Origin of the sequence: Saccharopolyspora sp. NPDC000359, assembly GCF_040300525.1 — a bacterium.
GTDB lineage: Bacteria > Actinomycetota > Actinomycetes > Mycobacteriales > Pseudonocardiaceae > Saccharopolyspora.
Genome location: NZ_JBEPDU010000011.1, coordinates 1 through 55,835, shown reverse-complemented (window position 1 = coordinate 55,835; position 55,835 = coordinate 1). Strand labels below are relative to the sequence as shown.

Genomic DNA, 55,835 nt, shown 5'->3' with positions numbered 1-55,835 from the left:
GGAGGTGAACCACCAGCTCATCGAGCGGCGCCGGGCGGAGTTCCGCACCCACCAGGCACTCACCCCGCCCCGGGTGCTCACCTCGGACGGCGAGGCCGTCACCGGGTCCTACCGCCGCGACGACGCGCCCGACGGCGCACTGCTCGGCCTCCCGGTCTCCACCGGGACCGTCGAGGGGCGCGCCCGCGTCGTGCTGGAGATGACCGGCGCCGATCTCGAAGCGGGCGACATCCTGGTCACCGCCTACACCGATCCCAGCTGGTCACCGGTGTTCGTCACGATCCAGGGCCTGGTGACCGAGGTCGGCGGCATGATGACCCACGGAGCGGTGATCGCCCGCGAGTACGGCCTGCCGACCGTGGTGGGCGTGCCGGGTGCCACCAGGCTGATCCAGGACGGGCAGCGCATCCGGGTGAACGGGACCAGCGGCTACGTCGAGATCCTGTCCTAGTCCCCGCTGCGGCGCGCCTGGCCGGGCGAGTCCCGGCCAGGCGCGGGCGGCTGCAGGTAGCCCTGACCGGCCAGGTAGGCCTTGCGCCAGCGGGTGACCTCGACGGCGGCGAACAGCCCGGCGCGGGTGAACGGGTCCCGCGCGATGAAGTCCTCGGCCTCCGCTCGGGTTTCGACGTCGAGCAGGTAGACGCCGCCGGATGCGGTGTCCTCGTCGTCGGCGAGCTTGGCCCCGCAAGCCAGCAGCAGGTCCTTGTGCTCCTCCAGGAACGCCAGGTGCGCCGGTCGGTTGTCCAGCCGCACCTGCTGGTGGTTCGGCTTGTCGAAGGTTTCGACGAAGTACGGCACGTGCCCTCCCGGTCAGCCGAGGAATCCCCACAGCAGGATCGCCGCGGTGTAGATCGCGCCCACCCAGAACATCATGATCACCGTGTAGCCCATGACGTCCTTGAGCCGCAGGCGGGACAGCGCCAGCGCGGGCAGGATCCAGAAGGGTTGCACGAGGTCGTTCCAGGCGTTGCCGAGCATCACCGACATCGCCACGTCCGGCATCGGAGCACCGATCGCGTTTGCCGCGTCCACCATGAACGGGCCCTGGACCACCCAGTGCCCGCCGCCCGAGGGCGCGAAGAAGTTGATGACGAACGAGCTGATCAGGCCCCAGAACCCGAGCGTCTCCGGGGTGGCGATGCCCACGAACACCTGCGAGATGGTGCCGACCAGGCCGGAGGCGGCCATGATCGCCATGATGCCCGCGTAGAACGGGTACTGGAGAATGATGCCGGAGATGGTCCTGATGCCCTCGCCGAGCTTGGCGACGTAGGCCGCCGGGGTGCCCAGCAGCAGGATCCCCAGGAACAGGATGAAGAAGTTCACCAGGTCCAGGTCGGCGGCGCCGCCGCGGAGGAAGTGCACGACGACGTAGACCATCCCCAACGCACCGATCAGCAGGCTCAGGACCCGGCTGTTGTTCAACCGGGAGGCCACCGTGGTCGTGCTGGAGTCCTCGGGCCCCATCGCCCGGGCCGGGCGCTCGGTGTGCAGGGCGGGGTCGATCTCCGTGACCGGTTGGCCCGGCTTGGGGTGCAGCACCGCGTTGAGGACCGGCAGCGTGACCAGCACCGCGAGCGAGGTCAGCAGCATCGGCAGCGAGAAGATGGTCTCGGCCAGCGAGATCACGCCCATCGCGCTCTCCAGGGCGTGGCCGCTGGTGGAGATGGTCAGCGGGATCGTCGCCGACAGGCCCAGGCCGTAGAGGGTGAACCCGCTGTAGGCGGCGGCGATGATCAGCGGGTAGTGCACCCCGGGCACCCTCAGCGCCAGCTTCTTCGCCACGATCCCCCCGATGACCAGGCCGAACCCCCAGTTCAGGTAGGAGCCGACGGAGCCGATCAGGGTGGCCACCGCGACCGCGGTCCGCGGCTGGTGCACCCGGCTGACCACGGCGTCGAGCACCCGGTCGGTGACCGGCGCGCTGGCCAGCACGTAGCCCATCGCCAGGATGACGGCCATCTGCGTGGTGAACGACAGCAGGTTCCAGAACCCGTCGCCCCACGCCTCGGTGATCTCGAGGAACCCCTTGCCCTGCACCGTCAGCGCCAGCAGCAGGGTGAGCAGGGTCAGCCCGATCGCGAAGACGAACGGGTCGGGCAGGTACCGGCGCATCAGCTCGGTGAAGAAGTGGGCGATCTTGGTCATCAGTGCTTTCCTTGCCGACCGGGGACTTCCCGGTGCGTGATCAGAGGGTGGCGACCGGGGTGACCGGCGAGCCGACCGCTCCGGGGAGGTTCAGCGGCGGCGCGGTGAGCAGGAACCGGCTGCGGCCGCGGGCCCGCAGGTGCTCGGCGAGCGGGGTCAGCCGCCACAGCTCGCCCAGGTGCACGCCGAGCCTGAACAGGCAGTGCTCGTGCAGTGGCAGCACCGCGTTGGGCGCGGGGGCCGCCGGGGCGGGGAAGGCCTCCACCGCGTAGTTGTCGGCGACCAGCGCGGCCAGGCCGGATTCGGTGATCCAGGCCAGCAGCTCCGGGTCGCGTCCGTTGAGGACGGCGCCGAACCCGTGCAGGACTCCGGGATCCGGGTCCCCGCCCATGGCCAGCACCTGCTCGGCGAACCCGGTGTGCAGGCAGACGATGTCGCCCGCCTCGACCACGACCCCGTCGGCGGCCATGATCTCGGCGAGCTGCCGGTGGCCCACCAGCGACCGCCCGTCGCCGAGGTGCGCGCGCAGGTCGATCAGCACCGCACGGCCCTGCACCGCGCTGCGGGCCATGTGGTCGATCCCGAGCGGTCCGGCCGAGGACGTGCTGCGCTCATGCAGCGACGCGGTGCCCGCATCGTCCAGCCCGGACGGTCCGCGGACGTGGTCGGTGGCGCGGAACCCGTTGTAGAAAACCGGTTCCGGGACCCCGTCGCCGTCGGCGTCGAACATCGACCCGGCGTGGGCCAGGGAGTCCCACTGGGTGGAGTACTGCAGGTGCAGGACGGCCAGGTCGTCGCAGAGCACGTCGGTGTGGCCGGGGTGCAGGCGGGCCACCTCGAAGTTGTAGTTGACCTGACCGGCGCGCAGGTTCGGGCGCAGCACGGGCGGGAACCGGTTCGGGTTCAGCGCGGTCCCGCCGGGCAGGTCCAGCGGCAGGCTCAGGCAGAAGCTGCGCCCTTCGACGACCTCGGCGACGCCCTCCCGCACCTTCTCCGCGGTGATCAGGTTGAGTCGTCCGAGGTTGTCGTCAGGACCGAACTCGCCCCAGTTGGAGCCTTCCGGGCGCCGCACCCAACGCGGGTTCTCCATCGCTACCTCCACAACCCGTTCGAGATCAGGCCGGGACGGCCGCAGCACGCGGGCCTGCGGTGTGCGCGCGGTCGTCGTGGTTCGGGCGGCGCAGTAGCAGCAGCATGCAGCCCAGGGTCAGCAGCACCTGGAAGATCGCGTAGCCGATCACCGCCGTGATCGAACCGGACAGGTTCAGCAGGAACTGGCCCACGATCGGCGTGGTGCCGCCGAGGATCGTGCCGCACAGCTGGTAGCACAGCGAGATGCCGGTGTAGCGGACGTGCGCCGGGAACCGGCTGGCCAGCATCCCCGCCAGCGCCGCGTAGTACAGGCAGTGCGGGATGGTCGCGACGGCCACACCGACCATCGCCAGGCCGTAGTTGTTGGTGCTGATCAGCACGAACATCAGCGGCAGCAGCACCACCTCGGGCAGCAGCATGACTGTCACCGCGCGGGACCAGCTGCGCATCCTGGTGGCGATGACCGCGCCGAACGGCTGGGCGAAGATCTGCACGATGTTGGCGACCAGGATGATGGTCAGGAACGAGCTGCGGTCGAACTCCAGGGTGCTGGTGGCCCAGGACAGCGCGAAGGTCGACTTGAAGTAGGTGGCCGACAGGCCGATCGTGCAGGCGCCGATGCCCAGCGCCAGCAGGGCCGGGTGCGAGCGCACGACCTCCCAGACCGGCAGCTTGGCGACTTGGTCGCGCGCGATCAGGTTGGCCATCGCGGGCGATTCGGTGACCCGCATCCGGATGAACAGGCCCACCAGCACCAGCAGCGCGGAGGCCAGGAACGGCACGCGCCAACCCCAGCCCAGGAACGCCTCGTCCGGCAGCTGGCTGATGGCCAGGAAGCTCAGCGTGCTCAGGGTGTTGCCGACCGGCGAGCCCTGCTGGGCGAAGGCACCGTAGAGGATCGACTTGCCCCGGGGCGCGTGCTCGGAGGCGATCAGGACCGAACCGCCCCACTCCCCGCCCAAGCCGATGCCCTGCACCATGCGGATGAACACCAGCAGGACCGGCGCCCACACGCCGATCTCGGCGTAGCCGGGCAGCAGGCCGATCAGGGTGGTCGCGACGCCCATCATCAGCAGCGTGATGACCAGGGTCTTCTTCCGGCCGAGCCGGTCACCGACGTGGCCGAAGACGATGCCGCCGAGCGGCCGGGCCAGGAAGCCGACCCAGAACGTCGCGAAGGCCACCAGGGTCCCCACCGCGCCATCGAGCTCCGGGAAGAAGACCTCGTCGAAGACCAGGGCTGAGGCCGTGCCGTAGATGTAGAAGTCGAACCACTCGATGGTCGAGCCGATGAAGGCCCCGACCCCGGCGCGGTTGGCCGTCCGGCTCTGCTCCCGCGCGTTGCCCGCACCCATGCATTCTCCCTCGAACCTCCGGTGCTGGTGAGCGCCCAGCGCCCACCTCCCGTGTGATCGGGGCAACGGTGTCACCTCGCACCAAGACTGTCCAATACAGAATCAGTGCGACAGCAAGACTCAATCATTCTCAATCGGCGGCATCTTCCCTGGTCAGAGCGCGGTCGGGGTGGGCAGTGCCTCCTCGGCGATCTCCAGGACGGTGCGCAGCGCCGCGGAGGTGTTGTCGGTGCGCCAGGCCAGCGCCGCGTGCAGGCGGGTCGGCTTGCCCGCCAGCGGCCGGTAGACCAGGCCGGTCTGCTGGATGTGCTGGCAGGAGGTCAGGGTGAGGGTGACGCCGACGCCCGCGGCCACCAGCGCCAGGATCGTGTAGGAGTCCGGTGCTTCCTGCACGACCCGCGGGTTGAACCCGCCCGACACGCACGCCTTGACCAGCGCGTCGCGCAGGGTGGATCCGGCGTTGGCCGGGAAGCTGACGAACGGCTCGTCGGCCAGCTGCTCGATCGCGACGCGGTCCTGCTGGGCCAGCGGGTGGTCGGTGGGCACCGCGCAGATCAGCTCCTCGACCTCGATCACCCGGGTGCTCACCCCGGGCTGGTGGACCGGGAGCCGGACGAAACCCAGGTCCAGCGAGCCGTCGGCGACCTTGGCCAGCGCGACGTTGGCGTAGGTCTGCCCGCGCATCACCAGCTCCAGGCCCGGGTGCGCGGCGCGCACCGCGCGGGTCAGCAGCGGCAGCGACTCGTGGCTGGAGGCCCCGGCGAAGCCGACGGTGACCCGCCCGTACTCGCCGCGGCCCGCCGCCTTCGCCGCCCGGACCGCGGTGTCGACGTCCTCGAGCACCGCGCGGGCCGGCTCCAGCAACGACTCCCCCGCGCTGGTCAGCCGGACCGACCTGGTGTTGCGCTCGAAGAGCTGCACGCCGAGCTCGCGCTCCAGCTGCCGGATCTGCTGGCTCAGCGGCGGCTGCGCCATCTGCAGCCGCTTGGCCGCCCGACCGAAGTGCAGTTCCTCGGCGACGGCGACGAACGCGGTCAGGTAGCGGAGCTCCACGGCAGACCTCGACATCCGGCGAATTCATCAGCTAGCGCTCTTGATCCGACACTAATTCAGTATTGGACAGCTATCAATGGCGGTGGCAGCTTGGTGCCGATCGAACCGAACATCGAGGAGCCCGAGGATGCCCAACCCGGTCGCCGCGTCAACACCTCCGGTCCGCAGCCCGGACAAGACCACGACGATGCGGGAGGCGATTGCCGCCCACGTCACCGACGGGGCGACCGTGGCGCTGGAGGGCTTCACGCACCTGATCCCGACCGCGGCCGGGCACGAGATCATCCGGCAGGGGCGCCGGGACCTCACGGTGGCGCGGATGACCGCCGACATCGTCACCGACCAGCTGATCGCCGGTGGCTGCGTGCGCAGGCTGGTGTCGTCGTTCGTCGGCAACTCCACCGCCGGCTCGCTCGGCGAGCTGCGCCGCCGCATCGAGACCGGGCAGCCCGCGCCGCTGGAGCACGAGGAGTACAGCCACTACGGGATGATCTGCCGCTACCTGGCCGGGGCGCAGCGGCTGCCGTTCTACCCGCTGCGCTCCTACGCGGGCAGCGACCTGCCGTCGATCAACCCCGGCATCCGCAAGGTCACCTCGCCCTACCCCGGTCCGGACGGCGCCGAGGAGCAGGTCTACGTGGTGCCGCCGCTGAACCCGGACGTCACGATCGTCCACGCGCAGCGCGCCGACCGGGCGGGCAACACCCAGATCTGGGGACTGACCGGGGTCCAGGCCGAAGCCGTCTACGCCGCCCGGAAGGCGGTCGTGGTGGTCGAGGAGGTGGTGGCCGACGAGGTGATCCGCTCCGACCCGAACCGCACGGTCATCCCGGCGCACGCGGTGGACGCGGTGGTGGAGTGCCCGGGCGGCGCGCACCCGGCCTTCGCGCAGGGCTACTACGACCGCGACGGCGAGTTCTACCGCGGCTGGTCGCACATCAGCAAGGACCCGGAGCGGCTGCGCCGGTGGCTCGACGAGTGGGTCCGCGGCACCGCCGACCACAGCGAGTACCTGGCCAAGCTGGGCGCGGTGACGTGGGAGCGGTTGGCGGTCGGCGAGGCGTGGAGCCAGCCGGTCAACTACGGACGTCGGCGGTGACGCCGACCAGCGCAGGAGGAGTCGAGATGGACGCTGCGGTCACGTCGTCGGAGCTGCTCGCCGCGGTCGCCTCGCGCGAGCTGGTGGGCAAGGGCACCGTGTTCGCCGGGATCGGGCTGCCCACCCTGGCGGTGTCGCTGGCGCAGCTCACCGTCGCTCCCGACATCGAGATCGTCTACGAGTCGGGGGTCTGCGGCGCGCACCCCTCGCACCTGCCGGAGACCATCGCGGACTCGGTGCTGATCACCGACTCCGAGGCGGTGCTGTCGATGCCCGCGCTGTTCGGGTACGTGCTGCAGGGCGGCCGCATCGACGTCGGCTTTCTCGGCGCCGCGCAGATCGACCGGTGGGGGAACCTGAACTCCTCGGTGATCGGCGACTGGCACGCGCCGAAGGTGCGGCTGCCCGGTTCCGGTGGGGCGGTGGAGGTGATGGCCAACTCCCGCGAGGTGTTCGTGGTGATGCGCCGCCACGATTCGCGCTCCCTGGTGGCCGAGCTCGACTTCTGCACCTCGCCGGGCCCGGACCGGGCGCTGCGCGACGGGGTCCGGCCGCGTGGGGCGGGGGTCACCCGGGTGATCACCGATCTCGGCGTCCTGGCCCGCGACGGCGTCGGCGAGCCGCTGCGCCTGGTGGCCACGCACCCCGGGGTCACCCCCGAGCAGGTCCGGGCGGCCACCGGGTGGGAGCTGGCGGTGGCCGACGAGCTCACCACCATCGAGCCGCCCACCGGGGACGAGCTCCGCCTGCTGCGCGAGGACGTCGATCCGGACCGGGTCTACCTGCGCTGAACCGGTCCCGGCGCCGGTCGTCGGCGCGGGGCTGACCTCGCCGACGACCGAGCTCCCGGGCAGCGCCGCCCCATCCGCTCAGACCGCGCTCGGCAGCACCAGGAAGCACCACGCCAGGACCGGACCGGCCCCCACGATCCCCGCGGTGTAGCCGATGATCTGCTTGTAGAAGCGGTCGCGGTCCACGCCGCGGGCGTTGCTGAGCACCAGGGCGCCGTTGGTGGAGAACGGCGAGGTGTCCACGATCGTCGTGGAGATCGCCAGCGCGGCCACCAGCCCGGCGGCGCTGAGGTGGCTGGCCAGCAGCAGCGGCACGGCGATCGGGATGATCGCGGTCAGGATCGCCGTCGAGGAGGCGAAGGCCGACACCACCGCCACCACGAAGCACAGCAGCAGGGCCACGAACAGCGGTGCGCCCATCCCCGCCGCGCCCTGCGAGACGGCGTCGACGGTGCCCGCCTTCTCCAGGATCCCGACGTAGGTCACCATGCCCGCCACCAGCAGGATCGTCGACCAGCTGATGCCCTCGACCGCCTTGGCCTGGTTCTTCACGTCGACCAGGGTGAGCACGGTGGCCGCCAGCAGCGCGAGGAAGCCGATCTCCAGGTGGAACACCAGGGCACCCACCACCAGCCCGGCCAACGCCACCAGCGTCAGCGCCTGCCGCCAGGTCAACCGCGCCGCGTCGAGCTGCTCGGTCACCCCTGCCCCGGCGAGCTGCTCGCGCTTGCGGCCGAACCCGCCCAGCAGGAAGAAGGTCAGCAGCGACAGCAGGAAGTTGAACCCGAAGCTGGCCAGGAACAACGCCGACGGCGCCACCTCCAGCGGGGTCTGGTCGACCATGCCCAGCACCAGCGCGCCGGAGACGGCGATCGGCGAGAACGCACCGGCGTGCGCGCCGCTGATCACCATCATGCCCACCATGAGCTGGCTGATGCCGAACCGGTGGGCGAAGTTCATGCCGACCGGTGCCAGCAGCGCCACCGCGGCCGGGGTGAAGGTGCCGAAGGCGGTCAGCACGGCCGCGACCGCGAACAGCACCCACGGGATCAGCGCGGCCTTGCCGCGCACCAGCCGGATCCCGGCCCGCACCAGCAGGTCGATCGTGCCGTTGCGCTGGGCTACCGAGAACAGGTAGGTGACGCCGACGATCGTGACGAACAGCGAGACCGGGAATCCTTCGAAGATCTCGTCCTCGGAGAGCCCGAGCGAGGCGGTCCCGACGACGAACGCGCCGATGAAGGCGAGGATCCCGATGTTGATGGGCAGCACGGTGGCCACGATGAACATGACGCCGAGGGCGCCGATGGAGATCATTTCGGCAGACATCTTCGTCCTAGGTGATCGGGGGTCTGGCGGATGCTAGGCCGGGAGCGGGTCCGGCACCAGGAGGTCGGCTTCGCAGAGGATCCGGGCGGCCCGCTCGACGGTGACCCGGCGCGGTCGGGACCCGGTGACCTCTCGGCAGGTGACCGCGACGACCCCGGCCGGGGTGCCGATCCGCAGCACCGGACCTGCTGCCGCGGGCACCACCGAGCCGTCGAGCAGCGCGGCGACGGCGACCCCGACCGCGGAGGTCAGGCCGATAGCCGGGTGCGGGGAGTTCATCGACAGCATGCGCACCGAGACGTCGTAGTCAGCGGCGGCGACGTCCTCGCCGAGCGAGGTCCGGTAGTCGGCGGGGGCGCCGACGATGCCGACCTTCGGCACCGCATCGTCGGGTGCGGCACCGGGCTCGGACAGCCCCATCCGCAGCGCGGCGGCGTGCCGGACCTGCCGCAGCGGGGCCACGAGCTGGCGCACCTCGGCCAGCGCTGCCACCGCGCTGCGGCCGATCCCGGCCGCGTCGAGCAGCACCACCGGCGCGCCCGCGTCGACCATCGTGGCCCTGGCGGACCGCCCGTCGAAGGCGAGCTCGTCGACCACCCGGCCAGTGGGGGTGACCGATCCGGTGGTGCGCCCGGCCGGGTCCAGGAAGGTCAGCCCGACCGCCACTCCCCCGGCGCGGGTGCCGGGCACGGTCCGGGTGCCGAACTCGTGGACGCGACCGCCGGTCGTGTCCACCTCGGCCTCCAGCACGGCCCCGGTGTTGGTGTTGCGCAGGACCACCCGGGTGCGGTCGCCGCTGATCGGCACGAGCCCGCGGGCCACCGACCACAGCGCGATCGCAGTGGCGCAGTTGCCGCAGTTGCTCCCCCACTCGACCCGGCGGACACCGATGCCGACCTGCCCGAACAGGTACTCGACGTCGACGCCAGGCGCGTCGGAGGCACGGACGACGGCCGCCTTGGACGTGGTCGGGGTGGCTCCGCCGATCCCGTCGAGCTGCACCGGGTCGGCCGCGCCGTAGGCGTTGACCAGCAGTGCTTCCAGGTCCTGCGCGGTGGGGTCCACTGTGGCGGGCAGGGCGGACTGGTCGAACAGCCAGCACTTGCTGGTGCCACCGCGCACCAGCGTTGCGGGTACGTGCACTGGAACTTCCTTCTCCGGGGGTCGGTTGGCGTTCACCCTGACAACCCGAAGACTTCAGTACAATGTTCAGGTTCTTACCCTGACTTAAGCTGAGCTAATACCCCGGTGCGAGTTCCGCCGCGTCTGACCTCAGTGGAACTCGCACCCTCGACGACGGGAGGAATGCGTGCTGGACGTCCGAAGGGTGTTGCTGCTGGTGGAGGCCGCCGAGCGCGGATCGCTGAGCGCGGCCGCCGAGGCGCTGGTGATCACGCCGTCCGCGGCCTCCCAGCAGATGTCCAGGCTGGAGTCCGAGGTCGGCCAGCCGCTCCTGCACCGCCTCCCGCGTGGCGTCCAGCTCACCGACGCCGGGCGCGCGCTGGCCGAGCGCGGGCGCGCCATCCGGCGCGAACTCCGCGGCGCGCAGGCGGACCTGGATGCACTGGCCACATTGGATGAGGGGACGCTGCGGCTCGGGTCGTTCCCGACCGCGGGCGCCTCGCTGCTGCCCCTGGCGCTGACCCGCTTCTCCCGCAAGCACCCCGGGATCCGCACCACCGTGCGCTCCGCGCTGTTCGACGAGCTGGTGGACCTGCTGCACACCGGCGAGGTCGAGCTGGCGATGCTGTGGGACTACGACTGGAACCGGGTCGACGACACCTCGCTGGTCGTCGACCACCTGCTCGACGACCCCACCGTGCTCGTCGTCCCAGCCAACTCCGAGCTGCTGGAGGCCGACTCCCTCGGGCTGGCCGACCTGGCCGAGCACCAGTGGATCATCCGCGCCGACAACCACCCGGTCGCCGAGGTCCTGCGGCGCAGCTGCCGCCTCGCCGGATTCGAGCCGATCATCTCCTACGAGTCGCACGACTACCAGGAGGCGCAGGCGATGGTCGCGGCCGGGCTGGGCATCGCGATCGCACCCCGGCTGGCGCTGACCAACCGCCGCCACGACGTGCGGCTGGTCAACTTCGCCACCGACGTGCCCGCCCCGACCCGGCGGATCCTGCTGGCCCGGCCGGCCAACCGCACCCCGACCCCGGCCGCCGCGGCGATGGCCGACGTCCTGCACGCGGTGGCGCAGAAGTTCACCGACACCAACCTGCACCTGACCCAGCTGGGCACGGTGCGCGCCCGCAGCGCGGGCTGACCGGCCCCGCCCCGGCGCGCTAGGGCATTCGGACACGTTCGCGCGGCTGGTTCGCGGGGTACAACGCAAGGAGCCATGCGCCGTTCGCCGGGGGATCCAATGAAGATCGTGTGCATCGGGGCCGGGCCCGCCGGTCTTTACTTCGCCATCTCCGCGAAGCTGCGCGACGCCGGGCACGAGATCTCGGTGCTCGAGCGCGACCCGCCCGGCGCCACCTACGGCTGGGGCGTCGTCTACTGGGACGACCTGCTGGACGCCCTCTACGTCAACGACCGGGAGAGCGCCCAGCGCATCCGCGCCGCCTCCACCGTCTGGCAGGACCAGGTGGTGGCGATCCACGGCCAACGCGCCTACCTCAGCGGGTACGGCTACAGCGTCAACCGGTCCACGCTGCTGGACCTGCTCGCCGAGCGCGCCACCGACCTCGGTGTGGACGTGCGGTACGAGCGGGCGGTGGACGACCTCGACGAGTTCGCCGACGCCGACCTGGTGGTGGTCGCCGACGGCGCGAACAGCCGGACCCGGCAGCGCTGCGCCGAGCAGTTCGGCACCGAACTGGAGCGCGGGCGCAACCCCTACCTCTGGTTGGGCACCAGCCGGGTGTTCGAGCACTTCACCTTCGGCTTCGAGCACACCCCGCAGGGCTGGATCTGGTTCCACGCCTACCCGTCGGCAGCCGGGGTCAGCACCTTCATCGTCGAGTGCCAGGAGCGGACCTGGCAGGCGCTGGGCTTCGACGAGCTCGACGACGCGGCGACCACCCGGTTGCTGGAGGAGGTCTTCGACGAGCACCTGGCCGGGCACCCGCTGATCAGCGCCGCGCGTGGCAAACCCGCGTCCTGGCAGCGCTTCACGCAGGTCCACAACCAGACCTGGCGGCACGCCAACGCGGTGCTGATCGGCGACGCCGCGCACACCACGCACTTCACCATCGGCTCGGGCACCAGGCTGGCCATGATCGACGCCGTGGTGCTGGCCGAGAAGCTGCAGGACAACGAGCAGACCAGCCACGCGCTCAAGGAGTTCGACGGCGAGGGGCACGCCGCGATGCGGGTGGTGCAGGCCGCCGCGCGCACCAGCATGGCCTGGTTCGAGCACCTCGACCGCTACACCGACCGGGACGCGGTGGACTTCTGCTTCGCGATGTCCTCGCGCAGCGGGCTGCAACCGCCGTGGCGCTACCAGGCGCACCGCCTGACGCAGAACCCGTTGGTGCGCAAGGTGCTGCGGGTGTTCAACACCGCGACGCGGTGGGTGCTGGCGCGGCGGCGCGGCGAATCCCGGCAGCTCCGGGGCGCGGTCAGCCGACCCTGACGTAGAGCTGCATGCCGTCCTGCCGGTGGTGGCCGACCGGGCACCAGAAGTCGTACACGCCGGGTGCCAGGGTCACCGTCACGTCGGCGGCGCCGCCCGGTTGGACCACCGGTGTCCGCGCACCGCCCACACCGGGACCGCTGATCTCCAGCGCGTGCGGCGCGCGCCCGGCGTTGATCGCGTGGAAGGTGTAGCGACCCGGCGGCAGCCACGCGGGCTGCTCGAGCTGGTACTCGACCATCCGGACCGCCACCACCCGGGAGCCGACGCCGGTCGGTACCGGTTGGGCGGCGGCCGTCGCCCCGGTGCACAACGCCCCCATCAGCGCGACCACCCCGAACAGCAGGGCGAACGCCCCGGGGCGGTGGTGGGAAACCCTGTTCGCGTCCACATCGACCGGCATCGCCCGAACCCCCTCGGTTCCCGGTCCGGCGGAGATCGCCCGGCGGCGCTGGAGCTCCGCCCCGGACCGGGGTCTCGGTGCTGTGGAGCACTCCGCTCCAGCGTAGGACCGCGGCCCGCTCGGTTGGGTGCGGCCGGGACCGGTGGGACCGCAGTGCCGACTCTTGCGGAACCACCGCGCCGTGGCGGCTGGGGCGCGCGGGCCTCCCCGGTCGGGGGCTTCGCCGCCGGAAGTGCCGGTTTCGACTGGCTTCCCCGGTGGTGGGCTGGTGTGATCCTGGCGTGGGTGTGTCTACGGGCGCTCCGCCGGCGGTCCAGCGCCGCGGGCGAGCGGTGTTCAGCTGGGCGCTGTGGGACTGGGGATCCTCAGCGTTCAACACCGTCATCTTGACCTTCGTGTTCACCGTGTACCTGACCGAGGGCGTCGCCGTCGACCCGGAGAGCGGCTCCACCGCGCTCGGCGTGGCGCTGACCATCGCCGGGGTGTGCATCGCGCTGGTGGCGCCGGTGACCGGTCAGCGCAGCGACGCGGGCGGGCGGCGCAAGCTGTGGCTGGCGGTGCACACCGCGCTGGTGATCACCTGCACCGCGGGGCTGTTCTTCGTCCAGGACGACCCGTCCTACCTGGTGCTGGGCCTGGTGCTGCTGGCCGCCGCCAGCGTGTTCGCCGAGTTCGCCACGGTGAACTACAACGCCATGCTGCTGCAGGTCTCCACCCCGGCCACGATCGGGCGCGTCTCGGGGTTCGGCTGGGGCATGGGTTACTTCGGCGGGCTCATCGCACTGGTGATCGTGCTCATCAGCTTCGTGCAGCCCGACGTCGGGCTGTTCGGGGTGACCGCGGAGAACGGGATGAACATCCGCGTCGTCGCGTTGTTCTCGGCGGTGTGGTTCGCGGTGTTCGCGGTGCCGCTGTTCGCCTTCGTGCCCGAGGCCCCGTCCTCCGGCGAACCGCTGCGGCACGCCCTGGTGGCCAGCTATGTCGTGCTCGGCAGGCGGCTGGCCTGGATGTGGCGCGAGGACCGGCGCACGCTGGGATTCCTGGTGGCCAGCGCGATCTACCGGGACGGGCTGGCGGCGATCTTCACCTTCGGCGGGGTGATCGCCGCGGGCACCTTCGGGTTCAGCCCCGTCGAGGTGGTGGTCTTCGCGATCACCGCCAACCTGGTGGCCGGGCTCGGCGCGTTCCTGGGCGGCCGGGCCGACGACCGGTTCGGGCCGAAGGCGGTCATCGTCGCCGCGCTGTTCGGCCTGGTGCTGGTCGGCTGCCTGCTGCTGGTGCTGCCGCCCGGCAAGGCCGCGTTCTGGGTGTGCGGGCTGACGCTGGCGATCTTCCTCGGCCCGACCCAGTCGGCCAGCCGGACGTTCCTGGCGCGCATCGCCACGCCCGGCAAGGAGGGCGAGGTGTTCGGCCTCTACGCCACCACCGGGCGCGCGGTGAGCTTCCTGGGGCCGCTGGCCTTCAGCGGGTTCATCGCCGTCTTCGGCACCCAGCGCGCCGGGATGGGCGGCATCGTGCTCATCCTGCTGGTCGGCCTGGTGGCGATGATCCCGGTGCGCTCGCCGGACCGCCCGGCCGAACCGACCGAGGTCCCCGCGCCCGAACGCAGTTGAGGCCTTGGGCGCTGCTCAGCGGACGTTACGGCGGAGGCGGACCCGGTAGGAGTAGTGCTCCGGGAGGAAGTGGCTGACCGCCAGCTCCACGGGCTGCCCGGTGGTGGACTGGTACATCCGGTCGATGCGCAGCAGCGGGCGGTGCGCCTCGCAGCCGAGCTGCTCGGCGACCTCCGGCGTCGCGGTGCCGACCGTGATGCTCTGCTCGGCCTCGGCGATGGGGTCGGCCAGCCGGTCGTCGAGCAGCCCGATGATGGTCACCCGGCTGCGGGCGCCGACCTCGGTCAGCTCGGGCACCGACTCGACCAGCTTGCCCACCTCGGGTGGCAGGAACACGGTGGTCAGGCAGAACGGGACGTCGTCGTGCAGGCGCAGGAACTCCAGCACGTGCACCCGGTCGGCGGCCAGCCGCAGCCGCCCGGCGGCGTCGAGGTCGACCCTGCGGTGCAGCGGGGTGAGCAACTGCATGGTGGTGTCGATGGACAGCCCCATCAGGTCGTCGATGGAACCGAACTGGCGCAGGTACTGCTCCTCGCGGGGCGCGGCGAAGGTGCCCCGCCCCGGGATGCGGTAGACCATGCCCTCGGCGACGAGGTCCTGGAAGGCGCGGCGCACGGTCTGGCGGCTGACGCGGTGGGTCTCGGCGAGCTCGGCCTCGGTGGGCAGGCGCTTGCCCTCCGGGTAGTCGTGCTGCAGGATCGCCGACCGCAACTCGCGCGCCAGCCGCAAGTACGCGCTCTCCCTGCCGTCCGTCCGCGCTGCCACGCCACCACCTCCCAGCTGCTCGCCCTCGACCGTAGCGGAACGACCGCGGCGGCCGGCGGGGAGTGGGCTGGTCGCAGCGCCGGGCGCGGGCTCAGTCGAGGCCGCCGCGCTTGACCAGTTGGGCGGCGATGACGTTGCGCTGGATCTCGTTGGTGCCCTCCCCGACGATCATCAGTGGTGCGTCGCGGAAGTAGCGCTCCACGTCGAACTCGGTGGAGTAGCCGTAGCCGCCGTGGATGCGCACCGCGTTGAGCGCGATCTCCATGGCGACCTCGGAGGCGAACAGCTTGGCCATGCCCGCTTCCATGTCCACCCGGCGGCCCGCGTCGAACTCCCGCGCGGCGTGCAGGGTCAGTTGCCGGGCGGCGGTGAGCTTGGTGGCCATGTCCGCCAGGTAGTTGCCCACCGACTGGTGCTTCCAGATCGGCTTGCCGAAGCTCTCCCGCTCCTGGGCGTAGCGCAGCGCGTCCTGCAGCGCGGCCATGCCCACGCCCAGCGCGCGGGAGGCGACCTGGATGCGGCCGGTCTCCAGGCCCTTCATCATCTGCGCGAAGCCCTTGCCCTCGACACCGCCGAGCACGGCGCTCGCCGGTGCGCGGTGGTCGTCGAAGTGCAGTTCGCAGCTCTCGACGCCCTTGTAGCCGAGCTTGGGCAGGTCGCGGGACACGGTCAGCCCGGGGCCGTGCTCCACCAGGAGGATCGAGATGCCCTCGTGCGCGGGGTGCGCGTCCGGGTCGGTCTTGCACAGCAGCGCGATCAGCTTGGAGCGGCGGGCGTTGGTGATCCACGTCTTGGCGCCGTTGATCACGTACTCCTCGCCGTCGCGGCGGGCGGTGGTGGTCAGGGCCTGCAGGTCCGAGCCGCCGCCGGGTTCGGTCAGGGCCATCGTCGCGCGGACCTCACCGGTGGCCATCCCGGGCAGGTACCGGCGCTTCTGCTCCTCGGTGCCGAAGGCCAGCAGCAGCTTGGACACCACGGTGTGCCCGCCCATCGCCCCGGCCAGGCTCATCCAGCCGCGGGCCAGCTCCTCGACGATCAGCACGTAGCAGGGTGTGGACACCGGGGTGCCGCCGTACTCCTCCGGGATGGCCAGCCCGAAGGTGCCCAGCTCCTTCATCTGCTCGACGAGGGCTTCCGGGTAGGTGTTGGCGTGCTCCAGCTCGGCCACCACCGGCTTGGCGGACTTGTCGACGAAGTCGCGCACCGTTTCCACGGCCAGCTTCTCGTCCGCGCTCAAGATGTCCACTGTGCTCACGGCGTTGTGCTCCAGTTCGGTCGGGGTCCGCGGTTCCCGCGGACCTGGGGAACCTGGCCCCGGTGGGAACCGCGGGTGGTTCAGGTGGCGCGGGGGAAGGTCTTGCGCAGCAGGTCGCGGACCGCCGTCCAGTCGGCACCGGACAGCAGGGCGGGGACGTCCGCGCCGCAGGCCTGGAACTTCGCGGCCAGTTCCGCCGCGGTCGGTGAGCGCGACGGCGCGCCGGGTGGCTGGGCCAGGCGCACGTGCAGGGTCGGACCGCCGTGCTCCACCTCGATGTCCACCTCGCCGGTCAGCAGCCCGTCCGCGCCGGAGGTGTGCTCGAGCTCGACCGCGCGGAGCAGCTGCTGCGCCGCGGGGCGTTCGACCGCGAGGTCGGTGAAGGCGGCGAAGTCCGGGTAGTCGTCCAGCAGCGCCGTCGCGACCGCGTAGGGCAGGCTGAACTTGCCCTCCAGGCCGGTGGTCGGGCGGTCGTGGATCAGTGGTGTGACGGTGGCTCGCGGGGTGCGCACCCGCACCCGGCGCACCTGCCCGCGGACCTGGTCGCGGACTTCGCGCAGCGCGGCGATCGGCCGCTGCATCGCGTAGCAGCACGGGTACACCTTGATCGCCAGCCCGCCCGGGACCGCTGGCCCGGACAGGTCCAGCTGGCCGCGACCGCCGACCAGCTCCAGCCAGGCGTCCAGCGCGCCCGGGTCGGCGGTGGCCCCGGCCTGCGCCAGCTGCGCGGCGCGCACCCCGGCCTGCGCGGCGAAACCGACCTGCAGGGACTTGCCGTGCGTGCCGAACGCGTTCTGCACGCCACCGGCCGCGGGGATCGCGAGTGCCATCGCGGTGGCCAGCTGCCCGGCGGTCAGCCCGAGCGCGGTACCGGCCGCGACCGCGGCGGCGGGCGCACCAGCAGTGCAGGTCGCGTGCCAGCCAGCGGAGTAGTGCGACCAGCCGAGCGCGGTGCCCAGCCGGGCCATCACCCCGGCCCCGGCCAGGTAGGCCCGCGCGTCACCGCCGGTGGCCAGGACGACCGGGACGACCACCACGCTGATGTGCGTGGTGGACTCGACGTGCAGGTCGTCGAAGTCCAGCACGTGGCCGGTGGCCGCCCAGCGGGCGGCGTCCGGCAGGTCGGCGGCGATGGCGGTCAGCGGGTCGTCCCGCGCGGCCAGGGTGACCGCGGCGGTGTCCAGCAGCGCGCGCTGGGCCAGCGCCAGGTCGTCGGGGCCCGGGTCGAGCTCGACCGCCCAGTCGGCGAGGTCTTCGGCGAGGGATGCCATGGGAGCCTTTCCGCCAGCGCGGGGTCGCGCCGGAGCTGTCCCGCATCTTTGTACGGCCAAATGTGCGGCCCGGTCAAGACCGCCCGCACCGGGCCGAAGTCCGCCGCGTCGGGGCCATCACGCCACCGCGCGTTGACGCCGGAGGGGTGGCGGTCGAGACTGGCAGCCAGTTTGTACGGCCCAATCCTGCCGGGCCTGCCCGGCGGAGGTGAGGAGGACGCGGTGCCGGGCCTGGAGACCTACCTGCGGCGGTGGCGGCCGGAGCCGCTGGTCGAGACCGACGCCCTGCCCGCGGAACCGTCGCGCGCGCTGGCCGCGGTGCTGGAGACGAGCGCACCCGGTGACGAGCTGCCGCCGCTGTGGCACTGGGTGCACTTCCAGCACTGGCCCCGGCACGGCGAGCTCGGCGCGGACGGTCATCCGACGGACGGGCACTTCCTGCCGCCGATCCCGGACCGGCGGCGGATGTTCGCCGGGGGTCGGCTCACCGCCACCGCTCCGCTGCGCCTGGGGGCGGCGGTCGAGCGCACCTCGTCGCTGTCCAACGTGGTGGTCAAGCAGGGCCGCTCGGGCGAGATGGCGTTCGCGACGGTCCGCGCGGAGTACCGGCAGGACAGCGAACTGCGGTTCGTCGAGGAGCAGGACTACGTCTACCGCAGCGGCGAGAGCTCGGCCAAGAGCCCCGGTGCCGCCCGGCCCACCGACCTCCCGGCCTCCGACGCGCCGTGGCAGCGACCCTTCACCGGCGACCCGGTGCGGCTGTTCCGGTTCAGCGCGCTGACCGCCAACGCGCACCGCATCCACTACGACGCGCCGTACGCGCGAGAGGTCGAGTCCTACCCCGGGCTCGTGGTGCACGGTCCACTGCTGGTCCTGCTGATGACCGAACTCGCCCGGGGCCACGCGCCTGAGCGCGAGGTCCGCGGGGTCGACTACCGGCTGCGCCGCCCGGTCTTCGCCGGGGACCCGGTGCTGGTGACCGGTGGCCCGGACGGGGACATGGCGGTGCGCGCGGCACCGGACTCCCTCATGGCCACCGCGCGGATCACCTTCCGCTGACCGGCCGCCGGAGCAGTCGCCGAACCCTGCGCACGCCGCGGACCAACGCCTGGCACGGCGCCCCGGGCACGAACTCCCCGCGGATTCGGCGGAAATCGAACACCTAGCTCCCGAAGTCGCACTCGCGCAAGAACGTGTTCCGTTCCGACACGCCGTTGGGTGTCGGCAACCTCCCGCAGTTTCAATTGAAACTGCGACCCCACGGCATGTCGCGCGCCGACGCACCGTGGGCGTGTCGGGTGCTGTGCGATTTCCATCCGAATCGCGCGCTTGGCGCGGCTGGGCCCGGGCACGGGTCGACGCCTTGACGGCGGACGCATGGTTTTCGGCTGCCCCCAGGCGAGACCTCGCCGGTTCGTCCACAACGGACTGGACAGGGTTCGGGAGTGGATGGGCTCCGTTAATTCGGTGGCATCTGACAGGGAGACGCGCGATCATCGTCGGGTCGCAGGACAACGAGGAAGGAACACCATGCACACGGCAGTCGACGGCGCCAGGGTGCCGATCCGGATGTGGGCGGATCCGCAGTCCGTTGAGGACGCCGCGATGCGCCAACTGCACAACGTCGCGAACCTGCCGTGGGTGCAGGGCCTCGCCGTGATGCCCGACGTGCACTACGGCAAGGGCGCCACCGTCGGCAGCGTCATCGCGATGCGAGAGGCAGTGTCCCCCGCGGCGGTGGGCGTGGACATCGGGTGCGGGATGAGCGCGGTGCGCACCTCGCTGACCGCGACCGACCTGCCGGACGACCTGGGCGTGCTGCGGCGGCGGATCGAGTCGGCCGTGCCGGTCGGCTTCGCCATGCACCGCACCCCGGTCAACCCGGCCCGGGTGCCCGGCACCGGGGGCTGGCAGCAGTTCTGGTCCGGTTTCGCGCACCTGCACCCGGGGGTGCGGGACATGCAGGACCGGGCGCGGGCGCAGCTGGGCACCCTCGGCGGCGGCAACCACTTCATCGAGGTCTGCCTGGAGCAGAGCGGCCCGGACGCCGACCGCGTGTGGCTGATGCTGCACTCCGGTTCCCGGGGCATCGGCAACGAGCTGGCCAAGCGGCACATCGACATCGCCCGCAGGCTCCCGCACAACGCCGACCTGCCGGACCCCGACCTCGCGGTGTTCGTGGCCGGGACGCCGGAGATGCAGGCCTACCGGCGCGACCTGTTCTGGGCGCAGGACTACGCGGCGCGCAACCGCGCGACGATGCTCTCCCTCGTGCAGCTGGCGCTGGCCGACGTGGTCCCCGGGACCCGCTTCGACACGCCGATCTCGTGCCACCACAACTACGTGGCGGAGGAGGTCCACGACGGGGTCGAGGTGCTGGTGACCCGCAAGGGCGCGATCCGCGCCGGGTCGGGCGACCTGGGCATCATCCCGGGCAGCATGGGCACCGGCTCCTACATCGTGCGCGGGCTGGGCAACACCCGGTCCTTCGAGTCGGCCTCGCACGGCGCGGGGCGGCGGATGTCGCGGACCAAGGCCCGCAAGACCTTCACCGAGGCGGACCTGGCGGCGCAGACCGCGGGCGTGGAGTGCCGCAAGGACGGTGGGGTCGTCGACGAGATCCCGGCCGCGTACAAGGACATCGAGTCGGTGATCGCGGCGCAGACCGACCTGGTCGAGGTCGTCACGCACCTCAAGCAGGTCATCTGCGTCAAGGGCTGACCACCGGCGTCGTGCGCCGTGACCACCGGCCGCGGCGCACCCGGGCGGCTGGGCGGACTTCATCCACCCGGTTCGGCCCGACCAGTACAGAACTCGACCCCTTATTGAAAACGATTATCGTTCCTGTCTATGCTCGGGGTGGGCCCACCGCCACCGGGCCCGGGAAGGAACGCACGTGAAGGTCCGAGCATCGATCAAGTCCCTGAAGAGCAAGGAGGGCTCCCAGGTGGTCCGCCGCAGGGGCCGAATCTACGTCGTCAACAAGCGGAACCCTCGCTGGAAGGCCCGCCAGGGCTGAGTAGTGCGGCGGCGCCCGCCGCGCCGCCGCACTACTTCCGGGTCTTCGGCGCGTTGGCCTTGGTCAGCGCCGGGTCCCGGACGACCACCGGCTCCAGCACCTCGTCGATCGCGGCCAGCAGGTCGGCCTCGAGCCGCACCCCGGACGCCTTGGCGTTCTCCACGACCTGCTCCGGGCGGGACGCGCCCATGATGGCCGCGGAGACGTTGGGGTTCTGCAGCACCCACGCCACCGCCAACTGGGCCAGGGACAACCCCGCCTGCTCGGCCAGCGGCCGGAGCCGCTCGACGCGGGCCAGGACGTCCTCGCGCAGCCAGCGGGCGACGAAGTTCGCACCGGTCTCGTCGGTGGCCCTGCTGCCCGCGGGCGGCGGCGTTCCCGGCCGGTACTTGCCGGTGAGCACGCCCTGCGCGATCGGGGACCACACGACCTGCCCGATCCCCAGCTCCGCGCTGGTGGGCACCACCTCGTCCTCGATGATCCGCCAGAGCATCGAGTACTGCGGCTGGTTCGACACCAGCGGGATCCGCAGTTCGCGGGCGAGCCCGTGCGCGGCGCGGATCTGCTCGGCGGTCCACTCCGAGACCCCGATGTAGAGCGCCTTGCCCGCCCGGACCACGTCGGCGAAGGCCGTCATGGTCTCCTCCAACGGCGTCTCCGGGTCGTAGCGGTGCGCCTGGTAGAGGTCGACGTAGTCGGTCCCCAGCCGCCGCAGGGAAGCCTCGACGGCCTCCACGACGTGCTTGCGGGAGAGCCCGCGGTCGTTGCGCCCCGGCCCGACCGGGAAGTAGGCCTTGGTGCAGATCTCCAGCCCCGCCCGGCGCTCGCCCCGCAGCGCCCGGCCGAGGACCTCTTCGGCCCGCCCTTCGGCGTAGACGTCAGCGGTGTCGAACGTGGTGATCCCCGCGTCCAGCGCGGCGCGGATGCACGCCGCCGCGGCCTCCTCCTGGACCTGGGAACCGTGCGTCAACCAGTTCCCGTACGCGATCTCGCTGATCACCAGACCGCTGCGACCCAGGTGGCGGAATTCCATGGCTGCTCCCCACTGCTCGACGTCCCCAGGGAGTATGGCCCGCCGCGGTGCGCTCGGCGAAACTCAGGAGATGCTGTTCTCCACCAGTTCGACGTAGCGGTCCAGCACGTGGTCGCGGACCCCGTCGGCGGCGGGGGCGAACGGGTCGCCGGTGAAGCCGGGGAGGGGGTCGGCCGCCCCGCCGAGGACGGTCATCTTCGCCCGCAGCTCCCCGTCGGCGCCGAAGTAGCGGAGGTCCCGCACGTGGTGGAACGGTTCGGGCGGGAGCTGGGCGACCACGTCGTTGTTGTTGACGAACCGGAACGTTCGCGCGGCGAACGCCTCGTCGTAGGACTCGGCCAGGAACCGGTCGCAGGTGCGCGGCTGGCCGAAGGTGCACACGCCGTTGGCCAGCAGCTCCGGATCCTCGAAGTACAGCCGGGCGGAGGCGAGCACGGCCAGCGCGCCGCCGAGGCCGTGGCCGGTGAACCACAGGCTCTGCTGGCCGTCCCGGAGCCGCTCCACCGCCTTGAGCACCTGCGGGTAGACCGCGTCGAGCGCCTGGCTGAACCCCTGGTGCACCAGCCCCTTGCCCGCCGGGCCCGGGGCGACCAGCGTGGCGGCATCGGACAGCCAGTCCTGGATCTTCGCCGGTTCGGTGCCGCGGAAGGCCACCACGACCATCCGGTCGCTGCCCGCCGCGAACGCCTGGACGTCCTCGATGGGGAACGAGGGGTCCAGTTCGGCCCGCAGGTGCTGGACGCGGTCGAAACCCCACTCCGCCGCGGTCGTGCGGATCGCCGCCTCGTCGGCGTAGGCGAGCTTGGCCGACCTGGCCAGCCAGTACGCGTGCGGCATCTGGAAGTCGGTCACGGTGTGGTCGAACGCGGACGCCACCATCGCGGGCCTCCCGGGCAGGTCGTGGGATCAGCGCCTCCCGCGACTATGGCAAGGCCGAGCGCGCGACGTCCGCCCGGTCACCGGAAGGGAGGTCGCGGACCACCCGTCCGCGAGGTCAGGCGGCTTCGCGGGCGAAGGTGCTCAGCAGCAGGTCGTTGAGCAGGTCCGCGTCGGCGTCGAGGGCGACGTGCGCGTTGGGTTCGGCCTTCGTGGCCGGTCGCGTGTCGATGACGGTGCGCCCCACCGTGAGCGGGCTCGCGGTCTCCACCGCGACGGGCAGGTGCTGGGTGGAGATCACCTCGGGTGCGACGAGGTAGGCGGTGCACACCACGTCGTGCACCGGTGCCGCCCCTGCCGTGGTCTGCTCGTAGGCCTTGATCCGGTGCGAGATGAACCGCGCCGCAGCCGTCCCGGCCGGGGTTCCCAGTGATTCGAGCGCATCGCAGGTCCGCCGCGGGACCAGCGCCCGGTGGGTCGCGTCGAGCGTCACGAGCGTGCGGCGGGCGAAGTCGGCGGACAGCACGACGTTGGCCGCTTCCGGGTCGGCCCAGATGTTGAACTCGGCGGAGGCGGTCACGTTGGCGACCGCGTGGCTGCCGCCCATCACGACCAGCTCCTCCACCGCCCCGGCCACGGTCGGGTCGACCGCAAGCGCGGTCGCGACGTTGCTCAGCGGGCCGACCGGCACCAGGGTGATCGGCTCGGTGGTCGCGCGCAGGGTCTCCACCAGGTACTCGACCGCTCCGGTGTCGCGGGCCGCGGTGCGCGGGGCCGGGATCGGCAGCGCGATGCCGTGCGGGTCGTGCTCGTCCTCGGTGTCGAAGTGCCTGCCCCCGGGGAAGCCGAACCGGGCGATCGGGTGCGGCACGCCCGGGTGCACGGGGACGTCGGAGCAGCCGATCCAGTCCAGCACCCGCAGCGTGTTGTCCGTGGTGTTCTCCAGCGGGACGTTGCCGTTGACCGTGGTGACGCCGAGGAGGTCCAGCTCGGGGTGCAGGGCGGCGAACATGATCGCCACCGCGTCATCGGTCCCGGTGTCGACGTCGAGGACGACCTTCCGCCCCATGCGGGTGTTCCCTTCCACTGGAGGACCGCGACGCCCGGGGCGTCACGGGGTGAACTTGGCGACGTAGCGCTTCTGCCAAGGGGTTTCGACCGCGCGGCGGTCGTAGTGGACGCGCACGTAGGCGACCGCGTCGGAGGCGGGGACCCCGTCGAGGACGGCCAGGCATGCCAGCGCGGTACCGGTCCGGCCGCGACCTCCGGAGCAGGCGAACTCCACTCGATCGTGCTCGGCGCGCTCCCAGGCCTCGCGGAACACCCGGCGTGCGTCGGCGCGGTCGGTGGGCAGCCGGAAGTCCGGCCAGCGCAGCCACCGGCTCTCCCACTCGGTCGGCGGCGGCTGCCTGCCCAGCAGGTGCACGGTGAAGTCCGGTTCCGGCCCCTCCGGTACCGGGTTGCGCAACCCACGCCCGCGAACGGTTCGACCAGAGGGGAGCTGCAGCACCCCGGTCGCGCGCACGTCCCACAACTCGATCATGCCGCCAGGCTACGCGCCGGTGGTGTGGCGCCCAACCCGATTCCACCGCGCTCGGGTGGTGCGGCACCCTGGATCAGGACGATTCGGCGACGAAGGGGTGGCAGGCATGGACCAGGTGCCGGACGCGGGCGGTCTGGCGGGCGAGGTCGCGCTGGTGACGGGGGCGAGCGGCGGCATCGGCAGCGGGATCGCGCGCCGGTTCGGGCAGGCAGGGGCCCGGGTGGTGGTCCACTACCACCAAGACGAGGTCGGCGCGGGCGAGGTCGTGCGCGACATCGAGTCGCGCGGCGGCAGTGCGGTGGCCGTGCAGGCCGACCTCCGCTCCCCCGCCGATGCCGACCGCGTCGTGCAGGTGGCGCTGGAGACCTTCGGGCAGCTCGACGCCGCGGTGCTCAACGCCGGGATCCAGCCCCTGCAGCCGCTGGCCGAGATGTCGCTGGCCGACTTCCGCGCGGTGCAGGAATCCAATGTGGACGCGACGTTCCTGGTCCTGCAGGCGACCCACCGCGCGATGTCCGGGCAGGACGAGGGCGGCGCGGTGGTCGCTATCGGCTCTATCGTCGGCGCCCAGCCCAAGCCGGGGTCGGCGCACTACGCGGTGTCCAAGGCGGCGGTCGGCATGCTGGTGCGCTCGGCGGCACTGGAGTACGCCCGCGACGGGGTCCGCGTCAACCTGGTCTCCCCCGGACTGGTGGACCGCCCGGCGATCCGCGCGGACTGGCCGGAGGGCGTGGCGGCGTGGGAAGCGGGCAACCCCATCAGCCGACTCGGGCAACCCGCGGACGTCGCCGACGCCTGCCTGTTCCTGTGCGGCCCGGCCAGCACCTGGATCACCGGCCAGGAGCTGGTCGTGGACGGCGGCGCCTCGGTCCGCCCCACCTGGTGACCAGCCCCGCCAGCCGACTGGGAAGGACCCCGCGCCCAACCCCACCTCAGGGGACCGTGACGCAACCCAGCCACGATGAACCACGAAAGCGCGAGCTGACTCGCACAACACAACCACCACTACGAATCGCGGAGGGGCGGCACAGTGCTCGGTGTTCCTGATGGGGATGATCCGGCGGTCGGCCGGGCCCTGGTCGAGCGACTCGGTCTGGAACCGCTCGAGGGCGAGGGCGGTCACGTGCGGCGGATGTACGCCGACGACACCATGTCCTCGGCGATCTACCTGATGATCGCCCCCGACTTCTCCGCCCTGCACCGGCTGGACAGCCCCGAGGTCTACCACTGGCAGGGCGGCGCACCGGTCCGGATGCTGGTGCTGGAGCCCGGCGGCTCCAGCCACCGGGTGACGCTGGGCCCCGACCTCGGCGCCGGTCAGGTGCTGCAGACCGTCGTCCCGGCCGGTGCCTGGCAGGGCTCCCGCCCCGAGGGCGCGTGGTCGCTGGTCGGGCTCACCCTCGCACCGCCGTTCCGGTTCGAGGGGTTCGCCCTGGGTGGGCGGGCCGAGCTCCGGCGCGGCTGGCCGGAGGCCGCCGCCGAGATCGACGAGCTCACCCGCGGCTGACCGTCACAGCCGGACCTCGCCCTGGATGCAGGTGACCGCCGCACCGCCGATCCAGATCGCGCCGTGCTCGTCGCGGTCGACCGAGACGCGGCCATCCGCACCGACCACGGTGCCCTGCCTCGCCACGTAGTGTTCGGGTGCCGCGCCGGTACCGATGAGCCACTGCGCGATGCCCGCGTTGAGGCTGCCCGTGACCGGGTCCTCGGCCACCTGGCCGCCGCCGGGGAAGAACCCGCGGACCTCGAACTGGTGCGCCGCGCCCGGCGGGTGCGGGCCCACCACGCCCAGTGGCGGGAGCGACGCGGGCGGGGTGGGCACCCGCAGCACGGTGTCCGCGCTGTCGACCAGCACCGCCACCCAGCCCGGCCCGTTGTCCACCCAGTGGGCGTCGCGCAGCTGCCCGGGCTCCAGGGCGAGCCCGCTGGCCAGCTCAGCGCGCAGCTGGTCGTCCACCGGGCCCTGGCGGGTCAGCGGTGGGGCGGCGAAGGCGTACTGCCCGTTGTCCGCGCGCAGCTCGACGAGTCCGGCCGTGCACTCCTGGACGATCCGCCGGCCGACCGGGTGCGGCTGCTGGGCCAGCCAGGCGTGGCAGCTGCCGAGGGTGGGGTGCCCGGCGAACGGCAGCTCGCCGGAGCCGGTGAAGATCCGCACCCGGTAGTCGGCTCCCGGCTGGGTCGGTGGCAGCAGGAACGTGGTCTCCGAGAGGTTGGTCCAGCGCGCGAAGCGCTGCATCGACTCGCCGGACAGCCCTTCGGCGTCGAGCACCACGGCGAGCGCGTTGCCGCTGCAGGGGCCGGTCCCGAACACGTCGACCTGGGCGAAGCGGCGAGGAGCGGATGTCGTCACCGCGCCATGGTCGCAGGTTCCCCGGTCGGCGGGCGAAGTCCAATCGCGACCGGCTGGCCGCGGCGCGGAAAACAGTGGTTCGGCCGCGGCGCCACCCCCTAGCCTCCGCCGGGTGATCTACGAGCACCCGTTGGCTTACCTGCTCGGCATGGAGGGCGTGGCGTTGCTGCGCAGCTTCACCGGCGAGCACGACCGGGATCCCGTGGCCGAGCGGATCGCCGAGGTCCTGGCCGGGCACGGGCACCGGGTGATCGGGGTGGACAGCTCGCCGGAGATGCTGGCCCGGGTGCCCGCAGGTGAGTTCGCGGTTGGCGAGCTCACCGGGCTGCCGGTCGAGGACGCCGCAGCGGACCTGGTGATGTGCGCGCTGGCCGGCCAGGTGTCCCACGGCCCGGGTTCCGCCGGAGGCGGTCCGGGCAGGGTGGTGTTCGCAGGCAGGCTCGGCTCGGCGAAGTGGCGCAGCTGCAGGCCCAGCGGCAGCGCGGTGCGCAGGTGCGGTCGTTGGCCGCGATGGTCCCGGAGGCGACCGCGGCGGCCAGCGCGGGGATGCCCGCCGTGGTGATCTGGCACTTCCAGCTGCCCGAGCGGAGCTGACCCGACCGACCACAGTGGACCACTCGGGTGTCCCGCGTTTGGTGATCAGCGATGCGGGCCAACCAGCAGCTGTGGGTTCTTCCGGCGCGGGCGGGGTCCCCCGCGGTCTGCGCGTCGCGGCCGCGGTGGGCTGGCGGCTGCTCGTGCTGGTCGCCGTGCTGTGGGTCCTGTGGCAGGTCTTCGTCGCGCTCTACGGCGAGATCATGGCGGTCGCGGTGGCCGGGCTGCTGGCCGCGCTGATGACCCCGGCGGTGAACTGGCTGGTGCGCCGGGGTGCGCACCGCACGCTGGCGGCCGCGCTGGTGCTGGTAGGCGGGCTCTGCGCGCTCGGCGCGGTGCTCACCGTCGTGATCAACACGCTGGTGGCTGGGCTGTCCGGGCTCACCGAGCAGCTCCTCGCCAGCTTCGAGCAAATCCGCGGCTGGCTCACCCAAGGCCCGCTGCGGATGGACCAGCACCAGCTCAACGAGGTGTTCCAGCAGCTCACGCAGGCGCTGCGGATCGACCAGAGCGGGCTGCCGACGACCGCGCTGGCCACCACCGGCACGCTGCTGCGGTTCCTGGCCGGTGTGCTGCTCGGGTTGTTCACCCTGTTCTTCTTCCTCCGCGACGGCGGCCGGATCTGGTCGTTCGTGGTGCGCGTGGTGGTGCCCGGGGACGTCCGCGAGCGCGTGCACGTCGCCGGGCGGCGCGGGTTCGCGACCCTGGTGGCCTACGTTCGGGCGACGGCCGCGGTGGCCTTCACCGACGCGGCGCTGATCGGCATCGGGGCCGTCGTGCTCGGCGTGCCGCTGCCGTTCGTGCTGGCCGTGGTGATCTTCCTCGGCGCCTTCGTGCCCTACGTCGGCGCGGTGGTAACCGGTGGGCTTGCGGTGCTGGTGGCGCTGGCCGCCAACGGCTTCGTCACGGCTCTGATCCTGCTGGCCGTCGTGGTGTGCGTGATGCAGCTGGAAGGTCACGTGCTGCAGCCGTTGCTGCTCTCGCACGCCGTGCGGCTGCACCCGCTCGCCGTCGTGCTGAGCGTGGCGTCGGGCTTCACCGCCGCCGGAGTGGGTGGGGCCGTCCTGGCCGTGCCGCTGGTGGCCACGGCGAACACCGTCGTGCGGTCGCTGGCGGCCGATTCGCGCGTCCCGCCGGGCAGCGGCGCGGACGGGCAGCACCCGTGACGGTCAGGCCCGGAACTGGGCCAGCCGGTGCTCCAGCTCGTCCCCGGCGTTCGGCATGCGGAAGGCCGGTGGGAGCACCAGTCCCGGGCTGCCGCCGCGGACCGCCTCCCCCAGGAACTCCCGCACCACCTGCGGGTGCGGCAGGATGTCGCCGCCCAGGAACTGCAGCGCCGTGGTGTCGCCGGTGCCGTCGGTCTCCACCCGCAGCGCCCACCCGCTGACCTCGTCCCAGGTCAGCAGCAGCGGGAACTCCAGCAGCGTCGGCACGTGCGAGCGCACCAGGATGATCGCGGTGGCCAGCCCGTCGTCGAAGTCGACGTCCACCTCCGCCACGTCGTCCCCCAACGCGTCCGCCACGGACCTGACGTAGTCGACCAGGCCGCTGGCCGCCGGGCTCCTCGTGTCCATCGCCGTCCCCCCTCGGTCTTCGGACTCGCCTCCCTCGGGTATCCACGCCGCACCCAGCGCAGACGTACCGATGGCGTGAACCGTCCGCTGTGGACCTGCCGGTGCCCGTCGGCACCACAGCAGCAACACCAGCACCGCCGGGCCCCAGCCGCAACCGAGCCACCCCAGCGGGGAATACCCGAGCGGGACCACGGGTAGCCACGGGGTCACCGATCAGACGGAAGGAAGTACCACCATGGGGATCCTCAGCTGGATACTCTTCGGGCTGATCGCCGGTGCGATCGCCAAGTTCATCCTCCCCGGCCGCGATCCCGGCGGGATCATCGTGACCATCCTGCTCGGCATCGTCGGCGGGTTCCTCGGCGGCTGGATCGGCTCCCAGGTCACCGGGAGCGGGGTCACCGGCTTCAACCTGATGAGCTTCGTGTGGGCCATCGTCGGCGCGGTGATCCTGCTGGGGATCTACCGGATGATCTTCCACCGCAGCCACGCCTGACCGGCGCCCACCAGGCGACCAGCATCAGCCGAACGGGCGGGTCGCCCCTCCGCGGGAAGCGAAAACCTGCACTGCTGTGCGGGGTCTGCCAGAGTTGGCGAACGCGATCAGTCCTCCGGTCGCGATCCGACCGAGCAACGCGCGACGCCCCACCCGTGCCGATCCCGCCTGGCCCCACGCTTCCCCGGAGGACCCCCATGGCATCCCCGCTCCCCCGTTCCAACACCCGCCGCGTGCACCTGGTCGGGTCGCTGCCGCGCAGCGCCGCCCCCGACGTCGCGTCAGGCATGCGCTGGGTGCTCGACACCGTCGGTCCTGACCAGGTCAGGGCGCTGCCCTGCGACGTGGACCCGAACTGGATCGTCGGCTACCTGCTCTCGCGCGCCGAGGTCCCGGCGTTCGAGGTCGCCAGGCCCGGGGACGCCAGCTGCTACGCCGACATCCCGGTCCACCGGGTCCGCGCCGGACACCGGCTGACCGTCGACGACGTCGCGCTGGGGCGCCCCCGCGAGGTCGCCGCGGCAACCCGGGTCCGGCGCGAGCTCGGTGCCACCCCGCCCGTGCAGGTCAGTGTTCCGTCCTCTTTGGACCTCTCCATCTTCACCGTGGGGGTGGCGCAGATGCCGCGGGTGCACGCCGTCTTCGAGCAGATGCTCGTCGGCGAGGTCGTCCGCATCGTGCAGCGCCACGGCCCCGAGGTGACCTTCCAACTGGAGTCACCGGCGGTCCTCTACGCGCTGCAGCGGGTACCCGCTGCAGCGCGCCCGGCGACCGCGCGGCTGCTGGCGCACCTGCTGGCCCGAATCATCACTGCCACCCCGCGTTCCGCGCAGTGGACGCTGCACCTGTGCTACGGCGATCTCGGGCACCGCGCGCTGTTCCGGCCAGCGGGGTTGCGGCACGCGGTGCTGGTGATCAACGCGTTGGCGGCGCGGCTGCGGACCCTCGGACACCCCGTACCGGCCGTGCACATCCCGATGGCCCATGGCGACCAGCCGCCGCCCGCGTCCGCCGCGGCCTACGTGCCGCTGCGCGACCTCGCCCGCGGCGTCGAGGTGATCGCGGGCTGCGTCGACGAGCGGCACCCGGAGCTGTCCGCGCGCGCCCTCCGGCACACCGAGGCGGCGCTGGGGCAGCAGGTCGCCGGTGTCGCCGCCGCGTGCGGGCACGGCCGCCGGACTGCGGCGGAAGCCCAGCTCAACCTGGAGCTGTCCGCGCAGCTCGCCCGGTCCGGGCACGTCCGGTCGCCAGTGGGCGTCGGGTGAGGGCTAGCGGCGCAGGGCAAGCAGGGTGTGGCCGGTCTCCTCGTCCGGCCGACGCCCCTGCTCGGTGAACCCGGCCCGCGCGTAGAAGCGCCGGGCCCGCAGGTTCTGCTCGAAGACCTCCAGCGTCACCTCGCCGTGCAAGCGCACCGCGTGGTCCACGAGCGCCCGTCCGACGCCGCGGCCCTGCGCCTCCGGCGCGACGAACAGGCCACCGATCTCGGCGTCGAGCAGGCCCAGCAGCCCGACGACGCGCCCGGAATCCTCAGCCACCCAGTTGTCCGCCTCGACCAGGTAGACCTCCCGGAGCTTGCGGGCCCGCTCGCCCTCGCCTTCCCCCTCGATGAACGGGTGCGCGATCTTCGAGGCGCGCGACCACAGGTCGACCACCGCCTCCTCGTCAGCGGGCTGGTAGCGCCGGATGATCAGTTCTTGCTCCACGGCGTCCACAGTAGGAACAACGCCCCGCGGGTGCCAACGGGTTTTCCCGGCGGTGACAACGCGGACAACCGGTCGCCGGTCGGACCTGCCCGCGCCACCTGGTCTTCACCTGCCGGCCCCTCCGGTCGTCCAGGCTGGCACACGTTGCCAATCCCTGATCGGAGCACGATGCGCGCGACACCACCCGGACTCGGCCGACGCACGTTCCTGCAGCTCGCCGGGGTCACCTCGGCAGCCTTGGCGCTGGGCACCGCAGCGCCGGAGGCGGCCGGCGCCACTCCCGGCCGACCGCTGCCCGACGGCGCCTTCAGCCTCGGCGTGGCCTCCGGCGACCCCCGGCCGGACGCGGTCGTGCTCTGGACCCGGCTCGCGCCGGAACCGCTGGCCCCGGACGGGCACGGCGGTATGCCGCGGCGCCAGGTCCCGGTGCAGTACGAGATCGCCGAGGACGAGCGGTTCAGCCGGATCGCCCGGCGCGGCATGGTGGTCGCCTCGCCCGAGCTCGCGCACGCCGTGCACCCGGAGGTCGGTGGGCTGCAGCCGGGCCGGGAGTACTTCTACCGCTTCCGCGTCGGCACCCAGCTCAGCCCGGCCGGGCGGACGCGGACGCTCCCGGCGCCCGGTGCCCGGGTGGCGTCGTTCCGTTTCGCCACGGCTTCCTGCCAAGCCTGGTACCACGGCCACTTCGCCGCCCACCGGCACATGGCCGCCGAGGACCTGGACGCGGTGCTGTTCCTCGGCGACTACATCTACGAGTACGGCATCACCTCGAGCAATCTCTGGCGGCGCGGGGCACCCGAGCTCGGCGCCGAGCACCAGGTCGAGATCGAGACGCTGGAGCAGTACCGGCTGCGCTACGCGCTGTTCAAGACCGACCCGCACCTGCAGGCCTCGCACGCGGCGGCCCCGTGGTTGGCGACCTGGGACGACCACGAGGTGCAGAACGACTACGGCGCGGACCAGTCGCGCTACGGCACCTCCCCCGCGCACTTCCGCCACCGCCGGGCGGCCGCCTACCGGGCCTTCTACGAGAACCTTCCGCTGTCGCTGGACGCGCTGCCGGAAGGCCCGGACGGCCGGGTGCACCGGCGCTTCGACGTTGGGTCGCTGGCGCGGTTCAACGTCCTGGACACCAGGCAGTACCGCGACCCGGTCCCGACCGACTCCGCCGAGCAGCACGCCGAGGCGCGCACGATGCTCGGGCACGAGCAGGAGCAGTGGCTGCACGACGGGATGGTGGGTTCCCCGGCGAGGTGGAACTTCGTGGCCAACGGCGTCGCGGTCGCGGCGATCACCGAGGACCGCGTGGACCAGTGGGACGGCTACCCGGCGGCGCGGCGGCGGCTCGTCGAGGCGATGCAGCGCACCAGCAACCCGGTGGTGCTCACCGGGGACATCCACAAGCACGTCGCCGCCGAGCTCAAGGCCGACTTCGCCGACCCGGCCTCGCGCACCGTCGGGGTGGAGCTGATCTGCACCTCGATCGCCTCCGACGGCGACGGCGCGGCGACCGACGACTACACCGAGGACTGGTTGCAGCACCCGTACGTCAAGCTCTACGACGGCCGCCGCGGTTACCTGCGGTGCGAGCTCACCCCGGACGAGCTGGTGTCCGACTTCAGGGTCGTGCCGTGGATCCAGGCCGACGCCAGCGCCCCGGCCCGCACCGTCGCCCGCTTCAGCACCCCGGCCGGGAACCCCGGTCTGCACAGGAAGGCCTGATCCCGCGATGCCCACCGCTCTCCCGCCCGCCGCCACCGGTGTGCGCGGCCGGGGCGAACTCGCCCGCATCGTCCTGGACTGGGAACCGACACCGTGGGAGACCGTCGTCGACCACTACGCGGTGCACGGCGCACCCGGCCCGCACGTCCCGATCTCCCCGGAAACCCTGCTGGTCAAGACGGTTTACCCGCACTTCGAGCACAGCAGGTTGGGTGGTGCCGCGCAGCGGTGGACCTACCGCGTGGTGACCGTCGACGCCGCTGGCGCGCGCAGCCGACCGAGCCGCCCGGCCACCGCCACCAGCCGGGAGTCGGTCACCCGGTCCGGGATCCCGCTGGCCGTGGTGGGCGAGTTCGACGGCAGGGGCCTGGAGCTGGCCCTGTCCCCGCACCGCTACGCCGACTACCCGGCGGCCTTCCCCAGCGGAGTCGACTTCCGGGCCGGGGTGGACGACCCGAGCTCCGGCTGGTGCTACCTGCAGCCGGGCCCGGACGACGGGTGGGCCGGTCGCCGCGACCACCGGTTCCGGCTGCGCTTCGAGCTGACCAGCCCGCCCACCCGCGGCGCGGACCTGGCGATCTGGCTGATCGACAGCCACGCCAGCAAGGCGGGCTCGGCGGTCCTGAGCATCAACGGCACCCCGGTCGACCGCCTGCACTTCGCCAACGGGGCCACCAAGGGCTCCACCCTGGGCGACAGCACGGTGCCGGGCTCCCCGCTCAAGCCGTCCTACCTGGAAGTGCGCCTGCCGCAGGTCCTGCGGGCCGGGGAGAACACCATCGACCTGCACAAGGACGACGGCTCCTGGATCGCCTACGACGCCGTCGGCGTGTTCGCCCGCCGGTGAAGCCAGCTCCGCGATGTCCGGTGTGGACTGACGAATTGCGGTCAGGTGCTGGTGCGGGAGGGGTCCGGTGCGGTCGAATGTGGTCCTCGCACCACCCGCACCAAGGAGGACTCACGTGCGTCCACCGGTTCGACGCGGCGTCGCCTGCGCGATCGCCTCGGCAAGCCTGGCGCTGCTCGCCCCCGTCCCGGCGCAGGCAGCTCCGAGCTGCGCTGACCCAGCCCGTCCGCTGACCGTCGAGGAGCAGCGGCTCCCCCGGCCCGAGCCGCAGGAACTGCTGGCCAGGGGCGGTTTCGCCGACGTCGCCCCGGCTTTCGCGGCGGCGCTGTGCGAGGTCGGTGACCTGGCCGCCGCCGAGCGGCTGATCAGCACCAGCGGTGACCAGCTCTGGGACCGCGCGGTGGCGCGCGCCCAGGGCCACGGCACCGGTGACCTGCCGACCTCCGACGACCGCCCGCTGTACTGGGCGCGGTTGGGCATGACCACGGCGCTGCGGCAGTGGGCGCCGTCGTTCCCGCTCACCGACGAGCAGCGCGACGAGCTGCTGTGGAGCCTGGAGCAGCACTCGCGCGGGCAGACCTCCGTGGACTTCCCCCGCGGCGAGGGCATCAAGCGCGTGCTGGTCAGCGGTTTCGACCCGTTCCAGCTCAACGGCGACATCCGCCGCAGCAACCCCTCCGGGGCGTCCGCGCTGGCGCTCGACGGGGTGGTGCTCAACACCGGGTCCGGGCCGGTCCGGGTCGAGGCGGCGATGTTCCCGGTGCTGTGGAAGCCCTTCGAGCAGGGCATGGTCGAGCGGACCTTCCTGCCGCACCTGCGGCCCGGGGCCGACCAGGTCGACGTGTTCGCCACCCTCAGCCAGGGCCGCCCGGAGCAGTTCGACATCGAGCACTGGAACGGCCGCTGGCACACCGGGGTGGACAACAACGACGAGCAGCGCGACGGCGTCACCGAAGTCCCGCCGGGCCTCCCGACCGTCGAACCGCCGCCGGAGTTCGTGCCCACGACCCAGGCCTACGCCGCCATCGTCCGCGCCGACACCGGCCGCTACCCGGTGTTCCACAACACCGAGGTGACCGAGGTCCCGGCCGGGGGGACCGAGCCGGTGGTGCGCCCGGACGGACCGACGCCGGGGTCGGTGGCGCGCGCGGGCGGTGGTGGCAGCTACCTGTCCAACGAGATCGCCTACCGCACGACCCTGCTGCGGGACGCGGTCGGCGCGGACCTGCGCGGCGGGCACGTGCACACCCCGGTGCTCACCTTCGCGCCGGACAACGAGCACGCCGTGGTGGACCCGGTCTTCACCCGCAACCTGCGGGACATCGTCGCCCAGGTGAGGGCGATCGTGGCGGTCGCGGCCACGGCGGAGGACGACGAGGCCACCGCCCCCGTGGCCAGGACCCCGCGCGACCGCACCGGTCGCGTCCCCGCTCCCTCGATGTGACCGCCCGGGGTGGGGTGGCGGTCGCACCCCACCCCGGCCTGCACCGAACAGCTGCCGCACCGCTGGGCCGATCGGCGGTACCGCGTTCGGCCATCCGAAAGGCGTTGCCGCACCCAGATTTGCCCGTCGGGGCGCTGAGTTACGTTGATCAACAATGCTCGTGCTGTTCGAGCAGGTGACGATGGAGGACACCAGCAATGGTCGAGAAGTTACGGACGCCGCGGCCGCGCAAGCGGACCGCGGCGTTGGCGGCGGTGGCCGCGGCCGGCGCGCTCGCGAGCTTCGGCACGGCGCACGCCGATGAGCCCGAGGGCGCTGTGACGCCCTACATCATCGGCGGCTCCCCGGCCGATCAGACCTACTCGTTCATGATCTCGCTGCAGTACGAGCGGGACGGGAACCCGGACTCGCACCGCTGCGGTGGCGCGCTGGTCAGCCCCGAGTGGATCGTGACCGCGGCGCACTGCGTCACCCAGGACACCCCGGACGGCACTCCCGTCGTGCTGGACCCGGCGATCTTCCACGTGCGGATCGGTTCCACCGACCGCACCACCGGTGGCAGCGTGGCCAAGATCCAGGAGATCGTGGTGCACCCGGACTACCAGGCGCTGCCGGAGCGCTCCGAGGGCGACGACGTCGCGCTGCTGCGCCTGGACGCGCCGAGCGACCAGGCACCGGCGCCGATGGCCAGCGAGCTGACCGAGCCGGGCACCGCGGTCCGCCAGATCGGTTGGGGCTACACCTCCAACGAGGACAAGGGCGACCCGACCAAGCTCCCGACGCAGCTGCAGCAGCTGGACACCACGGTAATCCCGCCCACCACGCCGAAGTGCGTGGCCGACGCGGGTGACGACTCGTGGGGCATCCGCGACGAAGGCGACGTCTGCACCGACAACCCGGAGGGCGTCCGCGGCCCGTGCGGTGGCGACTCGGGTTCGCCGCTGCTGGTCCGGGAGGGCGACGGCTGGCAGGTCGTCGGCGTGGACAGCCGCGGCGTCGGCTCGGTCTGCGGTGAGTCCCCCGACATCTACACCAGCGTCGGGCACTTCCGCGGCTGGATCGACAGCGTGATCAGCTGATCCACCCCGGTCCCCGCCCCGCGCGGGCGGGGACCGGCCGACCTGCGGGTTCACCACCAGACCAATCCTCTGTGGACAACCCGTGCCCTGCCGAGACGATCAGTACCAGTTCCGCCAAACCACCGGAGCGAAGCCGTTCGCTGCTCTAAGCTCCCCGGCAATCTCGAAGGCTTGGGGGCGTGCGGTGGGCATACACGGTCGGGACGAATCGCTGCGGCTGCTGGCAGGTGCTGCGGCTGCGGCGCAGGACGGGCGCGGCAACCTCGTCATGGTGCGCTCCGCCCCGGGTCTCGGCCTGTCCACCCTGCTCGACGCCCACCTCGCGCAGATGCGGGCCGCGGGGATACCGGCGAAGCGGATGACCGTATTGGCACCGCACGGCCGCACCGCGCTGTCGACCGGGACGCCGCAGTGGCCGGAGTCCGGTGTGGTCGTCACCGACGACCTGCACCGGGCCGACGACGCCACGGTGCTGGCGCTGCACGACCTCGCAGACGAGCTGGCCGACCGCTGCCTGCTGGTCGTCGCCGGGCGACACCCCAGCGCCGTGCCAGCGCGGTTCGCCCACCTCGACCGGATCGCCACCACGCACGACCTCACACCGCTGGGCGCCAGCGCGGTCGACGCCGTGCTCACCGACCTGGTGGGCGGGCCACCACCGGAGTCGTTGCGGCAGGTCGCCGCGGGTGCGGGCGGCAACCCGTGGCTGCTGACCCAGCTGACCTCCGACGACCGCGCTTCGGCGGTGACCGCGTGGGCGGCCGGGCTGGCCGGGGACGACGCCGCGCTGCTGCGCTTCGCGGCCGTCCTCGACGATCCCGTTCCGGTGGAGGAGCTGGCCGCCGTTGTCGGCTCGGACCCGGTGGAGGTGCTGACCGGTGTAGAGCGGCTGGCCGCCCTCGGGCTCGCGGAGGAGGAGCACGGCCTGGTGCGGTTGCGGCACGCGGTGGTGCGCCAAGCCCTGGCCACGACTTCGACGGCGCTTCGCGGGTCCGCGGCGCGCACGCTGATCGACCGGGGCGCCTCGCCAGAAGCCGTTGTCGAGCAGCTCGTGCACCTCCCAGTGGAGTCCTGGACCGCCGCGTGGCTCTGCGAGCACGCCGAGCAGCTGGCCGGCAGGCCCACCCCAGCCGTGGTGGACCTGCTGCAGCGAGCAGCTTCCCGCGCCCTTCCCGGTGATCGGAGCCTGCATCCGCTGCGCGCGGCGCTCGCCGAGGCGCAGTTGTGGTCGGGGCAGCTCGACGCCGCCCAGCGCACCGCCACCAACGGCCTGCACGCGAACCCCGAGCCCGCGATCCGGCACCGGTTCCGGGCCGTGCTCACCCTGATCCGCATCGGCGAGATGGACCTGGCCGGAGCGACCGCCGTCCTGGACGCCGAGCGCGCGCACGGTGAACTGCCCCCGCGGCTGGCGGTGCTCGCCGCCACCTCCCTGCTGCTCTCCGGTGACCTGACCGGGGCGGAGAGCGCGGCCCAGGCGGTCAACACGGGCAGCACCACCCACCCGGTGGTGACGATGTGCCTGCTCAACATCGATGCCACCCGCCGTTTGGTGCTGCGCGACCTGACCGGCGCGCTGGACCAGCTGGACCGGGTCGACGCGCTGCTGGAGGCGGAGTTCTCCGAGAACGGGCAGTGGATCATGTCGCGCCTGCTGCGGGCGGCGGTCCAGGACCTGCGGCACGACCCGGCCGCGCTGGAGACCGTCGAGCAGGCCCGGCCGCTCGCCCGCGAGCTGGGGGTGGGCGTCCTGGTCTGGTTGCACACCATCGCGGCGCTGGCGCTGTTCAACAACGGCCGCTGGGACGACGCCCTGAGCGAGATCGGAGCCGCCACCGAGCTGCCCGACCTGCACAGCTTCGACGGCCCGCTGCACGGCATCGCCGCCACCATCCTGGCCCACCGCGGCGACCTCCCCGGTGCCCGCGCGCACGTCGAGCTCGCCGACGGCGTGGCACCTCGCGGGATCGCCCTGTTCTACGAGCAGATCACCGTGCTGGCGCACGCGTTCCTCGCCGACGCCGAGGGAAGACCACAGGAGGCGCTGGAGGTCGTGCGCAAGGTCGCCGGCGGCGAGGTGGGCGTGCACCACTCGCACGCGGTCGCCACCGTCGCCGCCCGGCTCGTGCGCATCGCGGTGCAGGGCGGCGACCAGGAGCTGGCCGAACGGCTGGTGGCGCAGGTGCGGGAGCTCAGCACCGGGGATTCGCTCGGCGAGCGCGGCATCCTCATGTACTGCCAGGGCCTGGTCGACGGCGACGTCGACCAGCTGCTGGCCGCGGCCCAGGAGTTCGCCGAGAGCGGTTCGCAGGTCACCGCCGCCCGGGCGGCGGAGGACGCGGCGAAGGTGCTCGCCGCCTCCGGCAGGTCGGCGGACGCGCGAGCCGCCTACCGGGCCGCGATCGAGCGCTACACCGCGCTGGCCGCCACCGGCGCGATCCAGCGCGCCGACGCCGAGCTGCGGGCATTCGGCGTCCGCCGCGGCGCGACCGGGCCGCGCAGAAGGCCCAAGCACGGCTGGGAAAGCCTCACCGCGGCCGAGCACCGCGTCGCCGAGCTGGTGGCGCAGGGGCTGACCAACCGGGAGGCCGCCGAACGGCTGATCGTGTCGGTCCGAACGGTCGACTCCCACGTGTCGAAGATCCTCGCCAAGCTCGGCTACGCCTCCCGCGTCGAGATCGTCCTCGGCTTCGACCGCCGCACCTGAGCGCCGAGGGACAGCAGTGCGCAGGCATACGTAGGGAAGGCGCGCGCAGCACTCGCCCAGTTGCCCGCGGGAGCGGTCCCACCCCGCCGCCGGTTCGGGTGTTCGCAGGTCAGCGCGGTTCCTTCGAAACATCAGCAATGTTGCGGATGATTCGCGACCGCTGTTGTGGTGATCTTGGTCAGGTGTCCGTTCCTGGGGGAAGCGGGCACCTGCCGGGCCTGCTCAGGCCCGCAGCACTCGCGCCCCCACTGGGAACTCATTGGTCGGCGCATCGCGGCGGTGCGCCGCTCTGGGAGGCAGAAAACCGCAGATGAGCGACGAAGCGAACCTGATCGACACGGCCTCGGCCGGGGTGCAGGACCTGGCCGCTGCCGCCACCTCCGCGCTGGCGCAGGCCGGTCCTGCCGGAGCGCTGCTGGTGCCGGTCGTGGACGCCCTGCGCAACGTCTGGGAGGGCTACTTCGGATCGCCGATCCCGCCCGACGGCACCAACTGGAACGCCTACTCGCACGAAGAGCTCTACCAGATGCTGTGGGAGCAGGCCGACGTCGGCGAGGTCAGCACGATGGCCGCCGAGTGGGGTCAGCACAGCACCGAGCTGGCCGACCACGCGGAGTCCATGCGCCAGCAGCGCACCGCCATGCAGGCGAGCTGGAGCAGCGAGTCCGCCGGGCTGGCCACGACCCAGCTCGGCGAGCTCGGCGACCGCACCTCCGGGATCAGCGACCGCGCGAGCACCGTGCAGGGCGCCACCCAGGAGGCGGGTGACGCGCTCGCTGTCGCGCGCAACACGATGCCCCCGCCGCCCGGCGACCCGACCGGGGCTGCGCTGTCCAGCGCGGTGGCTGGAGCTGGTGCCGGTGCGGCCATCGGCGGGATTGTCGGTGCTGGTGCCGGTGGTGTCGGAGCTGGCCCCGGTGCCTTGATGGGGGCCGCCATCGGCGCGGTGGCCGCGGGCGGCGGCAGCTTGTTCCTGTCCCACGTCGCGGCCGCGCAGAGGAAGGCCGAGGCGGTGCACGTCATGCAGCAGTACGAGACGAGCCTGCTCAACAGCAGCCAGGCGATCGCACCGCCCGGCTCCACCGAAGCCGCCGCGTTCAACTCCCCCGCCTCGACCGTCGCCGCCGGATTCGGCGGCGGCGCGGGCGGTGCCGGTGGCGGCGGTGTGCCGTGGAGCCGCTTGGTGGGCGCGGACCAGCTGGCTGGCGGGCCGCGCAGCGGCGCTGGTGCGCTGGACGCGGCCCTGGCGCGCTCCGGCGGCCTCGGCGCGCTGGCCGGTCGAGGCGCGGGCAACGGCGGCATGATGCCCGGGGCCGGTGCGCGACGCGGGCTGGAAGACGACGACGAGCAGGTGCACGAGAACCGCCTGCCCACCATCGACCAGAAACTCTTCGACGACGACCGACCGGCCAGCGCCCCGGTCATCGGATGATGCAGGAGCGAACGTTGACTTCTGAAGCAGCAGCGGGGCGCGGCTACCAGGTCGCCCCGCAGGACCTCTCCGCGCAGGTCGAAGCGCTCTCCGGGCTCCGCGAGCGCACCACCGGCCTGGTCGGTTCGGCCGGTCGGCTGGCCGAGCGGCTGCCGCAGCTGGGCACCGCGCCGCCGGCGATCCACCTGGCGGTGCGGCTGCGCGAGGCCGGTGGCCGGTCCGGGCTCAGTGGCGAGATCAGCGCGGCCGACACCGAGCTGCACAACTTCCGCACCGCGCTGGGCGAAACCGTCACCGGTTACCTGGCCACCGACGACGACGCCGCGCAGGCACTGCGCAACACCGGGGGTGACCAGGCATGACCACGGCGTCGGCGCGGCGCACCTCCACGCCCATCCACTTCGGACAGGTCGAGCTGGACCTGCTGGCCACCCACGCCGGGGTGCCGATGCCGTTCCCGCTGCGGGTGCCGTCCTTCGGCCGCATCGCCGGGGAGCGGGAGGTGCTGCTGGCCACCGCCGGGCACACGCTCCAGCTGCGCGGGTTCGCCGACGAGGACGGCCCGGCCGGGGCGGCCGCTGAGCTGGTCACCGCCCTGCGCCAGCACCGCGGGACGGTCGACCTGGTGCTGGTCGGCGAATCCGGGGTCACGGCGGTGGTGGCAGTCGTCTACCGGTCGTGGGCGCTGATCTGCGTGCAGCCGCTGGACGGCGACCCGGCGCAGCCGGTGCGGATGCACCGGGTTGCGGCGGATTCGCTCACCGACGAGCTGCTCGCCCTGGTGCCCGACGTGCCACCGGCCCGCACGATGCCGATCACGCTGCCCGAGCGCGCGGTGGCCACCGCGGCTCAGCTGGTCGGCGAGGTCGAGGACGACCGGGAGAAGGAGCAGCGGCTGCGCGAGCTCGTCCGCGACTGCGGCGGCGACCCGGGTGCGCTGGACGAGCTCGTCGGGCTGCTGCCGGTGCTGACCGGGCGCGGCCAGGTCGGGGCGACCCGACGCGACCTGGGCACCAGCAGCCGGGCCGGGGCTGAGCTGTCCTGGTTGGACGGGCCGCGCGGGCGGGTGCGGGTGGTACCGGCCAAGCACGGCTGGGTGAGCATCAACCCGATGCGGCAGAACGACGTGCGGTTCGCGGTCGAGGATCTGGCCAGGACCGCCCGCGAGCCGCGGTGAGCAGCGGAGACTTCGGAGGAGCAGTGGAAGCAGCAGCGCAGTGGCTGGCCGGGTACGACGAACGGCTCGCCAGGGCAGCGGCGGATGCCAAGGCCGCCAACGAGAGCCTGAGCCAGATGAGCGGGACCGCGACCTCGCCGCGCGGTGAGATCACCGTCCAGGTCGGGCCCAGCGGCGCGATGGAGGACATCCGGCTCACGCCCGCGGCGCGGGCGATGGAGGCCGAGCAGCTGGCGCAGCTCATCCTGGCGACCGCGCAGGAAGCGCAGCGCACCGTCGGGGCGCAGGTCGTGGAGATCATGACCGAGTACGTCGGGGACGGTCCGGCGCTGGACTTCGTGAAGGAGAACATGCCGCCCGCCGCCGGGGTCGAGACCGGTCCTCGCCGGGACACCGACGATGACGACGACTTCTTCGCCAACCCGGTGGTGATCGTCTGATGGACCTGCAGGTCGATCCTGCCCAGATCCGGGCGCACGCCAACACCGTCAGCGGCCTCGCGGGCGGGCTCTCCGACGCGGCCGGTGCGGTGCCCGACGGCCCGGCGGAGAACTCGCTCGGCACGTTCCTGCAGTTCCTCACCGCCGGGCTGGGCTCGGCCATGGCCCAGACCGGGCAGGCCATCGCCCAGGCCTCCTCGGCGGCGGAGGCGGTCAGCTCGGCGCTGGTGCAGACCGCCGAGGACTACGAGCGCACCGACGACGACAACGCGGTGCGGCTGCTGCGGGAGGACTCGCGATGACGGTGCAGATCACGATCGGCGCGACGCGGCCGGAGGAGCTCGAGCAACTGAAGTCGACCATCGCGGCGGTCCGCGACCGCGGGTGGCTGTCCGGGGGCCTCAGCGGCGCCACCCCCGGGGGCGACTCCCCCGGTCAGCCGAGCAGCCCGCTGTCGGTGCTGTCGGACTCCGGGTTCGGCTTCATCACCTCGTCGGTGTCGTTCCTCGAGGAACCGATGCAGCAGCTGGCCGGTGACCCCAGCACGATCTCCGCCGGTTCGCAGGGCTTCCAGGACACCGGGCGCAACGTCTCCGCGATCGCCGACTCCTACCAGCGGTCGGTGGGCCCGGAGACCAGCAGCTGGTCGGGCGAGGCCGCGGCCGGGTACTTCAAGACCGGGGCGGAGCTGGTGGACGGCATCGCCGGGCTCGGCGACGCGAGCGTGGCGCTGGCGGAAGCGGCGGCCGGGGCGGGCGAGGCCGCCGCGAAGGCGCTGCAGGAGGTCACCGCGCTGGTCACCGAAGCCACCGGCAAGATCGTCCTGATCCTCAACCAGGCGGTGGCCGCGGCGGCGGCGACCTTCGGCGCCAGCGTGGCGGCGGCGATCCCGCAGGCGGTGCAGGTCGCGGCCGAGTACGGCGGTCGGGTCGTGGCGGTCATGCAGCAGCTGCTCTCCAGCGCGCAGAACCTGATGCAGCACGTGGGGACGACGACGAAGGCGGTCAGCGCCCTCACCGACGCGATCTCCACGATCAGCGACCTCGTGCAGCAGTCGACCGGAACGTCGAGCACCACAACGACTTCCGGCACCGGGCCGACGTCGAGCACGCTGCCCACCTCGATGTCCGGCAGCCTCCCGGCCCCCGACGGGGACAGCACGCGGGAGGAGCCGAGCGGCACCGGGACGTCCGACACCCGGCCGAAGCCGGGCATCACGTTCACCGCGACCTTCACCCCGCCGTCCTGGTCCAACGAGCGGGCGGATCCGCCCAGCCGCGCCTGATCCCGCGGCGTGCCACCGCCCGGCGGTGGCACGCCGTTGCGCGTGCCGGGTGAAACCCGCCGCCGCCCGGTCACCGGTCCACTACGGTGGAGGCGGTGAGTTCGTGGTCGATGGGACGAACATTGACTGGCTGGGTGAGCAACACCGCGGAGCCGCTGACCGACGCCGAGCGCCGGTTCGACGAGCTGCTGGCGCAGGGCAGGACAGCGGAGTCGACCACCGACCGGGCGGCCCCCGCGGGGATTCCCGGTGCCGAGCAGCAGATCCGCGGCGAGTACCTCGCCGCCCGGCTGGTCGAGTCGCTGGAGGATGGCGGGCGCCTGTTCTCCCGGCGCGGCGCCCAGCCGCTGGTCATCGTCGTGGAGCACGCCTCGATCACCGGCCAGCTGGACCTGCGCAACGTCGACCTGCCCTACCTGCTGGAGTTCGTGGGCTGCCGCTTCGAAACCGCCCCGGACCTGCGGCAGGCCCGGTTGGCCGGACTGGTGCTGTGGCACTGCCGGTTCCCCGGCGTGCACGCGCGCAACCTCGCGGTCAGCAACGACGTGGTGCTGCGCGACTGCGCCAGCGTCGGCGGCATCCTCGACCTGGCCGACGCCGACCTCGGCGGGTCGCTGCTGCTCAACGACAGCGAACTGCGCAACCCCGGGCAGCGCTGCGTCTACGCCGACCGCCTGTCGGTCTCCGGTGCGCTGCTGGGCATCCGGTTGCGGACCGCCGGTGAGATCCGCATCCCCGGCGCCAAGATCGGCGGCAACCTGACGCTGTCCGGCGGGGCCCTGCGCAACCGCGGCGGGAACGCGATCAACGCCACCGGCATCCGCATGGGCGGCTCGCTGCGGCTCGACGTCGACCCGCTGACCGGTCGGCCCTTCTCCGCCGCAGGCACGCTCCGCCTGCCCAGCGCGCACATCTCCGGCGACCTGCGGCTGCGGGACGCCGTGCTGGAACCCGGCGCCCGGCGGCCGCGGCGGGGCGACTCGGACTACGACGACACCATCGCGGCGCTGATCGCCGACCGCTGCGAGATCCGCGGGGACGTGCAGCTCGACCAGGACTTCCGCAGCGGCGGCACGCTGCGCCTGGTCAGCGCGGTGGTGGGCGGAAACCTGCGGATGGCCGGGGCCACCGTCGACGTGGGCTGGCTGCGCTCCCCCGCCGAGTCGGTGCTGCAGCCGGTGCGCGCGGTGAACCTGGACGGGGCGCGGGTGTCGGGCAACCTCGACGCGCAGGCCGTCGCGGTGCGCGGGCAGTGGCGGATGACCGACGTCCGGGTCGGCGGCAGCGTCCAGCTCAACCGGGCGCAGCTGACCGGACCGCGCACCGACGTCCTGGTGGGCAGCCGGCTTTCGGTGGGCAGCAACCTGGAGTGCCGGGCCGTCGAGGTGGTCGGCTCGTTGCAGCTGCCCGGTGCGCAGGTCGGGGCGAACCTCGACCTGCGCGGCGCGCGGTTGACCAAACCCGCCTGGCACCACCACCGCAACAACTACAAGCCCTCGCTGGACCTGCGCGCGGCGCGCATCGAGCGCGACCTGATCTGCGCGGAGGGCGAGCAGGCGTTCCTCGCCGAGGGAACCGTGCAGCTGCGGTGGTCGCAGATCGGGCGGCACGTCAACTTCTGGGGCTGCGAGCTCGGCGACGGGGCGTCGCGGACCGCGTTTAACGCCTCCGGGGTGCAGACCCAGGAGCTCACGCTGCTGCCGCGCACCCCGCCGCGTGGCCGGGTCACGCTGCGGCAGGCGCAGTGCGAGCTGCTCGCCGACAACTCCGCGGTGTGGGAGTCCAGCCGCGGGGTGGACTGCGAGGACTTCTCCTACCAGAACTTCGCCGAGTCCTTCGAGATCGACGACCGGCAGCGGGTGCGCCAGCGGCTGGGCTGGCTGCGCGCCACCGCCGGCGGGGCCTACCAGCCGGGTCCCTACGACCAGCTCGCCGAGGTCTTCCGCAGCAACGGGCTGGAGGAGCACGCGATCTCGGTGCTGATCGAGAAGCAGCGGCACCGCTACGCGGCGATCGCCCGCACCGCGCGCCGCGGGTTGCGCTGGCCGGTGCAGTTGTGGAGCTGGCTGCAGCGGGCCACCGTCGGCTACGGGTATCGGCCGATCCGGGCGGTGGCCTGGCTGGCCGCGTTCGCGGTGGTGGGCACCGCCTGGTTCAGCGCCCACCCGCTGGTGCCGGTCAACGAGCAGGACCGCCCGGTGTGGAACCCGGTCCTGTACACGTTGGACCAGATGCTGCCGGTGGTTAGCCTCGGCCACGACGACATGTGGCAGGCCCGCGGCCTGTCCCAGTGGGTCACGGTGGCCCTGGTGACCGCTGGCTGGACGCTGGCCACCACGGTCGCCGCGGGCGTCAGCCGGGCCCTCCACCGCGAACGCTGACCGGGCTCAACCGAGGAGCCGGCGGAGGGCGAGGGCCGTGCTGGCGCAGGCGGCCACCGTGGCCGCGGTGAATGCCGCTGCGGGCGAGACCAGGTCCAGCAGCATGCCCGCGGCTGCCGAACCCACCGCGTTGCCGACGCCGAACGAGGTGATCATCCAGGCGTGCGCCTCGGTCAGCGTGCCTTCCGGTGCCATGCGCGCGATCAGGGCGAAGGACGAGGCCAGCACCGCGGGCAGGGCGCAGCCACTGAGGAAGGCGAACACCGCCATCACCGGGATGCCCAGGACCAGGACCAGCGGCAGGTACCCGACGGCGAGCAACGCCAGCAGCACCAGCAGCCGGCGGTCCTCGCGGTGCGCGGCGGGAACCGCGGTGTAGGCGAGTCCGCCGACCAGCGCACCGGCCGCGTTGAGCGCGATCAGCCACCCCGACGCCGACGGGTTGCCCGCCACCTCAGCGTATCCCGTGATGCCCACGGTGAAAGCTCCGATGGTGGCGCCTACGCAGACCAGCGCGGCGAACAACCGCAGGACGCCCGCGCCGCGCAGCGGCCCAGCCCAGTGCCGCTCCACGGGCGTGCCACGCCAGGCCCGCGCCGGGCGGGCGGTGGCGAACCACGCTGCGCCGAGCAGCCCCACCGCGGCAGCCGCGACCAGGCCCGCGGACGGCCCGCCGAATGCGCTCACCCCGAGAACCACCAGCGGTCCGCACACGAAGATCAGCTCTTGGGTGGCCGCGTCCAGCGAGAACGCCGCGCGGATGTGGTGCTCGCCCACCACGACGTGCTCCCAGAGCACCCGCAGGCACGGCTCCAGCTGCGGGGTCGCCGCGCCCGCGACCACGGATGCCACCGCGCCGACCGCCACCGAGCGCACCGGGTCGACCAGGCCCAGCACCAGGAACGCCGCGGTCGAGGCCGCCGCGCTGGCCAACAGCACCGGGGCCTGGCGGGTCCGGTCGATCAGCCGCCCCAGCACCGGCCCGCACACCGCGGCGCTCCCGGCGTAGAGCGCGGCGAGCAGACCGGCCAGGCGGTAATCCCCGCCGTGCTCGCGAACGGTCAGCAGGATCGCCAGCGGTGCCATACCCGTCGGCAGCCGCCCGATCAGCGAGGCCGACAGCAACCTCGGCACGTGGCGGGAGCGCAGCACCGCCACGACCGAGCCCTGATTGGTGCTGATCTCCGCTCCGGCGCTCACCGGACCTCCCCCATCGCGTGCCGGACCGCCGCGCGCAGGGACGTGACGACCGGGAACCCTTGCTCGGCCAGGGCTTCGGTGGCGTGCAGGCCGCTGGCGTAGAGCACGCACCGCGTTCCGACTCCCCTGGCCGCGACCGCGTCGTCGACGCTGTCGCCGATCAGCAGCACGCCCTCGCCCGCCAGTCCCAGCCGCGTCAGGTGCTCGGCGAGGTGCGCGCGCTTGAACCCGCGGTCCGGGCCGCGCTGGCCGTCGATGCGCGCGAAGTGCCCGGTGATGTCGAACCCGTCGACCAGCGAGGTCAAGCGGTCGTGCGGGTACATCGACAGCAGCGACTGCGACAGCCCCCGCGCGGCGATCGCGCCCAGCGCCTCGTGGGCTTCGGCCGCCAGCGACAACCTCGGCCTGCGCCGCGAGTAGGCCGCGTGGAACGCCGCGTGCAGCGCGCTCCGCACGTCAGGTGGCACCGGGCCGCCGAAGAGCCGGTCGTAGAACAGGTCGATCGGTTGGGTGTGCTGCCTGCGGTACTGCTCCACGGTCACCGGGGGCAGCCCGGTCACCTCGAATGCCTCGATGGTGGACTGGATCAGCGCGTCGACGTCGTCGAACAGCGTCCCGTTCCAGTCCCACACGACGTGCGCGACCTCCGCCCGCACCCCGGTCTCGCTGACCGCCACGGTCTCCCTCCTCGGTGTTCGGCTGGTCGGCAGTCAACCGGACGACCGCGTGCGGGACCAGGGCACGAACCGGGCATCAGCCGTGGGGGTCGAACGGGATGCCCTCCGGCTTGGCCTTGGCCAGGTTGTCGGCGAAGGCGCCGTCGGAGATCGCCAGGCTCGCCGAGCCGAAGTCGGCCGAGGTGAGCTGGTCCCGGATGCCCGCCGGGTAGTCCTCCCAGCCCACCAGCGGTGGGTGCTGCCAGGTGCCGCGGTGGTTCTCCGGCTGCTCGTCGGGGTTGGCGAAGCGGAAGGCGTGCGTGCTGACCCCGTCCTTGTGGTAGACGATCTTGGGGTGGGTGCCCTCCCAGGACACCTCCCCGGCGGGGCGGGTCGAGTAGTCGCCGTGCGCGGAGGCCGAGACGTACTCCGCCCGGTCCTGGTGCACCCACACCACGACGTGCTCGATGTCGTGCCGGTGCCCGAAGATGTCGTCCACTCCGTCGAGCGCCTGGTCCTTCTCGAAGTACAGGTCGTAGAGGTAGGCGCACCAGCCGCTCGGGTCGCACTTGGCGCGGGAGTAGGAGTTGGTGTTGGCCAGGTCCGCCTCGTCGTGGCAGTCGCCGCTGAGCGAACCGGAGGGCTTGAGGCCTTCGGCCACCGCGCCGTCCGGCCCGATCGCCGGGGTCGGGTAGCAGCCGTCGCCGTCGTAGTCGAACGCGGGCTGCCACTTCAGGTCGGCTTCCGGGGCGGACCCTGGAAGCGCCGCGGGTGGCTCCGCGAACGCCGCCCCCGGCAGCACGAGCACCAGCGCCGATGCTCCGACGAGCGCCCGAGCGGCGAACCCGCTGGCCGACTTCCGCCGCGCAGCAGCCATGTCAACAGCCCCTCCCGCTCGGCACGCGAAGATCAGCTCGACCCTACGCACACCGCCGGACGTGCCGGAACACCGCTGGCGACTTTTCGCCGACCGCGGCGCACCGCCGGATCAGCGCTGGTGGCAGGATCACTCGGGATGGACTCCGCAGAACCGTTGGCGCAGCAACGCGAACTCCAGGCCGAAGCCGACCTCGTGCACGCCGACCTCCGGCTCGGCGAGCTGCTGGGTGCGCTGGGCGAACCGGTGCGCGTGGGCAGCGCCGCGCTGGGGTTGATGGTGCGCCGCGACCTCGACATCACGGTGATCTGCCCGCGGCTCGACCTGGCGGCGAAGTCGGCCGTGGCCGGTGTCGGGGCCGAACTCGCCGTCCACGACCGGGTTCGCCAGGTCCGCTTCCGCGACGACACCGGGCACTGGAACACCGACCCGCGCTACCCCGACGGCCTCTACCTCGGCGTCGAGTACCGCAGCCCGGCCGATCAGGAGTGGACGCTGGACATCTGGTTCGTCGACGAGCCGGACCGCCAGCCCGACCTCGAGCACCTGCGCACCCTGCCCCCGCGGCTCACCGACGACCACCGCCGCGCCATCCTGCACATCAAGTCCGCGCTACCCGAGGTCCCCGGCCACGAGGTGTACCGGGCGGTGCTGGACCGCGGCGTCACCACGGCGGAGCAGTTCGAGCGACAGGCAGACTGACCGTCCACACCAGACAGAAAGCAGCAGCGGCCGCCACCGGGCAGTCGATCCCGGCGCGTCGACCACTGAGCCAGTCGGGTGGGGAACCTGGGGCGGTGGGCGCTGTCCCGTTATGGTCGGTACACCCCTCGGGGACGCCCTGTCCACCTTCGCACGCCCCGGACCGAGCCCGCTCGGCCGGAACCCGGTAGGGAAGAAGGGGGCGGATGATGGAATCCGCTGCTGCGCACCCGGAACTGCTCGCCTGGGAGGCACCGGACTTCGACGAGGTCGGTTGTGCCGCCGAAGTGACGATGTACGTCGCGCAGCTGGAGGACTAGCGACTGCGCCGCGGGTGCCGGGCGCACGCTCCGGTGCCCGCCCGGACCCCCAGCGAGGAGCGTCGGAATGTGGTTGCGGGTGCTCGGTTCGGCGGCCGGTGGTGGTTTTCCGCAGTGGAACTGCGGTTGCCCGAACTGCTCCGCGGTGCGCTCGGGTGCTCGTCCCGCCAGCCCCCGCACCCAGTCCTCAGTCGCGGTGAGCGCCGACCACCAGCGGTGGTTCCTGCTCAACGCCTCACCGGACATCCGCACCCAGATCGAGTCCTTCCCCGCGTTGCGCCCGGGCGCGGGGCGGGCCACCCCGCTGCGAGCAGTGCTGCTCACCGACGCCGAGCTGGACCACACCCTCGGCCTGCTGCTGCTCCGCGAGGCGAAGTCCCTCGAGCTGCACGCCACCGCCGCGGTGCGCGAAACCCTCTGCCGCGCAACGGCGGTCCTGCGCACCCTGGAGGCCTACTGCGCGGTGATCTGGCGGGAGGTCGTGCCCGGCGTGGACACGCCGCTGGGCGGCGGGTTGTCCTACCGGGCCTTCGACGTGCCGACCAGCAAGCGCAACCGGTTCGGCCCCGGCCGCGAGCACGGACGGGTGGTCGGCTACCGGTTGACCGACGAGACCACCAAGCGCACCGCGGTGCACCTGCCGGGCGTGCAGGAGCTCACCCCGGCGGTGCTGGCCGAGCTGGCCGCCGCCGACTGCCTGCTCGTCGACGGGACCTGCTGGCACGACGACGAGATGGTCCGGCTCGGGCTGGCCGACAAGACCTCTCGGGACATGGGCCACCTGCCCATCGCCGGCCCGGACGGCAGCCTGCGGCGGCTGGCCGCGCTGCCCGCCGAGCGCAAGATCTACCTGCACATCAACAACACCAACCTGGTCCTGCTCGACGACTCGCCCGAGCGGCGCACCGTCGAGCAGCACGGCTTCGAGGTGGCGACCGACGGATTGGAGGTGCGGTTGACACCGTGACCACGCGCATCGACGACTTCACCGCGGCGTTGCGGGCCCAGTCGCAGCGGTACCACCACCAGCACCCGTTCCACGTGCGGATGAACGAGGGCCGGTTGACCCCGGGGCAGATCCGGGGCTGGGTGGCCAACCGCTTCCACTACCAGCAGAGCATCCCCCGCAAGGACGCCGCGATCCTGGCCAACTGCCCGGACCGGGAGGTCCGCCGGAGGTGGGTCCAGCGAATCCTCGACCACGACGGCGCGGTGGGCGAGGACGGTGGCATCGAGGCCTGGCTGCGGCTGTCCGAGGCGGTCGGGCTGACCCGCGCGGAGGTGCTCGACGAGCGGCACGTGGTGCCCGGGGTGCGCTTCGCCGTCGACGCCTACGTGACCTTCGCCCGCACCCGGCCGTGGGTGGAGGCGGTGGCGTCGTCGTTGACCGAGCTGTTCGCCCCGGACCTGATGGCCGAGCGCCTCGCGGCCTTCGAGCGCCACTACCCGTGGATCGACCCGGACGGCCTGGACTACTTCCGGGCCCGCCTCACCCAGGCCCCGCGCGACGCCGAGCACGCGATGGAGGTGGTGACCGAGCACTGCCGCACCGCCGAGGAGCAGGCCCGTGCGGTCGACGCCTTGTCGTTCAAGTGCGACGTGCTCTGGAGCGTCCTCGACGCCATCGACCGGGCTTACCCGGATCCGGTGTGATGGACGGGTCCAGCCGCCCCGCGCTCACCCCGCACGTGCGCGTGACCTTCGACCACGTGCGCGAGCAGCACCTGCTGCTGGCGCCGGAAGCGGTGTCGGTGCTCAACCCGACCGGTGCGGCGGTCCTGGAGCTGTGCGACGGGCGGCACAGCATCACCGAGATCGTCCAGGAGCTGCGCGGGCGCTACGAGCGCGTGGCACCCGACGAGGTGGCGCAGTTCCTCGCCCGCCTGGCGGCCAAGCGGTACCTGGAGGTCCGGGATGCCTAGTCCGTTCGGCCTGCTCGCCGAGCTCACCTACGCCTGCCCGCTGCACTGCCCGTACTGCTCCAATCCGCTGGAGATGGCCGGGTACCGGGACGAGCTGGACACCGGGCAGTGGCAGCGGGTGCTGGCCGAGGCCCGCGAGCTCGGCGTGCTGCAGCTGCACCTGTCCGGCGGCGAACCGCTGCAGCGCCGCGACGTGGTGGACATCGTGCGCACCGCCCACGACCTCGGCATGTACACCAACCTCATCACCAGCGCCCTGGGCCTGTCCGCCCAGCGGGCCGAACGGCTGCGGGCCGCCGGGCTCGACCACGTGCAGATCAGCATCCAGGCCCACGAGGCGGGCATCTCGGACCAGATCGCGGGCACCACGTCGTTCCAGCGCAAGATCGCGGGCGCGCACCTGGTGAAGCAGCTGGGCTGGCCGTTGACGCTGAACGTGGTGCTGCACCGGCTGAACATCGACGGCATCGCCGACATCCTCGCCCTCGCCGAACGCCTGGGCGCCGACCGCGTCGAGCTGGCCAACACCCAGTACTACGGCTGGGCGCGGCGCAACCGCAGCGCCCTGCTGCCCAGCCGGGCGCAGCTGGACCGGGCGGAGGTGGTGGTGCGTGCCGCGCGCGAACGGCTGGCCGAGCGGATGGAGATCAGCTACGTGCTGCCCGACTACTACGGCCAGCACCCCAAGCCCTGCATGGGCGGCTGGGGCCACCGGCAGCTCACGGTCGCGCCCAACGGCGACGTGCTCCCCTGCCCCGCCGCGCAGGAGCTCCCGCTGCCGCGCGCCAACGTGCGGGAGCACCCGCTGTCCTGGATCTGGTCGCACTCGCCGGTGTTCGAGCGCTTCCGCGGCATCGGCTGGATGGGGGAACCGTGCCGCAGCTGCTCCCGCCGGGACCTGGACTTCGGTGGTTGCCGCTGCCAGGCGTTCCTGCTCACCGGTGACGCCGCGCGCACCGACCCGGTCTGCGCCCTGTCCCCCGACCACGAGCTCGTCGCCCAGGCGGTCCGGGCAGCCAACTCCGGACAGCCCGGCGAAGCGGTCCTGACCCAGCGCCCGCACCCGCGCGACACCGGGCCCCGGCTCGACCGGGACGAGCCGGAGGACTAGCTCACGGCGCTTCGACGGCGAACGTGGCGGGTTGGCACACCTCGCGCGTCCAACCGGCGCTGCGCGCTGGTGACCGGCCCCCGGGCCTCCGGCCCCAGCACGACCATCCACAGTGCACGATCAAAGCGGCACCTCCGGAAAAATTGATCGATCGACAATTACGAGATCGCCGAACAATGGCTCCGATCATTTCCCCCAGGGCCTTGATCGCAATTCCTGGGAACTGGATCAGCGCCGCGCCTGATCGAATTCGAACCCCCGGCGAACACAACGGGGTACCGCTGCACAATTCGATCTACCGAAACACGGGAAGTCCCGCCCCCACTGGAGAGTTAACGTCACGATCCGTGACCATGTCACCCGATCCAGATCGACGAATGTCGACAAATCAAACCGGGATCGTCTCGTTTTCGACCTTGCGTTCACGATCAGTGATGTTCAATCCCGATTGGACACATCAACTACACCCCGATCGTATGATCATGTATTCCTGCGGCTGCCGATCGCGAATTCGGTGCTTACCGTACGAACAGCCTCCTTTCAAATCTCGCGAGGCGATCTGGAAATGATTTTGAGCGAGGAATTCCCACTCAACTGATCAAAAGGAGGTTCAGGTGTCCGCAAAGCTTGTACGCATCGGCGGCATCGCCGCCTTTGTGCTGGGCGCGTCGTTCAGCCTGACCCCACTGGCCGCCGGTGCGGCACCTGGCCAGGCACCGCCGCCGGTGTTCGCGGTGGACCAGGACCAGGACCCGGACCAGGACACGGACCAGGGCGAAGACGGGACGCAGGGCCACGGCCAGGACCACGGCCAGTGCTCATCGGGGGACCACAACTGCAAGCCCAAGCCCCCGCAGCACTGCAAGCCGCACGAGTGCCCGCCGCCACCTGTCTGCAAGCCAGGTGAGTGCGACGTCGCACCGCCACCGGCCGTCGCACCGCCGCCGATCGCACCGCCGATCGCACCGCCACCGGCCGTCGCACCGCCGCCGGCCGCACCGCCGCAGCAGGCTCCGGAGCAGCAACCGGAGCAGCAGCCGACGGTGAGCCCGACGCAGGCCAGGCCGACCCAGGCTCCGACGGCCAAGCCGCAGGCGCCGATGCCCGTCCAGCAGCCGCAGGTCGAGCAGAAGCCGGTGGGCGGCGTCCAGGCGGGCGGTGGCGCCATGGCGCAGGAGCAGACCGACAGCTCCGGCCCGCTGGTGGCCGTGGGCGGGCTGGCGCTGACCGCGCTGGCCGCCGGTGGTGCCTACCTGCACCGCCGTCGCCACGCCGAGCAGCGCAACTGATCCGGGCGGGTTGGTGGTGCGTGCCCGGGAGGTGCGCACCACCAGCCCGTTCCGGCCGTCGAACGGGCTGGAGGTGCTCCGTGCGAACCGCGATCCTGCTGCTGTGGTCGGTCGTGGTGCTGACCGTCGCGGTGGCGGCCGACCCCCACCCGGTCGACGCCCGTTCCGCGCCCCCGCCGGTGGCCACCCACGCCGAGGCCACCGGCCCGGTCGCGGGCGATCCGCACCCGCGGGCCATCAGCATCCCCCGCATCGACGTCCAGTCGACCCTGGTGCCGCTCGGGCTCAACCCCGACGGTTCGGCCGAGGTTCCCCCGATCGAGGAACCCGAGCAGGCGGGCTGGTTCCGGCTCGGGCCCGGCGCCGGGGAGGTCGGGCCGTTCGTCGTGCTGGGCCACGTCGACTCCTACACCGCGGCGGGCGTCTTCTACCGGTTGCGCGACCTCCGCCCCGGTGACCCGGTGACCGTGGACCGCGTGGACGGTTCGCGGGTGACCTACGTGGTCGACAGGGTGGAGACCGCGCCGAAGGACCGGTTCCCCACCGAAGCCGTCTACGGCGACGTGCCGCGCCCCGAGATCCGTCTGATCACCTGCGGTGGAGCCTTCGACGAGGCGCAGCGCAGCTACCAGGACAACGTGATCGTCTACGGCCACCTCCGCTGACAGCCCGCTCCGATGTGGACGCCCACCGGCGGTCCACCGGGCGGTCCCTTGCGGTTTCGCCGTCCCGGCCACCAGGATGGCAGGACCACTCGCGCGCCGAACGGGGTCCGCGAACCGGACGGCGGGGAGGCAGGATGACCAGCTCGGCGGCCCGCCCGGTGATCGCCGGGCATGGCATCACCGAGGTGGGCGAAGGTGAGCTGCGGCGCGGCGCGCTGCCGCAGCGCCCAGCTGGCCTTGGGGCCCGCGCTCGGCACTGCGGAGCTGGTCACCCTGGACCGCGAGCTCGCGCGCGTGGTCGGCTTCGACCACGCCGAGACCAGCGAGACCGTGCCCGCCTTCCGCCTGGCCTGAGCAGGAGCACGCATGCCCGAGAAACCGGTCCTGGCTGACCTGCGCGTCGAGAGCGCGGAGCTCGACGCGGTCGTGTCGGGCCTCGGCGCCGCGCAGTGGGCCCTTCCCACACCCGCCGAGGGGTGGACCATCGCGCACCAGATCGCCCACCTGGCGTGGACGGACGCCCAAGCGCACCGCGCGGTGACCGACCCCGACGGGTTCCGCGAGGAGCTGCGCACTGCCGAGGTTCCGCTCGGGGAGGCGGTCGACAACGGCGCAGCCGAGGGCGCGCGGTTGGCCCCGCAGGATCTGCTGGAGCGCTGGCGGGCTGGGCGGGCGGACCTGCAGCGCGCCTTGGTCGCAGCGCCGGAGAACGTCCGCGTGCCGTGGTTCGGCCCGCCCATGAAGATCCCGTCCATGGCGACTGCGCGGATCATGGAGACCTGGGCGCACGGCCAGGACGTGGTCGACGCGCTCGGCGTGCGCCGCGAGCCCACCGCCAGGCTGCGGCACGTCGCCCACCTCGGGGTCCGCACGCTGGGCTTCGCCTTCGCCCTGCACGGTCTGCCCGCGCCGACCGCACCGGTGCGGGTGGAGCTGAACGCCCCGGACGGCCAGCTGTGGACCTGGGGTCCGCCAGAGGCGCCGGACCGGGTCACCGGGACCGCTCTGGACTTCTGCCTGCTGGTCACCCAGCGCCGCCACCGCGACGACCTGGCGGTCACCGCCACCGGAAGCACCGCTGAGCAGTGGCTGCCCATCGCGCAGGCCTTCGCGGGCGATCCCGGCCCGGGTCGCCAGCCCGGCCGGAGGAGCTGAAAGTCCGCGTCAGCGCACGTGTGTCGTGTCGCGGACGGTGCCGACGTACTCCTCGACGAGGTCTTCCATCGCGACGACGCCGATGGGGGTGCCGGTGGTGTCGGTGGCGGTGGCCAGGTGGCTGCCGGAGCGCCGCAGGGAGGCCAGGGCCTCGTCCAACCGCGCATCCGCCGGAACCGTCGGCAGCCGCCGGACGAGGGACGGGGCGACCAGCGTGGAGTCGTCGTGCCCGATCTGGTCGAGGATGTCCTTGATGTGCAGGTAGCCGCGCAGGCCGTCGTCCTCGTCGCGGATCGGGAACCGCGAGAACCCGGTGTCCGACACAGCCCGTTCCACGTCGCCGAGCGTCGGGCGCGGCGGCAGGGTGATCAGGTCCGCCATGGGGACGAGGACGTCGGTGACGGTGTGTTCGAGGGAGGAGAGGGTTTGGGCGAGTCGGCGGTGTTGGGAGTGGTCGATGAGTCCTTCGCGGC

59 protein-coding genes (1 of these 59 running past the window's edge) are annotated in these 55,835 nt (G+C 72.5%); 37 read left to right on the top strand and 22 right to left on the bottom strand.

The features are described from left to right. Positions 1–451 carry the final stretch of a rifamycin-inactivating phosphotransferase gene (gene rph, locus ABT324_RS09950; RefSeq protein ID WP_351174529.1) on the top strand. It extends 2,180 nt beyond the left edge of the window, so the window shows 451 of its 2,631 coding nt (coding positions 2,181–2,631); its start codon lies beyond the left edge, outside the window; it ends in the stop codon at positions 449–451. On the opposite strand, the gene ABT324_RS09945 is transcribed toward rph, so the two are convergent. The 5 genes from ABT324_RS09945 to ABT324_RS09925 form a co-directional block, all read right to left on the bottom strand. Further along, on the bottom strand, positions 448–798 hold the full coding sequence (locus ABT324_RS09945) for a YciI family protein (protein ID WP_351174527.1): 351 nt from the start codon (positions 796–798) through the stop codon (positions 448–450). The two genes, rph and ABT324_RS09945, sit on opposite strands and share 4 nt — an antisense overlap. A gap of 12 nt (positions 799–810) precedes the next feature. Continuing rightward, positions 811–2,148, bottom strand: coding sequence for a short-chain fatty acid transporter (locus ABT324_RS09940; protein ID WP_351174525.1), 1,338 nt, complete (start codon positions 2,146–2,148; stop codon positions 811–813). A 40-nt stretch (positions 2,149–2,188) separates the two neighbouring features. Then, positions 2,189–3,238: a cyclase family protein gene (locus tag ABT324_RS09935; protein WP_351174523.1), complete on the bottom strand. Its 1,050-nt coding sequence runs from the start codon at positions 3,236–3,238 to the stop codon at positions 2,189–2,191. A 25-nt stretch (positions 3,239–3,263) separates the two neighbouring features. Continuing rightward, complete coding sequence (locus tag ABT324_RS09930) at positions 3,264–4,595, bottom strand: MFS transporter (RefSeq protein WP_351174521.1); 1,332 nt, start codon at positions 4,593–4,595, stop codon at positions 3,264–3,266. A gap of 153 nt (positions 4,596–4,748) precedes the next feature. Next, on the bottom strand, positions 4,749–5,648 hold the full coding sequence (locus tag ABT324_RS09925; RefSeq protein ID WP_351174693.1) for a LysR family transcriptional regulator: 900 nt from the start codon (positions 5,646–5,648) through the stop codon (positions 4,749–4,751). Positions 5,649–5,775: 127 nt separating this feature from the next. On the opposite strand from ABT324_RS09925, the gene ABT324_RS09920 reads away from it, so the two are divergent. Next, a complete protein-coding gene (locus tag ABT324_RS09920; protein ID WP_351174519.1) occupies positions 5,776–6,747 on the top strand; it encodes a CoA transferase subunit A in 972 nt (323 codons plus the stop codon). Between the two features lie 26 nt (positions 6,748–6,773). Next, a complete protein-coding gene (locus ABT324_RS09915; protein ID WP_351174517.1) occupies positions 6,774–7,538 on the top strand; it encodes a CoA-transferase subunit beta in 765 nt (254 codons plus the stop codon). A 78-nt stretch (positions 7,539–7,616) separates the two neighbouring features. Here the strand turns inward: ABT324_RS09915 and ABT324_RS09910 are convergent, their stop codons facing one another. Together ABT324_RS09910 and ABT324_RS09905 are read right to left on the bottom strand one after the other, a co-directional pair. After that, a complete protein-coding gene (locus ABT324_RS09910; RefSeq protein WP_351174515.1) occupies positions 7,617–8,867 on the bottom strand; it encodes an SLC13 family permease in 1,251 nt (416 codons plus the stop codon). 33 nt (positions 8,868–8,900) lie between these two features. Then, positions 8,901–10,010, bottom strand: coding sequence for a PrpF domain-containing protein (locus ABT324_RS09905; protein WP_351174513.1), 1,110 nt, complete (start codon positions 10,008–10,010; stop codon positions 8,901–8,903). 166 nt (positions 10,011–10,176) lie between these two features. Here ABT324_RS09905 and ABT324_RS09900 point away from each other — a divergent pair, with 166 nt between their 5' ends. Both ABT324_RS09900 and ABT324_RS09895 read left to right on the top strand, forming a co-directional pair. Then, entirely contained in the window at positions 10,177–11,139 is a 963-nt protein-coding gene (locus tag ABT324_RS09900) for a LysR family transcriptional regulator (protein ID WP_351174511.1), read from the top strand. A 99-nt stretch (positions 11,140–11,238) separates the two neighbouring features. Continuing rightward, entirely contained in the window at positions 11,239–12,453 is a 1,215-nt protein-coding gene (locus ABT324_RS09895; RefSeq protein WP_351174509.1) for an FAD-dependent monooxygenase, read from the top strand. On the opposite strand, the gene ABT324_RS09890 is transcribed toward ABT324_RS09895, so the two are convergent. Beyond that, positions 12,440–12,856 (bottom strand): cupredoxin domain-containing protein, encoded by a 417-nt coding sequence (locus tag ABT324_RS09890; protein ID WP_351174507.1) that lies wholly within the window; start codon positions 12,854–12,856, stop codon positions 12,440–12,442. The genes ABT324_RS09895 and ABT324_RS09890 overlap by 14 nt on opposite strands. Before the next feature lie 287 nt (positions 12,857–13,143). Between ABT324_RS09890 and ABT324_RS09885 the strand changes: the two genes are divergently transcribed. After that, positions 13,144–14,469, top strand: coding sequence for an MFS transporter (locus ABT324_RS09885; RefSeq protein ID WP_351174691.1), 1,326 nt, complete (start codon positions 13,144–13,146; stop codon positions 14,467–14,469). Positions 14,470–14,484: 15 nt separating this feature from the next. Here the strand turns inward: ABT324_RS09885 and ABT324_RS09880 are convergent, their stop codons facing one another. From ABT324_RS09880 to ABT324_RS09870, 3 genes are all read right to left on the bottom strand, one after another. Continuing rightward, positions 14,485–15,234, bottom strand: a complete 750-nt coding sequence (locus tag ABT324_RS09880; RefSeq protein ID WP_351174505.1) for a GntR family transcriptional regulator — start codon at positions 15,232–15,234, stop codon at positions 14,485–14,487. Between the two features lie 91 nt (positions 15,235–15,325). Beyond that, entirely contained in the window at positions 15,326–16,489 is a 1,164-nt protein-coding gene (locus tag ABT324_RS09875) for an acyl-CoA dehydrogenase family protein (RefSeq protein ID WP_502949721.1), read from the bottom strand. A gap of 80 nt (positions 16,490–16,569) precedes the next feature. Further along, complete coding sequence (locus tag ABT324_RS09870; protein WP_351174503.1) at positions 16,570–17,760, bottom strand: MmgE/PrpD family protein; 1,191 nt, start codon at positions 17,758–17,760, stop codon at positions 16,570–16,572. Between the two features lie 171 nt (positions 17,761–17,931). Between ABT324_RS09870 and ABT324_RS09865 the strand changes: the two genes are divergently transcribed. The 3 genes from ABT324_RS09865 (at position 17,932) to ykgO (ending at position 20,779) form a co-directional block, all read left to right on the top strand. Beyond that, the gene (locus ABT324_RS09865; RefSeq protein ID WP_351174501.1) at positions 17,932–18,819 is read left to right on the top strand and encodes an HTD2 family dehydratase; all 888 of its coding nucleotides are present in this window, start codon (positions 17,932–17,934) and stop codon (positions 18,817–18,819) included. A gap of 471 nt (positions 18,820–19,290) precedes the next feature. Beyond that, complete coding sequence (locus ABT324_RS09860) at positions 19,291–20,481, top strand: RtcB family protein (protein WP_351174499.1); 1,191 nt, start codon at positions 19,291–19,293, stop codon at positions 20,479–20,481. Positions 20,482–20,656: 175 nt separating this feature from the next. After that, complete coding sequence (ykgO, locus tag ABT324_RS09855) at positions 20,657–20,779, top strand: type B 50S ribosomal protein L36 (protein ID WP_351174497.1); 123 nt, start codon at positions 20,657–20,659, stop codon at positions 20,777–20,779. 31 nt (positions 20,780–20,810) lie between these two features. Here the strand turns inward: ykgO and ABT324_RS09850 are convergent, their stop codons facing one another. The 4 genes from ABT324_RS09850 to ABT324_RS09835 all read right to left on the bottom strand — a co-directional run bounded on the left by ABT324_RS09850 (position 20,811) and on the right by ABT324_RS09835 (position 24,231). Then, positions 20,811–21,812 (bottom strand): aldo/keto reductase family protein, encoded by a 1,002-nt coding sequence (locus ABT324_RS09850; RefSeq protein ID WP_351174495.1) that lies wholly within the window; start codon positions 21,810–21,812, stop codon positions 20,811–20,813. A gap of 63 nt (positions 21,813–21,875) precedes the next feature. Continuing rightward, the gene (locus ABT324_RS09845) at positions 21,876–22,691 is read right to left on the bottom strand and encodes a lipase family protein (RefSeq protein WP_351174493.1); all 816 of its coding nucleotides are present in this window, start codon (positions 22,689–22,691) and stop codon (positions 21,876–21,878) included. Between the two features lie 115 nt (positions 22,692–22,806). Continuing rightward, positions 22,807–23,757, bottom strand: coding sequence for a nucleoside hydrolase (locus ABT324_RS09840; RefSeq protein WP_351174491.1), 951 nt, complete (start codon positions 23,755–23,757; stop codon positions 22,807–22,809). 42 nt (positions 23,758–23,799) lie between these two features. Next, entirely contained in the window at positions 23,800–24,231 is a 432-nt protein-coding gene (locus ABT324_RS09835; RefSeq protein WP_351174489.1) for a protein-tyrosine phosphatase family protein, read from the bottom strand. A 106-nt stretch (positions 24,232–24,337) separates the two neighbouring features. Between ABT324_RS09835 and ABT324_RS09830 the strand changes: the two genes are divergently transcribed. After that, complete coding sequence (locus ABT324_RS09830; protein WP_351174487.1) at positions 24,338–25,117, top strand: SDR family NAD(P)-dependent oxidoreductase; 780 nt, start codon at positions 24,338–24,340, stop codon at positions 25,115–25,117. A 144-nt stretch (positions 25,118–25,261) separates the two neighbouring features. Beyond that, complete coding sequence (locus tag ABT324_RS09825) at positions 25,262–25,738, top strand: cupin domain-containing protein (RefSeq protein WP_351174485.1); 477 nt, start codon at positions 25,262–25,264, stop codon at positions 25,736–25,738. Between the two features lie 3 nt (positions 25,739–25,741). Here the strand turns inward: ABT324_RS09825 and ABT324_RS09820 are convergent, their stop codons facing one another. Next, positions 25,742–26,584, bottom strand: a complete 843-nt coding sequence (locus tag ABT324_RS09820; protein ID WP_351174483.1) for a PhzF family phenazine biosynthesis protein — start codon at positions 26,582–26,584, stop codon at positions 25,742–25,744. Between the two features lie 112 nt (positions 26,585–26,696). Between ABT324_RS09820 and ABT324_RS09815 the strand changes: the two genes are divergently transcribed. Next, the gene (locus ABT324_RS09815) at positions 26,697–27,146 is read left to right on the top strand and encodes a methyltransferase domain-containing protein (protein WP_351174481.1); all 450 of its coding nucleotides are present in this window, start codon (positions 26,697–26,699) and stop codon (positions 27,144–27,146) included. 103 nt (positions 27,147–27,249) lie between these two features. After that, positions 27,250–28,344 carry an AI-2E family transporter gene (locus ABT324_RS09810; protein ID WP_351174479.1) on the top strand — a complete coding sequence of 365 codons (1,095 nt, stop codon included), beginning with the start codon at positions 27,250–27,252 and terminating at the stop codon, positions 28,342–28,344. A gap of 3 nt (positions 28,345–28,347) precedes the next feature. Here ABT324_RS09810 and ABT324_RS09805 read toward each other — a convergent pair whose 3' ends face one another. Beyond that, on the bottom strand, positions 28,348–28,752 hold the full coding sequence (locus ABT324_RS09805; RefSeq protein WP_351174477.1) for a DUF6292 family protein: 405 nt from the start codon (positions 28,750–28,752) through the stop codon (positions 28,348–28,350). 235 nt (positions 28,753–28,987) lie between these two features. Here ABT324_RS09805 and ABT324_RS09800 point away from each other — a divergent pair, with 235 nt between their 5' ends. Then, positions 28,988–29,248, top strand: coding sequence for a GlsB/YeaQ/YmgE family stress response membrane protein (locus ABT324_RS09800; protein WP_351174475.1), 261 nt, complete (start codon positions 28,988–28,990; stop codon positions 29,246–29,248). A gap of 197 nt (positions 29,249–29,445) precedes the next feature. Beyond that, positions 29,446–30,513, top strand: coding sequence for a hypothetical protein (locus ABT324_RS09795; RefSeq protein WP_351174473.1), 1,068 nt, complete (start codon positions 29,446–29,448; stop codon positions 30,511–30,513). Positions 30,514–30,516: 3 nt separating this feature from the next. On the opposite strand, the gene ABT324_RS09790 is transcribed toward ABT324_RS09795, so the two are convergent. Next, positions 30,517–30,951 (bottom strand): GNAT family N-acetyltransferase, encoded by a 435-nt coding sequence (locus tag ABT324_RS09790; protein WP_351174471.1) that lies wholly within the window; start codon positions 30,949–30,951, stop codon positions 30,517–30,519. Between the two features lie 168 nt (positions 30,952–31,119). On the opposite strand from ABT324_RS09790, the gene ABT324_RS09785 reads away from it, so the two are divergent. From ABT324_RS09785 to ABT324_RS09730, 12 genes are all read left to right on the top strand, one after another. Next, the gene (locus tag ABT324_RS09785) at positions 31,120–32,673 is read left to right on the top strand and encodes an alkaline phosphatase D family protein (protein ID WP_351174469.1); all 1,554 of its coding nucleotides are present in this window, start codon (positions 31,120–31,122) and stop codon (positions 32,671–32,673) included. A gap of 7 nt (positions 32,674–32,680) precedes the next feature. Continuing rightward, positions 32,681–33,520, top strand: coding sequence for a polysaccharide lyase family protein (locus ABT324_RS09780; protein WP_351174467.1), 840 nt, complete (start codon positions 32,681–32,683; stop codon positions 33,518–33,520). Between the two features lie 115 nt (positions 33,521–33,635). Continuing rightward, complete coding sequence (locus ABT324_RS09775; RefSeq protein ID WP_351174465.1) at positions 33,636–34,964, top strand: PA0049 C-terminal domain-containing protein; 1,329 nt, start codon at positions 33,636–33,638, stop codon at positions 34,962–34,964. A 197-nt stretch (positions 34,965–35,161) separates the two neighbouring features. Further along, a complete protein-coding gene (locus tag ABT324_RS09770) occupies positions 35,162–36,043 on the top strand; it encodes a S1 family peptidase (protein WP_351174463.1) in 882 nt (293 codons plus the stop codon). A gap of 184 nt (positions 36,044–36,227) precedes the next feature. Beyond that, positions 36,228–38,750 (top strand): LuxR C-terminal-related transcriptional regulator, encoded by a 2,523-nt coding sequence (locus tag ABT324_RS09765; RefSeq protein ID WP_351174461.1) that lies wholly within the window; start codon positions 36,228–36,230, stop codon positions 38,748–38,750. Between the two features lie 310 nt (positions 38,751–39,060). After that, complete coding sequence (locus ABT324_RS09760; protein WP_351174459.1) at positions 39,061–40,182, top strand: hypothetical protein; 1,122 nt, start codon at positions 39,061–39,063, stop codon at positions 40,180–40,182. A gap of 14 nt (positions 40,183–40,196) precedes the next feature. Further along, positions 40,197–40,544, top strand: coding sequence for a hypothetical protein (locus ABT324_RS09755; protein WP_351174457.1), 348 nt, complete (start codon positions 40,197–40,199; stop codon positions 40,542–40,544). Then, complete coding sequence (locus tag ABT324_RS09750; protein ID WP_351174455.1) at positions 40,541–41,359, top strand: ESX secretion-associated protein EspG; 819 nt, start codon at positions 40,541–40,543, stop codon at positions 41,357–41,359. The genes ABT324_RS09755 and ABT324_RS09750 overlap by 4 nt, the downstream gene beginning before the upstream one ends. A 23-nt stretch (positions 41,360–41,382) precedes the next feature. Then, entirely contained in the window at positions 41,383–41,799 is a 417-nt protein-coding gene (locus ABT324_RS09745) for a YbaB/EbfC family nucleoid-associated protein (protein ID WP_351174453.1), read from the top strand. Beyond that, complete coding sequence (locus tag ABT324_RS09740) at positions 41,799–42,101, top strand: type VII secretion target (protein WP_351174451.1); 303 nt, start codon at positions 41,799–41,801, stop codon at positions 42,099–42,101. The genes ABT324_RS09745 and ABT324_RS09740 overlap by 1 nt, the downstream gene beginning before the upstream one ends. Then, positions 42,098–43,084: a hypothetical protein gene (locus ABT324_RS09735; protein WP_351174449.1), complete on the top strand. Its 987-nt coding sequence runs from the start codon at positions 42,098–42,100 to the stop codon at positions 43,082–43,084. The genes ABT324_RS09740 and ABT324_RS09735 overlap by 4 nt, the downstream gene beginning before the upstream one ends. Positions 43,085–43,218: 134 nt before the next feature. After that, positions 43,219–45,465, top strand: coding sequence for a translocation/assembly module TamB domain-containing protein (locus ABT324_RS09730; protein ID WP_351174447.1), 2,247 nt, complete (start codon positions 43,219–43,221; stop codon positions 45,463–45,465). A gap of 6 nt (positions 45,466–45,471) precedes the next feature. On the opposite strand, the gene ABT324_RS09725 is transcribed toward ABT324_RS09730, so the two are convergent. The 3 genes from ABT324_RS09725 to ABT324_RS09715 all read right to left on the bottom strand — a co-directional run bounded on the left by ABT324_RS09725 (position 45,472) and on the right by ABT324_RS09715 (position 48,198). Next, positions 45,472–46,665 carry an MFS transporter gene (locus ABT324_RS09725; RefSeq protein WP_351174445.1) on the bottom strand — a complete coding sequence of 398 codons (1,194 nt, stop codon included), beginning with the start codon at positions 46,663–46,665 and terminating at the stop codon, positions 45,472–45,474. Further along, positions 46,662–47,342 (bottom strand): HAD family hydrolase, encoded by a 681-nt coding sequence (locus ABT324_RS09720; RefSeq protein ID WP_351174443.1) that lies wholly within the window; start codon positions 47,340–47,342, stop codon positions 46,662–46,664. The genes ABT324_RS09725 and ABT324_RS09720 overlap by 4 nt, the downstream gene beginning before the upstream one ends. Positions 47,343–47,418: 76 nt before the next feature. Further along, positions 47,419–48,198, bottom strand: a complete 780-nt coding sequence (locus ABT324_RS09715) for an NPP1 family protein (RefSeq protein ID WP_351174441.1) — start codon at positions 48,196–48,198, stop codon at positions 47,419–47,421. Positions 48,199–48,336: 138 nt separating this feature from the next. On the opposite strand from ABT324_RS09715, the gene ABT324_RS09710 reads away from it, so the two are divergent. The 10 genes from ABT324_RS09710 (at position 48,337) to ABT324_RS09665 (ending at position 55,362) form a co-directional block, all read left to right on the top strand. Then, complete coding sequence (locus tag ABT324_RS09710) at positions 48,337–48,900, top strand: hypothetical protein (protein ID WP_351174439.1); 564 nt, start codon at positions 48,337–48,339, stop codon at positions 48,898–48,900. A 206-nt stretch (positions 48,901–49,106) separates the two neighbouring features. After that, positions 49,107–49,220: a pyrroloquinoline quinone precursor peptide PqqA gene (gene pqqA / locus ABT324_RS09705; protein ID WP_351174437.1), complete on the top strand. Its 114-nt coding sequence runs from the start codon at positions 49,107–49,109 to the stop codon at positions 49,218–49,220. Between the two features lie 67 nt (positions 49,221–49,287). After that, positions 49,288–50,187 (top strand): pyrroloquinoline quinone biosynthesis protein PqqB, encoded by a 900-nt coding sequence (gene pqqB, locus ABT324_RS09700; RefSeq protein WP_351174435.1) that lies wholly within the window; start codon positions 49,288–49,290, stop codon positions 50,185–50,187. Beyond that, positions 50,184–50,873, top strand: coding sequence for a pyrroloquinoline-quinone synthase PqqC (gene pqqC, locus ABT324_RS09695; protein ID WP_351174433.1), 690 nt, complete (start codon positions 50,184–50,186; stop codon positions 50,871–50,873). Before pqqB ends, pqqC begins: the two co-directional genes overlap by 4 nt. Further along, positions 50,873–51,142, top strand: coding sequence for a pyrroloquinoline quinone biosynthesis peptide chaperone PqqD (gene pqqD, locus ABT324_RS09690; protein WP_351174431.1), 270 nt, complete (start codon positions 50,873–50,875; stop codon positions 51,140–51,142). The genes pqqC and pqqD overlap by 1 nt, the downstream gene beginning before the upstream one ends. After that, entirely contained in the window at positions 51,135–52,253 is a 1,119-nt protein-coding gene (pqqE, locus tag ABT324_RS09685; protein ID WP_351174429.1) for a pyrroloquinoline quinone biosynthesis protein PqqE, read from the top strand. Before pqqD ends, pqqE begins: the two co-directional genes overlap by 8 nt. Before the next feature lie 614 nt (positions 52,254–52,867). Continuing rightward, a complete protein-coding gene (locus tag ABT324_RS09680) occupies positions 52,868–53,542 on the top strand; it encodes a GVDTG sorting domain-containing protein (RefSeq protein WP_351174427.1) in 675 nt (224 codons plus the stop codon). Between the two features lie 80 nt (positions 53,543–53,622). After that, entirely contained in the window at positions 53,623–54,207 is a 585-nt protein-coding gene (locus tag ABT324_RS09675; protein WP_351174425.1) for a class F sortase, read from the top strand. Between the two features lie 171 nt (positions 54,208–54,378). Continuing rightward, positions 54,379–54,561 carry a hypothetical protein gene (locus ABT324_RS09670; protein ID WP_351174423.1) on the top strand — a complete coding sequence of 61 codons (183 nt, stop codon included), beginning with the start codon at positions 54,379–54,381 and terminating at the stop codon, positions 54,559–54,561. 12 nt (positions 54,562–54,573) lie between these two features. Next, entirely contained in the window at positions 54,574–55,362 is a 789-nt protein-coding gene (locus ABT324_RS09665) for a TIGR03084 family metal-binding protein (RefSeq protein WP_351174421.1), read from the top strand. 9 nt (positions 55,363–55,371) lie between these two features. On the opposite strand, the gene ABT324_RS09660 is transcribed toward ABT324_RS09665, so the two are convergent. Continuing rightward, the coding region (locus ABT324_RS09660; RefSeq protein WP_351174419.1) for a CBS domain-containing protein at positions 55,372–55,835 on the bottom strand (464 nt) is incomplete at its 5' end.

What these genes read in the sequence shown, in the direction of transcription:
- ABT324_RS09940 (WP_351174525.1), bottom strand. Translation starts at nt 2,148, where the DNA reads ATGACCAAGATCGCCCACTTCTTCACCGAGCTGATGCGCCGGTACCTG.
- ABT324_RS09935 (WP_351174523.1), bottom strand. Translation starts at nt 3,238, where the DNA reads ATGGAGAACCCGCGTTGGGTGCGGCGCCCGGAAGGCTCCAACTGGGGC.
- ABT324_RS09930 (WP_351174521.1), bottom strand. Translation starts at nt 4,595, where the DNA reads ATGGGTGCGGGCAACGCGCGGGAGCAGAGCCGGACGGCCAACCGCGCC.
- ABT324_RS09920 (WP_351174519.1), top strand. Translation starts at nt 5,776, where the DNA reads ATGCCCAACCCGGTCGCCGCGTCAACACCTCCGGTCCGCAGCCCGGAC.
- ABT324_RS09915 (WP_351174517.1), top strand. Translation starts at nt 6,774, where the DNA reads ATGGACGCTGCGGTCACGTCGTCGGAGCTGCTCGCCGCGGTCGCCTCG.
- ABT324_RS09910 (WP_351174515.1), bottom strand. Translation starts at nt 8,867, where the DNA reads ATGTCTGCCGAAATGATCTCCATCGGCGCCCTCGGCGTCATGTTCATC.
- ABT324_RS09895 (WP_351174509.1), top strand. Translation starts at nt 11,239, where the DNA reads ATGAAGATCGTGTGCATCGGGGCCGGGCCCGCCGGTCTTTACTTCGCC.
- ABT324_RS09890 (WP_351174507.1), bottom strand. Translation starts at nt 12,856, where the DNA reads ATGCCGGTCGATGTGGACGCGAACAGGGTTTCCCACCACCGCCCCGGG.
- ABT324_RS09870 (WP_351174503.1), bottom strand. Translation starts at nt 17,760, where the DNA reads ATGGCATCCCTCGCCGAAGACCTCGCCGACTGGGCGGTCGAGCTCGAC.
- ABT324_RS09860 (WP_351174499.1), top strand. Translation starts at nt 19,291, where the DNA reads ATGCACACGGCAGTCGACGGCGCCAGGGTGCCGATCCGGATGTGGGCG.
- ABT324_RS09850 (WP_351174495.1), bottom strand. Translation starts at nt 21,812, where the DNA reads ATGGAATTCCGCCACCTGGGTCGCAGCGGTCTGGTGATCAGCGAGATC.
- ABT324_RS09845 (WP_351174493.1), bottom strand. Translation starts at nt 22,691, where the DNA reads ATGGTGGCGTCCGCGTTCGACCACACCGTGACCGACTTCCAGATGCCG.
- ABT324_RS09840 (WP_351174491.1), bottom strand. Translation starts at nt 23,757, where the DNA reads ATGGGGCGGAAGGTCGTCCTCGACGTCGACACCGGGACCGATGACGCG.
- ABT324_RS09835 (WP_351174489.1), bottom strand. Translation starts at nt 24,231, where the DNA reads ATGATCGAGTTGTGGGACGTGCGCGCGACCGGGGTGCTGCAGCTCCCC.
- ABT324_RS09830 (WP_351174487.1), top strand. Translation starts at nt 24,338, where the DNA reads ATGGACCAGGTGCCGGACGCGGGCGGTCTGGCGGGCGAGGTCGCGCTG.
- ABT324_RS09805 (WP_351174477.1), bottom strand. Translation starts at nt 28,752, where the DNA reads ATGGACACGAGGAGCCCGGCGGCCAGCGGCCTGGTCGACTACGTCAGG.
- ABT324_RS09800 (WP_351174475.1), top strand. Translation starts at nt 28,988, where the DNA reads ATGGGGATCCTCAGCTGGATACTCTTCGGGCTGATCGCCGGTGCGATC.
- ABT324_RS09795 (WP_351174473.1), top strand. Translation starts at nt 29,446, where the DNA reads ATGGCATCCCCGCTCCCCCGTTCCAACACCCGCCGCGTGCACCTGGTC.
- ABT324_RS09785 (WP_351174469.1), top strand. Translation starts at nt 31,120, where the DNA reads ATGCGCGCGACACCACCCGGACTCGGCCGACGCACGTTCCTGCAGCTC.
- ABT324_RS09780 (WP_351174467.1), top strand. Translation starts at nt 32,681, where the DNA reads ATGCCCACCGCTCTCCCGCCCGCCGCCACCGGTGTGCGCGGCCGGGGC.
- ABT324_RS09770 (WP_351174463.1), top strand. Translation starts at nt 35,162, where the DNA reads ATGGTCGAGAAGTTACGGACGCCGCGGCCGCGCAAGCGGACCGCGGCG.
- ABT324_RS09760 (WP_351174459.1), top strand. Translation starts at nt 39,061, where the DNA reads ATGAGCGACGAAGCGAACCTGATCGACACGGCCTCGGCCGGGGTGCAG.
- ABT324_RS09750 (WP_351174455.1), top strand. Translation starts at nt 40,541, where the DNA reads ATGACCACGGCGTCGGCGCGGCGCACCTCCACGCCCATCCACTTCGGA.
- ABT324_RS09740 (WP_351174451.1), top strand. Translation starts at nt 41,799, where the DNA reads ATGGACCTGCAGGTCGATCCTGCCCAGATCCGGGCGCACGCCAACACC.
- ABT324_RS09735 (WP_351174449.1), top strand. Translation starts at nt 42,098, where the DNA reads ATGACGGTGCAGATCACGATCGGCGCGACGCGGCCGGAGGAGCTCGAG.
- ABT324_RS09715 (WP_351174441.1), bottom strand. Translation starts at nt 48,198, where the DNA reads ATGGCTGCTGCGCGGCGGAAGTCGGCCAGCGGGTTCGCCGCTCGGGCG.
- ABT324_RS09710 (WP_351174439.1), top strand. Translation starts at nt 48,337, where the DNA reads ATGGACTCCGCAGAACCGTTGGCGCAGCAACGCGAACTCCAGGCCGAA.
- pqqA (WP_351174437.1), top strand. Translation starts at nt 49,107, where the DNA reads ATGATGGAATCCGCTGCTGCGCACCCGGAACTGCTCGCCTGGGAGGCA.
- pqqB (WP_351174435.1), top strand. Translation starts at nt 49,288, where the DNA reads ATGTGGTTGCGGGTGCTCGGTTCGGCGGCCGGTGGTGGTTTTCCGCAG.
- pqqD (WP_351174431.1), top strand. Translation starts at nt 50,873, where the DNA reads ATGGACGGGTCCAGCCGCCCCGCGCTCACCCCGCACGTGCGCGTGACC.
- pqqE (WP_351174429.1), top strand. Translation starts at nt 51,135, where the DNA reads ATGCCTAGTCCGTTCGGCCTGCTCGCCGAGCTCACCTACGCCTGCCCG.
- ABT324_RS09670 (WP_351174423.1), top strand. Translation starts at nt 54,379, where the DNA reads ATGGCATCACCGAGGTGGGCGAAGGTGAGCTGCGGCGCGGCGCGCTGC.
- ABT324_RS09665 (WP_351174421.1), top strand. Translation starts at nt 54,574, where the DNA reads ATGCCCGAGAAACCGGTCCTGGCTGACCTGCGCGTCGAGAGCGCGGAG.